A 54,589-nucleotide genomic window follows, 5' to 3' on the forward strand; every position below is an offset into this window, starting at 1 on the left:
CCTAGGAGCGTCGCTCAGGGCCGTCGTCCAGGGCCGCCACCCAGGGCCGCCACCCAGGGCCGCGGCTCAGGACCGCGGCTCAGGACCGCCTCCTAGGGCCGCCACCTAGGAGCGTCGCTCAGGGCCGTCGTCCAGGGCCGCCACCTAGGGCCGCCGCCCAGGAGCGCCGTTCAGGCCGCTCGCGGCGTGGCGTACTACGGGTGTTCGTTCGTCCAGCCCGTCTCCAGGATGGTGTGGGTGCTCCACACCGTTCCCGGCTCCAGTCCGGCCTGGAGGCCGCCGGGCTTGACGACTACGCTTTCGCGCGCCAGCGCGCGGCCGGACTTCTCGTCGATGATCAGCCGGACCTGAACCACGCCCTTGGCGGTGTCACCGGGCTTGCGCTGGGAGATGTCCGCGATGGCGATCGCGGTGCCCGGGCGCCCGGCGGCGTCGGTGACCTGGCCGAGTGAGGTGACCGACGGCAGGTCAGCAAGCATCCGGAAGGCCGCCGCGAGCACCTCCGGGCTCACCGGCATGTCGGTGATCAACCCGTCGGTCACCCGGAACAGCCAGGCGTCCTCCGCCATCGGAGCGCCGGACTCGGTGTCCTTGCCCTCGTAGAAACGGAGCAGGTCAGCCTTGAGCGCAGCCGGATCGGTCGGCAGGCTCCGCAGGTCGGCCATGGTGACGTTGCGGCCGAGCCAGAAGATCTCCTGGCCCCGGGTGTGACCGGTGCGCGGCCGCTCCGCGCTCTCCTGGATCGGGATCCGCTTGCGGCCCGCGAAGGTCAGCTCTCGCGGTGATCCCGCCTTCTCCCAGGCGGCCCGGTCGGCGTCGGTCGCGGGCTTGACGCCCAGGGCGCGGGTGGAGCCCCACTGTTCGTCCGCGCCCACCCAGCTCTCGCTCTCCTGCTCTATGGAGATCACGAAGCCTTCGTTGACCGGATGGAGACTGCGGGAGCGGCTGGAGACGTGCCAGTAGTCTCCGGCGGCGGCGGGCCGGCGCTCCGCGCTGGTCGCGGCCACGAGCAGCACCTCCCTCGCCGACAGCGTAACCGGCTGCGCCGCGACGTCCGGCGCTCCCGGCGACACGACCGGGGCCGAACCGGCGGCCAGCGCGACCGCGGTCACGGCGGCCGCCGCCGCGCCCGCCAGGCCCAGGCCCCAGGTCAGCGACTTCCTGCCGCGGCGCGGCACCCGCGCGGGCTGGGCGAAGGCGTGGGCCAGCTCGGCCTGCCGGGTCCGCGGGTCCACCGGCCCGCCGGTCAGGTGGGCCGGGCGGGCGGCACGCAGCTCTTCCATCGGGTTCACGACAACTCCTCGACGAGCCGGGGCTGGGACAGCGGGGGGGATTCGAGCTCGGCACGCAGGCGTTTTCTCGCCCGGTGCAGCCGGACCCGGAAGGCGGGCACCGAGCAGCCGAGCACCTTGGCGGCGTCTTTCGGACTCAGGCCCTGCCAGGCGACGAGAATGAGGATCTCGCGTTCGTCCTGGCTGAGTCTGGCCATGGCCTTGAGCACGCCCAGGCGTTCGGCCACGTGGTCGGCCACGTCGGCGGTGATCCACGCGCGCATCTCGCGCTGGATCCCCTCACGCCTGGCCTCGGCCCTGATGGTGTCGCGGAGCACGTTGCGCGCCACACCCAGCAGCCATGGCAGGGCGTTCCGCGGCATCTGGTCGAACTTGCGCCAGGCGATGGCGAACGTCTCGCTCACCACCTCGTCGGCCACCTGCCGGCCGGCGCGGCTGACCACGTAGGCCCACACGCGTTGTCGGCATTCGTCGTAGATGGTGGTGAAGCGCTCTCGATCGCTCGTCACCGCCCCAACCCCTCACGTGTCCCGGAACTGTTCACAGGAGGAAGTGGTCCGAGACCATCAGAAATTACAAGCCGGCCGGCGATCCCGTCAGATCCGGCCCTGGGCACCTTGGACGCGTGACAGTGGTTCGCAAGGGGGCCAGTGTGAGATATGGGTCATCTCGACACCCCTGAAGCGGAGTATCGGTGCATCAAAGCATGACATGTCCGGACTGTGGAGCGCCGCTGCCCGGCTCCGGCTCCGGGTCCTGGTCCTGGTCCGGCTCCGGGTCCGCGTCCGGCTCCGGGCCCCAGGAGCCGGTGTCCAGGTCCAGGTCCAGGTCCAGGTCCCGGGAGCCGGTGTCCAGGTGCCCGAGGTGCGGGCTGACCCTTCAGGGACCCGCCGCATACGAGCTCTGGCAGGTGGACCAGGCTCTCGCCGGGCTGCGGGACCAGCAGGCGCGGCTGCGAGCCCGCCGCACGGACCTGCTCGGCATCCTCCGCACCGGCACCGGCACTGGCACTGGCACCGGCACCGGCACCGGCACAGGCACCGGCACCGGCACAGGCGCAGGCGCAGGCGCAGGCGCTGATGCTGGCGTGGCGGGTCAGGCCGTCGGGGACGCGGCGCCGCCGGCGTACGGTGGCGCGCCGCATGCTGGCGTGCTCCCGCCGCACGGCGGCACACCACCGTACGTCGGAGTGCTCCCGCCGCACGCTGGCGCGCCGCACGCTGGCGCGCCGCACGCTGGAGTGCTCCCGCCGTACGGTGGTGTGCCGCATGCTGGTGTGGTCCCGCCGTACGGTGGTGTGCCGCATGCTGGTGTGGTCCCGCCGTACGGCGGTGCGCCGCGCGCTGGTGTGGTGTCGCCGTATCCGGCGGTGGGTTACGCGGGCGGGGGGCCTGGTGCTGCGCCACGGGAGGTCTCGCAGGCTGCTACGAAGAACGTGCTGCTCATTCTCGGGGGCCTGCTGCTGACGGTGGCGGCGGTGGTTTTCACCGTGGTGAGCTGGGGGTGGCTGGGGATCGGCGGGCGCGCGGTCGTGCTGGCCGGGTTCACCGCGTTGGTCATGGTCGCGCCGGTCGTGCTGATGCGGCGCGGGCTCACCGCGACGGCCGAGACCGTGGCCGGGTTCGCGGTCGCGTTGCTGCTGCTCGACGGGTACGCGGCCAGACAGGCGGGATTCCTCGGGGCCGACGCCCTCGACGCGTCGCATTACACGGCGGGGGTGCTCGGGGGCACCGCGCTCATCCTGGTGGCCTACGCCCGGGTCACCCGGCTGACTGGGTCGGGCCCGCGGAGCGGGGTGGCCTACGCCCGGGTCACCCGGCTGACTGGGTCGGGCCCGCGGAGCGGGGTGGCCTACGCGCGGGTTACCCGGCTCCGCGGGCCCGGTCCGGTTGCCGTGGTGCTGGCGCAGCCGGTGCTGACGCTGCTGGCCGGGAGCCTGCCGGGGACCTGGCTGGTCGCCGCGCTGGTGGCCACCGCGGCGTTGGACGCGGCCCTGGTCCGTCATGTCCGGGGAGCGGTGCGGGTGACGGCCGCCCTGGCCGGCAGCGGGGTCGCCGCGCTCGCTCTGCTGGGTGGCACGACGTACGCGCTGGGGGCTCCGTCCGTCGGTCAGGCTCTGGTGAGGGTGGGGCCGCTGGTGGCGCTGGCTCTGCTGGGCGGGTTCGTGATCTGGCTGCTGGCCAGGCAGGGCGACGTCGAGGGGGAGACCTGGGCCGCCGTGGTCACCGCCGGGACCGCGCTCACGCTGATCGCCGTGGTGGCCGCGCCCGCGCAGGCGGCGCTGGCCGGTCCGGGCGCGGGCTGGCGCTCCCTGGCCTATCTCGTGCCGGCGCTCGCGGTGGTGCTCGCCGCCACGTGGCTGCCCTGGCGGAGGGTACGGCTCGCGGGCATGGCCACCGGTGGGCTGGTGGCGTTGCTGGTCACGCTGACGCTGCTGCCCCGGCTCGTGGTCACCCTGGGGTCGCCGCTCCCGTGGCTGGACGTGTTCTGGACGGGCACGTGGGGCGGACCGCAGTGGCAGCCGTTCGCGACGGCGTCGCCTGCGGACGTGGTGGTGCTGGGCACGGTGGCCGCCGCCCTCCTGGTGGCGGCTGTGTGGGGCGCTGGCGGGCGGCCGGTGATGGAGGTGCTTCCCGGCACTGCTGGGAGGGCGGTGCCTCGTGGCGAAAGCGAAAGCGAAAGCGAGGGCAAGGGCGAGGGCGAAGGCGAAGGCGAAGGCGAAGGCAAGGGCAAAAGCGAAGCGAGGGCAAGGGCGAAGGCGAGGGTAAGGGCGGGGGCAAGTGGCCGGTGCGGGTGGCGGCGTGCGGGGCGCTGGTGGTCGGGGCGCTCATGGTCGCCGTCGCGCCCCAGGCCTTCGCGATGCCCTACCCGGCCGTGGTGGCGGTCCAGGTGGCGCTGGCCGTCGCGCTGGCGGTCGCCGCCACGCTGGGCCGGGCGCCGTGGTGGGCCGGGGCGTGCGCGCTCGTCGCCGGGGCGGCCTCGACGCGGGCGGCGGCGTACGCGTTCGGCAGCGAGCCGGCGACGCTGATCGTGCTGCCTGTCCTGGCGTCGGCGGCCGCCGTCATGGCGCTGGCGGGCAGGACGAAGGAGCTCCAGGTCTGGGCGCCGGCCTTCGGCGCGCTGTTCCTCGGGCTGGAGGCGGTGGCGGCGGGGCTTTCGCTGGGCGTGCGCGTCCTGGTCGCGGCGAGCATGGGATTCGCCGTGGCCGGTGTGCTGGCGCTGCTCTGGTCGCTGCGGGCGGGGCAGGGCGGCGCGCGCGGTCTCAGGTACACCGGCGCCGTCCTGCTGTTGCTGGCCTCGTGGCTGCGGCTGGGGGCGGACGAGGTCACCGTGGTCGAGGCGTACACGGTGCCGTGCTCGCTGGTCCTGCTGGGATCCGGCTGGTGGCGGCGGCGTGGCGCACCGGCCGGGTCCTGGGCGGCGTACGGTGCGGGCCTCTCCTTCACGATGCTGCCCAGCCTGGTCGCGGTCTACGCGGACGCCGAATGGCGGCGGTCGCTGGGCCTCGGCGTGGTGGCGCTCGTGGTGCTGGTCGCCGGGGCCAGGTTCCGGTTGCGGGCGCCCACGGTGATCGGAGCCGTCGTGCTCGCCGGTGTCGCGGTGCGGGAGCTGGCCCCGTACGTGTCGGAGATGCTCCTCGTGGTGCCGCGCTGGGCTCCGATCGCCGTGGGCGGGCTGCTGCTCGTGGTGGTCGGGGCGACGTACGAGGCCCGCATGCGGGACCTGCGCAAGTTGCGTGACACCTTGACAGCGATGGACTGACCTACCCGTGACGCTTGGTGAACGGCAGGACGAGCCGGGACGGGTGGGCCGCGTCGCGGTAGATCTTGTGCGTGACGGGACGGCCCACCGGCAGGTGGAAGGCGTCCGGCGGCAGCAGCGCGTTGTGCGCGTCGGCCAGTGGTTCGTCGTTGGACAGCTCCACCAGCAGCCGGTGGCCGGGGCGGAACGTCGCCGCGAACGGGTAGAGCCGCAGGACGTACTCCTCGATCTCGCCGGGCTTCACGGGCACGGCGCGGGTGTGCGGGTGGTACGGGTTGCCCTCGGTGGTCCGGTCGTCCAGCTCGCGGTGCGACGCCTTGAGGAAGCCTGTGGTGATCAGCTGCCGGCCGCCGTCCGGGGCGACGTCCCACAGCCGCATGATGAAGTTCGTGTCATCCTGGTCGATCTCGGCGAACAGGTGCGCCGCGCCGGTGCCGATGAGCTCCACGGGCTCCTCGAACGGCTCGGTGCTCCAGCTGACGATCTCCACCTTGTCGGTCACCGTGAGGGGCGCCTGGTAGAAGCCGTCCGGGGCGGCGTGCTCGGCGCCCATCAGCTCGGGCTCGGGGGAGAGCTTGTGGCGCGGGCGCAGGTAGAGCGGCCTGTAGTCGATCTCCTTCGGCGGCCACTGCGACGCGGTGACCACCTCGCGCGAGCCCTCCACGAAGACGCTCACGGCGGGTTCGTCCATGATGCCGTTGTCGATGCCCTTGAGCCAGTAGTCGTACCAGCGGAACATCTTGTCGTGCTCCTCGATCCAGGGGCGCGACTGCATCGGCGGGTAGGAGCCGATGTCGAGCTTCTTGGGGCCCTTCAGCACGTCGAACAGCTCGATGTGGCCGTCGACGGTCCAGCCGCGTCCCTGATCGATCTGCAGGTAGACCGGGATGTCGATGTTCTCGGCCAGCTTGACGGGGTTGCGCTCCTCGTACCACTCGCCGTCGAGGTCGTTCATCACGATGTCGAACCAGAACTCGCGGTTCCTCGGGTACCTCAGCACGTGCACGAGGTTCGGCCACGCGGCGACGTCCGGGTCCCGCAGGCGCTCGTCGACGAGCTTCCTGAGCTCCTCGGGGGAGTGGACCTCCTGCATGCGGGACCGCACGTCGGTGTGGGCGATGCCGGAGTCGCCGCCGCGTCCCTCGCGGGCGGCCCTGGGCATGAACCACATGATGCCGCCGTGGTAGGTGGTCTCGTAGAAGTCGAAGTGGCCGCCGCTGACGAAGATCGCCTTCAGGTGCGGCGGGCGCTCGGCCGCGGCGTACACCTGCATCGACCCGAAGTACGAGATGCCGATCATGCCGACGTTCCCGTCGCACCACGGCTGCGCGGCGACCCATTCGACGACGTCGTACAGGTCCTGGCCCTGGGGGACGCCGCCGGCGTTGTAGTTGCCGATCATCACGCCGCCGGAGTCGCCGGTGCCGCGCATGTCGCCGATGACGTGGACGTAGTCCTCCTTGACGACGCGCGCGATGTCGCCGGCCTCGATGCAGCCGTCCCACATCGGGCTGGGGCGGCGCTGCGGCGGCGTGGTGAGCGCGAGGGCCTGCAGCTCCTTGCCGTAGGCGCTCATCGCGATCAGGGCAGGGCGCGGCCGGTCCTCCGTGCCGTGGTAGGCGTCCGCGGCGAGGGTGACCCCGTCGCGCATCGGCACCCGCAGGTCCTTGCGTACGGCGATCGCCTGCCCGCCTGCGTGGATCGTCTGGAAGTCAGCCATGAGATGTCCTAGTCCTGGTCGAGGTGCGTGCGGTAGCCGTGCATCGACGTGAAGAACGGCGACGGCTCCAGCGCCGGGTCGCCGGTGTAGCCGAGGCTCTCGGCGACGGGCGCGAACGGCGAGTACGGCGAGTCCGTCTCCCGCGGGCCGTCCAGGAGGCAGCGGCGGGCCGCCTCGCTCACCCGTGCCTCGATGTCCAGGCTCTGCTGGAGCGCCTCGCGGGCCTGCCCCGCGTCGAGCTCGACGCCGTACGGGGTGCCGTCCGCGCGCCGGTACGGGTGACCGAGGTAGAGGTGGCGCGGCCGGATCTCGTCGCGCAGGAAGCGCAGGCTCTCGCGGTACGCGGCCGGGTCCGCGAAGCCGGGGAAGCCGTTGGCGGCCCCGTGGACCTGGACGGCGTCGCCGACGAACACCCGGCCGCCGGCCTCGTAGGCCACCGATCCGGGCGTGTGGCCGGGGATCGCGTGGACGGAGACGGTGACGTCGCCGCCGAGCGAGAGGGTCTCGCCGCCCTGGACCAGCACGTGCGGCTCCAGTTCGCCGGAGATGACCGCGTCGGCGGCGGCCGTCACCTTGGCCTCGCCCTCCGCGTCGTTCAGGTAGCGGCCCCGGCCCCGGAGGTACTCGTCCACGTGCGCCCGGCGCGAGCGCAGCATCGGGGCGTCGGCCTCGTGGATGACCACCCGCGCGCGGCGGCCGGTCAGCTCCCACAGGGCGTGGGCGCCGCCGACGTGGTCGATGTGCCCGTGGGTCAGCAGGATCCAGCGCACGTCCTCGATGCGCCGCCCGATGGCGGCCAGCGCGGGGGCCATGCCCTCGGCGGGCGAGGAGGCGATCCCGGTGTCGACGACGGCCGGCTCGGGCGCGTCGAGGAAGAAGCTGTACAGCCCGAACCGGCCCCACGGCGAGACCAGGGGATGGACGTTCATGACGTGCCCCTCAAGAAGGCGGCCGTCTCCCCGAAGACCCGGTGGTACTCCGGGATCCAGGAGAAGTGCTGGACGAACCCGTGGCCGGCGCCCGGATAGCGGCTCACCGTCGCCGCCACCCCTGCCTCCTTGAGCCGCCGGCCGTAGAGCTCGCCCTCGTCGCGCATCGGGTCGTACTCCGCGGTCACGATCAGCGCGGGCGGCAGCCCGGTGAGGTCGGCCCGCTTGATCGGCGAGACCCGCGGATCGGCGGGGTCGGCGCCGCTGTCGAGGTAGAAGGCGTTGAACGGCTTCAGCCCCGCCGTCTCCAGGCCGTAGCCGACGGTGTTCTCGCGCAGCGAGGCGTAGCGGTCCACGTCGAAGTCGAGATCGAGTGACGGGTAGAACATCACCTGGTGGGTGATCCGGTCGAAGCCGTCGTCGCGCGCCAGCCCGGCGACCGCGGCGGCGAACGTGCCGCCGGAGCTGTCACCGGCGACGGCCAGCGTCGCGCCCTCCCGGCCGAGGTTCCCGGCCGCCCAGCGGACCGCGGCGTAGCAGTCGTCGAGCCCGGCGGGGAAGGCGTGCTCGGGCGCTCGCCGGTAGCCGACGGAGACGACCTTGAGCCCGGTCTCCTTCGCCAGCGACCTTGCGACGTGGTCGTGGGTGTCCAGGCTGCCGAGGAAGAACGCGCCGCCGTGGAAGTAGACGAGCAGGTCGTACGCGTCCGCCTCGTGCGGTGTGTAGACCCGCACCGGGACCTGTCCAGCGGTGAGGTCCTCTACGGAGCGGAGCGGCAGCCGGTCGGCCACGGGCGGGACCTGGGCCTCCTCGGCGGCGCGCATCGCCGCAGGGTCCAGCGGGCCGGGAGGAGGCGCCGGCAGGCCGGCGAGGACGCGGGCGATGTCAGGGTGCAGTGGCATGTCAGACCTTCGGGATGTTCCGGGACGTGGGCGCTACGACGCGGGCGTCTGGGACGCGGGCTTCTGGCCGGGGAAGACGTCGCTGATCTCGTCCTCGGTCCAGCCCTGGCGCGAGATCCGCTGAAGCTCGTCGGTCACCGGCTTGCGGGCGGCCTGGTAGCTCGCCAGCGCCTCCTTGACGGAGCCGGCCTCCTTGAGCGCGTCGGCGAGGGCGCCGGCGTCCAGGATCGCCGAGTTGGCGCCCTGACCCTGGTGGTGCAGCATCGAGTGGGCCGCGTCGCCCACGAGGACGACGGAGCCGGAGTGCCACGTGTCGACCGGGTCGATGTCGTAGACCGCGCGGCAGTTGACGGCGTCCATGTCGAGGCCGCGGGTGATGTTCACGATCCGCTCGTCGAAGCCCTCGACGCACTTCAGCAGGTCGTCCTTGGTGACCTTCGGCGCCCAGGTGCTGTCGGGGCACAGGGCGGTGATGTCGAACGAGACCTGGTCGCGGTGGCGCAGCGGCAGGAAGTAGACCTTCGTGCCCCGGCCGATGTACATCCGGAAGTTGTCGTCGACGGCCATCCCGTGGGCGTCGCCGACGGGGATCACGACGCGGTAGGCGTGCTCGCCGGAGAACACCGGCCGGTTGTCGCCGAACAGCCGCGCGCGCACGACCGACTTGATGCCGTCGGCGCCCACCACCAGGTCGGCGGTGGCCGACGCGCCGTTGGCGAAGGTCAGCGTCGCCCTGTCGCCCTCGTCCTGGATGCCCTCCAGCTTGTGGCCGAGGTGGACCATGCCCTCGGGGAGCACGCCCAGGAGGGCCTCGATGAAGTCGCAGCGGTGGATCAGCCGGGTCTTCTCGCCGAAGGTGTCGATCTCCGGCCAAGCCTCCTTGATGATCGGCTCGGCGGTGGCGGTGAGGATCTCGAAGTAGTCGCTCGGCGAGCTCACCTTCGCGATCGCGTCGAAGATGCCCCACTGGCGGAACCGGTCCATGGTGGACGGCCGCAGGCCGATGCCGGCGCCGACCTCGTGGATCCGGCTCGCCTGCTCGTAGACGTCGACGGTGGCGCCGAGGAGGCTCAGAGCCTTGGCCGCGGCGGCGCCGGCGTACCCCGCGCCGACGACGGCGATCTTCAGGTTCTTCAGGTCTGAGGGCTGCATGCTTGTGGTCCTTGTCAGTTCTGGATCGTCAGGAAGTCGGCGGGGTTGTCGACGAAGATGGTGGTGATCGTGGCCTCGTCGAGGCCGGCGGCACGCAGGTCCGGGATGAGGTCCTCGAAGATGTAGTTGACCGTGTGGCCCTTCACGCCCGGCCAGCCCAGCGGGCTGCAGTTGGCGTCGGCCGAGGCGAGCACCTTGCCCAGGTGCCCCTGACCGATGAAGCGCAGGAAGTGGTCCAGCCGCTCCTTGCGCGGACGGGCCCAGAAGGGCGGGTCCTCCAGCTCGGTCTCGTAGCCGAAGGTGTCGAACCCGATCCGGCCGCCCTGCTCCGCGATCCAGGTGTCACGGGTCTTGTCGGCGTTCACCCCGTCGTCGACGTGCCCGAACAGGACGCGGTCGAGCGGGAGGCCCTCCTCGGTGAAGATGGCGATGGCGTTCTCGGCGTCGATCGCCAGGTGGGTCAGGATGGGCACGCCGGTGGCCAGGGCCGCGCGGGCGGCGGCGCGGTAGATGCGCTTGTCCAGGTCCGTCATGCGGCCGCCGCGGCTCACGCCGACCTTGATGATGCCGGCACGGCCGCCGGTGTCGCCGATGCCCACGGTGATCTCGTGGACGAAGTGCTCGGTCAGATAGCCGACGCTCGCCCGGGCGAAGAACGGCAGCGCGGTGTCGCCGCCGACGAAGCCGGTGCTCGCCACGATGTGCACGCCGGTCTTGGCCGACAGCGACCTGTAGTAGTCGACGTCGCGGCCGTTGCAGATGCCGGTCGCGTCGACGAAGGTGCCGCCGCCGTACTCGTGGAACCGGCGCAGCTTCGGGACGGTCTCCTCGTACCGCTGCTCGGGGGTCTTCCACCACTTCGTGTCCAGCTCGGAGCCCGGCATGCCGTACCCGATGTGCTCGTGGACGGCCACGAGACCGAGTTCCTCGGCCGGGATCGGCCCCAGGACGGTGTTCACTCTCGACACAAAACTCACCTTCGAAGCTCTCTCGGGCTGCCGCGCTCAGCGCACCGACAGCAGGTCGCGGGGGTTGTCCACGAGGATCCGCCGGACGTCCTCGTCGCCGAGGCCCCGTGTCCTGAGGAGGGGGACGAACGTGGTGAGGACGTGGGTGTAGCGCACGTCGTTGGCGGGGTGTCCCTTGGCGACGCCGGTCGCGTTGCTGGAGAGCAGGATCCGGTCGCGGTGGCCGGCCTCGATCAGCTCGGCGACCAGGGCGGCGCGTCCGGCGTCGGTGACGTGGGCGTCGTCCTCGGTGCCCACGTGGTCGAGGGCGACGTAGGCGCCGCGGGCCGCGACGGCGAGCGGCGCGCCGGCCGCGACGGCGTCCCTGCGGTCGAGCCCGCCGACGACGACGCGCCCGGCGGGCAGCTTCTCGTCCAGGACGACCTCGAGATCGTGTACGGCGTCGCCGCCGTAACGGATGGACACCGGGACGCCGGTGGCGAGGGCGGCCCTGGCCGCGCCGCGGAACAGGCTCTCGTCTGTCGCGGTCATGCCCGAGGAGGTCGCGGCGGTGGCCATGAGACCGGCGGCGCCGCGCCGTTCGACCCGGGGGACCACCATGCCCTCGGTGACCTCCTTGGCGAAGAGGTCGGCGAACTTCTCGGCCGGCCAGGGCGTCGGCGGGTTGGTCTGCGGCGTCAGGAAGTAGCCGCCGAGCAGCTCCTCGGGGCCCTGGCCTGTCGACGCGACGATGTGCACGCCGGTGGCGCGCGAGAGGGTCTCGTAGAGCCGCACGTCGCGCCCGTGGAACATGCCGGTGCTGTCGACGATCGTGCCGCCTCCATGGCGGCGGAAGTCCGTCAGCTTCGCGGCCAGGGTCTCGAAGATCTCGGCGCGGTCGAGGGTGACGTCGAACGCGTGCTCCGCTCCCGGGAACACCGACAGCAGGGCTTCGTGCACCGCGACGACACCCAGCTCCCGCGCGGGAACCGGGCCGAGGACGGTGTTGACGGTGTCGGTCTGGTCGCCCATCACTGCCACTCCTTTCGGGTTTCAGCTCGGGTCTCAGCGAGTGACCGCGTCACCCCGCACTGTGAATCGTGGCATCTGGTTTTACATTGTGTCAAGCAAATGTCCGTCACGTAAATTTACCTATCCATTCGTACTGGGCAGGTCGGCGTCGTGCTTCGAGCCGAAGAGCCCGAACAGCGTCAGAGCCGCGGCGGCGGCGGCGCAGAGGGCGGCGACCAGGAACGCGAGGCTGTAGGCGCTGCCGAGCGACTCGAGCGCGAGCGTGCGCAGGCTCTCGGGCATCGGCACCGGCGGCATGTCCGGACCGGCGCCGGGCACGACCGGCATCGAGTTGATCGCCATGGCGCCGCTCCCGTTCGCGATCCCTCCGGCGACGTCGGTGTACGGCGGCTGGAGGCCGGACGCGCCGAGTGCCCCGCCGAAACCGGCGCTCATGTCGCTGTTCGCCCGGCTGACCGCGAACGCGGCGATGAGCACCGGGCCGAGGGCGAAGCCGAAGTCGCGGAGCAGGTTGGTGGTGGCGCTGGCCATGCCTGCCAGCCGCAGCGGAACGGTGTTGATCGCGACCGCCGTGATCGAGCCGACGGTGAGCGCGAAGCCGACGCCGAGCGCCAGCATCGGGGCGATGAACCGCGTCCAGTCCATGTCGTGGACGTCGAAGGTCGAGCACCAGACGCCGCTGACGGCGATGAGGGAGAAGCCGGCCGTGAGCACCCAGCGGGGCGAGAAGTTCCTGATCAGGTGGGAGACGATCGGCACCAGCACGAAGGCCGGGCCCTGGATGAACAGGAACAGCACGCCGATCTTCAGGGCGCTCTGGTGCTGGATCGCGCCGAGCCAGATGCTCATCGAGTAGCAGGTCGCGAGGAACGCGAACATGCCGACCACCGTGGCGATCGCGACGACCGCGTAGGAGCGGTTGGCGAAGATGCCGAGGTGCAGCAGCGGCACCTCGGTGCGCAGCTCGATGACGACGAAGGCGCCGAGGAGCGCGACGCCCAGGACGAAGGCGCCGACGATCTCGGGGCGGGCGAAACCGGCTTCGGAGCCCTGCGTGGCGGCGAAGAGAATGGCGATCAGGCCCAGGGCCAGCGTGACCTGGCCGGGGACGTCCAGTTTGCGGCCCTCCGGCGCCGAGGAGTCGGCGGCGAACCGGGTGATCACGATCGACACGACCGCGGCGGCGACCACGACGAGGTACGACGCCCGCCAGTCGCCCTGCTCGGCCAGCCATCCGCCCATCAGCGGGGAGATCGCCGCACCGATCGAGAGGAAGCCGGCCCACACGGCGATGGCCTTGGACCGGGCCTCCTGCGACGGGCTGGCCGCGGCCAGCATGGCCAGCGAGATCGGGTAGAGGATCGCGGCCCCGAAGCCCGCCACGGCCTGCCCGATCCACAGGGCCTGGACGGTCTCGGCGACGTAGCTGACGAGTGAGCCGGCCACGGTCAGCAGAGCACCCGCCTGCAGCAGCCGCTTGCGGCCGAACAGGTCGCCGAGCACGCCGGTGGTCAGCTCGAAGACGACCATGGGGATGGCGAAGGCGGCCGTGACCCAGGTCAGTTGGGCGCCGGTGGTCTGGAACTCCTGGTGGAAGGTGCCGTTGAGGGCGCCGGGCAGTGAGTACGCCACCTGCGCGAGGAGGACGGCGAAGCAGCCGGCGATCACCGTGGCGGTGTGGCCCTGCTTGCGCGCAGCGGTCTGCGTCATCGCGGTTCTTTCTTGTCCACAGGCCGGACCGGTTCCGGCCGCGCTCGGGATCGGCCACCCGTGTGAGCCCGATCACCTCATTGGCGTGCAATGTGTCATATGACTTGACACTGCATCAAGTGTTTGAGCGGTACGTATTGAGAACGATCAGTGAGAGTGGAAGGCGGCCGGGGTGCTCTATGCTGGCCGCATGGCGACGCTCCGTGCGGCACAGAAGGAGATGACGCGCAAGCTCCTGCTCGACGCGGGTCTCGACCTGTTCGGGTCCAAGGGCTACGCGACGACGACGGTCGACGACATCGCGTCGGCGGCGGGGACGACGCGGGTGACCTTCTACGCGTACTTCCCGTCCAAGGTCGAGCTGATGAAGGCCCTCATCTCGGAGCGGCTCAACGCCGCGCTCGACCGGACCCCGTCCACCGAGCGCGGGTCCACCGAGCGCGAGCTGGTCGACGTGGTCGAGGACGGCTCGCGCGAGCGGATCCGCGCGTGGCTGGCGTCCACCTCCGAACGGTGGGACGTGATCCGCCCCTACACCACGGCCGCCTTCGAGGCCGCGGCCGTCGACCCCGACATCCGCGCGCTCCTCGACGAGTGGCTGAACGAGGCCACCGGCGACATCAAGGAAGGGCTCGACCGCGCCGGCCGGTTCCCCGCCGGCACCCGCCACTTCCGCGGCGTCGTCGCCATCACCGAGCTCGACCACGTCGCGCGCCACTGGAAGCCGGGCACCTGGGGCGTCGAGCGCGACGAGATGCTGGACGTCCTCACGGAGAGCTGGTTCGGCACGATCGGACGCCACTAGCCTGCCCCCATGAGCCGAACGCAGGGCCCCGCGTTACGCGGCGCCGCCTACCTGGGAGCGGTGCTGGTGTCCGCCGCCCTCCTGCTGGTCGCGCTCGTGGCCCTGGCTCCCACGGAGGACGACCGCTTCGCCGGCTCGGTCGCCGGCATGGAGGAGGTCGCCCGCTCGCTGGCCGAGGGCGAGGAGCTCGGTGAGCGGACCGTCGGCGGTCTCACGTTCGAGAGGGTCTTCCGCGAGAACGGCCTGGTCTACTTCGAGCTGGGCCGGGGGTGGCTGGGGGACCGCGCCCACGGCTATGTCAGGAGCCCCCAAGGGCGGCCGGACGGCGCCGATCACGTGGCGGGCCCGTGGTACCGATACCGGGATGCCGAGGGCTGACGCAACCGATGGTTGCGTGATGGGGGGTTCGGCTGCTAACTTGACGTGCAACCAAAGGTTGCGCGTCAAGGAGGAGCGGGCGTATGGAGTACGGCAGCATCGAACGGGAGATCCACGTCGACGCCTCGCCCGAGGTGGTCTTCGAGGTCGTCAGCCGTCCCGAGCACATCTCGCAGTGGTGGACGGACGACGCCGACTTCGAGGCGGCTCCCGGCGCCGTCGGGGAGTTCGTCTGGGGTGACAGGGCGGTCGTCTCCCCGATGACCGTGGTCCAGGTCGAGCCGCCCCGGCTGTTCTCGTTCCGCTGGTGCTATTCCGACGGCAAGGTCGCCGAATCCCTGCTGGTCACCTTCGAGCTCACCCCGTCGGGCACGGGCACGAGGATCCGGCTCACCGAGACCGGGTTCCGGGAGATGGGCTGGGAGGCCGCCAAGCTGGCCCAGATGTACCGCGAGCACGTCGAGGGCTGGGACACCTTCGTTCCCCGGCTCGGCGCGTACGCGGCGCGCCTGGTGTCGGCTCCATGACCGCCGCCGTCGACGACGACCTGTGGTCCGCGGTCGGTGACCCGACCCGTCGGCGGATGCTCGACCTGCTCCTGGCCGACGGCAGCGGCACCGCCACCAGTCTCAGCGAGCGGCTGCCCGTGACGCGGCAGGCCATCGCGAAACACCTCGTCGTGCTCGACCGCGCCGGCCTCGTCCACGCGGCGCCCGCCGGGCGGGAGAAGAGATACCGGGTGGACGAGGCGCAGCTCGCCCGCGCCGTGGCCCAGCTGTCCTCGGTGGGGGCGGCATGGGACGCCAGGCTCCGGCGCATCAAGCGGATCGCCGAGACGATCCAGCGCGAAAAAGATCACCAGTGAATCCATGGAAGGACCGGCAATGGCAGACATCTTGCACAGAGTGGGGATCAAGGCACCGGCGGCCGACGTCTATGAGGCCCTGACCACCGTCGAAGGGCTCGCCGGCTGGTGGACGGCCGACACCCGGGGCGAGGGCGACGTGCTCCGGTTCAGGTTCGGGACCGACGGGTTCGACATGAAGGTCCTCGACGCCCGCCCCGGCGAGCGCGTGCTGTGGGAGGTGGTCGGCGGGCCCGAGGAGTGGATCGGCACGCACGTCGGCTGGGACCTCGATCGGGCCGACGACTACACCGTCATCCTCTTCAAGCACGCGGGCTGGAAGGAGCCGGTGGAGTTCATGCACCACTGCAGCACCAAGTGGGCGGTCTTCCTCATGAGCCTGAAGTCGCTGGTCGAAACCGGGAAGGGCGCCCCGGCCCCCGACGATGTGAAGATCGACAACTGGAACTGACTGCCAAAAGTCAGTAACGCCCCTTTTGTCCCCGTTTGAGCGCTAGGTGACTTGGCCGTGGCCGGAGCTCCTCAACACTGGAGATCAGGGAATCCGTGGTCCGGAATCTCGGGCACGCCATACGGGCTCCGCCGTCGGGCGGGTCCCAAGGATCTCAGGGGGACCATCGTGAAGCACTTGCTCATCGCCGCGGCCATGACACTGGCCGCCACCGTGACGGGTACCGCCGGCGCGTCCGTCACCTCGCCCGCGCCTCAGCCCACGAACGGAGGCAGCCCGTCAGGCCCGGGGTGCGCGGCCATCGAGGGCAGCCTCAAGGACATCGCCGACAAGCCGGTCGGGACCGCACTCACCCAGGTGCCGGAGCTCTCCACGCTGGCCAAGGCAGTCGAGGAGGCCGGCCTGACAGAGAAGCTGAACTCCGCCGAGGACATCACCGTGTTCGCACCCACCAACGAGGCGTTCCAGGCTGTCCCGAAGGAGCAGCTGGACCAGCTCATGGCGAACAAGGAAGAGCTCACCAAGGTTCTCCAGTACCACGTCGTCCAAGGGAAGCACATGGCCGCCGACCTGGAGGGCGCGCCGCTCACCACCCTTCAGGGCGGGGACCTGACGGCGAAGGCCTCCGGCCAGGAGATCACGGTCAACGACGCGAAGGTGGTCTGCGCCGACGTGCCCACGCGTAACGCCACCGTCCAGGTCATCGACAAGGTCCTGATGCCCCAGTAGGGCAGGACAGACGCCCACGGCGCACGCGGCGCGGTCTCGCGCCGCGTGCGCCTCATCTTCCGGTCGGCATCGACTTCAGGCACAGCGCGGCCGCCCAGGTCCAGATGGCCGTGCCGCCGACGACCATCAGGCGGAAGTCCTGCGCGGGGAACGCGGCGAACCCCAGGACGAGGTAGGCCACCGGTGCCAGGACGCTGTAAAGAGCCCAGCCACGCTGACCGGCGCGGGCGAACCGGCGGGCGAACACCAGGCACGCCACGCTCAGCGCGAGGCCCATCCCGACCGGGGCGAGGTTGTGCAGCATGCCGTGCCAGCTGACCTCGCCGGGGCCGTCAGGGGTTCCGACGGGATATCCCTCGGCCGGGTCGGTGGGGAAGACGCCGGCCCAGATCAGGCTCGCGCCGTAGACCCCGATGAGCCAGGTGCCCCAGGCGCGGCCCGGCGTCCCGGGCCGGAGCGTACGGCGCAGACCGGCGACGGACGCCAGCACCAGCACCCCGCAGAGCAGGAAGTTGCACGTCTGGATCCAGCCGTAATCACCCAGGCTGAGCATGCTGAGCGGGTGGCGCCGGGCGTCGAACCCGTCGCGGGTCATGGCCTGCGCCACGATCAGCAGGACGAACAGCGGCCCCGCGGCCACTCCGCAGGCGAGCAGGGCGCGGGTCGTGCGCAGGGGTGGCCGGTCAACGGCGGTGTCGGAGGACATGGTCGATCTCCATCGGTCGTGGCTGATTGCAAAAATGAGCTTGTACGTAAAAATATCCTTTGTCAACAAGGTCGGCAGAAGGACGTCGATCAGCCGTGAGCAGTGGTAGGTATGGCCCTGCGAGGGCCCGAGACAGCCGCCTCAGGCGGCGGACGAGGGGAAAGGGGAAGATCCGCGCCTTTCCACTTCCAACCTATAGCGCACCCCAGGGCTTGCGGCAAGACCCGGGTCGTGCCGCACAATCGTCGGCCGGGGCCAGAACCTGCGGAAACTTGGGGGGCGCACGTGCGTTTCGGAGCTGTTGACACGAACCCGCTGACCACCAGCGCGTTCGACCTACCCGGCAACCTCGCGCCCAAGGCCGACCCGGCCTTGATCGCCGGCGACGAGCGGCACTTCGCGGCCATCGCCGAGAGCCTGCGGCAGACGATCGCCGAGCTGTCCGACCGGCTCGACGCCACGCGGAAGGCGCCAGGCGGCAAGGGCCGGGCGGCGCTGGACCGGGACCTGGAGGTCCACCGGCTGTCCGCCCGCCTGCGCGCGCTGCGCAGGTTCGGTCTCGACCTGTGCCTCGGGCGCATGGTCGGCGCGGACGACTCCGAGCCCGTGTACGTCGGACGGCTCGGCCTGGCGGACGGCGAGGGTCGCCGGCTGCTGCTCGACTGGCGCTCACCGGCGGCCGAGCCGTTCTTCGGAGCCACCCACGCCAACCCGATGGGCCTGGCGAGCCGCCGCAGGTACCGATGGACGCGTGGCCGGATCAGCGACTACTGGGACGAGGTCTTCACCTCCGACGGGTTCGACGGGCACGCCGCGCTCGACGACCAGTCCGCCTTCATCGCCAGCCTCGGCGGCAACCGGTCGAGCCGGATGCGCGACGTGCTCGGCACCATCCAGGCCGACCAGGACGCCGTCATCCGCGCCGGATCCCGTGGCGCCCTCGTCGTCGACGGCGGTCCCGGCACGGGGAAGACCGTCGTCGCGCTGCACCGCTCCGCCTACCTCCTCTACTCCGACCCTCTGCTCGGCCACCGCAGGGGCGGCGTGCTGTTCGTCGGCCCGCACCAGCCCTACCTGGCCTACGTGTCCGACGTCCTGCCCAGCCTCGGCGAGGAGGGCGTGCAGACCTGCACCCTGCGCGACCTCGTCGCCGAGGGCGCCGCCGCCGGGGTCGAGACCGACCCGGAGGTGGCCCGTCTGAAGGCGTCCGCGGACCTGGTGAAGGCGATCGAGCCGGCCGTCAGGTTCTACGAGAACCCGCCCACCGAGGAGATGACGGTCACCACCGACTGGGACGAGGTCCGGCTGAGCGCCGACGACTGGGCCGAGGCGTTCGAGGCGCCGGAGCCCGGCACCCCGCACAACGAGGCGCGCGACCGGATCTGGGAGGAGCTGCTCACGATCCTGGTGGACAGGCACGAGGTCGAGGCCCCGGCCGACCTGATCCGAAGGTCGCTGCTGCGCAACCGGAGGCTGCTCACGACCTTCAACCGCGCGTGGCCGATCATCGAAGCCGCCGACCTCGTCGGAGACCTGTGGACCGTGCCCGCCTACCTGCGGATGTGCGCCCCCTGGCTCAGCCCCGACGAGGTGCGGAAGCTGCGGCGCGCGGACGCCCAGGCCTGGACGGTGTCCGACCTGCCGCTGCTGGACGCGGCCCGGCAGCGGCTCGGCGACCCGGAGGCGTCACGCCACAGGCGCCGCCAGGAAGCCACCCTCGCCGCCGAGCGCGAGCGGATGTCCGCGGTCGTCGACCACATGATCGAGGCCGACGACGACGGTGAGGGCGCGGTGATGATGCTGCACGGACAGGACATCAAGGACGCCCTGGTCGACGAGAGCATGCTGCCCGGCGTCGAACCGGACCGGCTCGCCGGCCCGTTCGCGCACGTCGTCGTGGACGAGGCCCAGGAGCTGACCGACGCGGAGTGGCAGATGCTGCTGCTCCGCTGCCCGTCCAGGAGCTTCACCATCGTCGGGGACCGCGCCCAGGCCAGGCACGGGTTCACCGAGTCGTGGCAGGAGCGGCTGGAGCGGGTCGGGCTCGACCGGGTCAGCCTGGCCTCGCTGACCATCAACTACCGGACGCCGGAGGAGATCATGGCGGAGGCCGAGCCGGTCATCAGGGCCGCGCTCCCGGACGCCAACGTGCCGACCTCCATCCGGAGCGGCGGCGTCCCCGTCGCGCACGGGTCCGCGGGGGAGCTGGACTCGATCCTGGACGGCTGGCTCGCCGCGAACGCCGACGGGACCGCCTGCGTCATCGGCGATCCCGCGTTCCGGGCGACGTCCCGGGTCCGGTCGCTGACTCCGGAGCTGGCGAAAGGGCTCGAGTTCGACCTGGTCGTCCTGGTCGACCCGCAGGCGTTCGGCGAGGGCGTCGAAGGAGCGGTAGACCGCTATGTCGCGATGACCAGGGCGACCCGGCAACTGGTCGTCCTCACGAGCCCCTGACGTCCGGGCCGCCACTATGGGATCTCAAGCGGCCCCCCTTCCGGTCTCCTGACGGCCGGACCGCAGGACGCCTTAAGGGATCCGTAAGCAGGTCCGGCGAAGCTGTCGGTACGACAGAACGGCGCGGCCGGACAGCCCCGCCCCTTCCCCGGAGGACCGTCATGAGGACGATCACCGCAAGCCTGTTCATCTCCCTCGACGGCGTCATCGACGAGCCGGCGGAGTGGCACTTCCCGTACTTCAACGAGGAGATGGGCGCCGCCGTGACGGAGGGCATGGCCGACACCGTGCTCGTGGGCCGCAAGACCTACGACAGCTTCGTGGGCGCGTGGCCGGAGCGCGAGGCGGCGGGCGGCGAGGACGCCGACTTCGCCAAGACGCTCGGCGACGCGCGGAAGATCGTGGTGTCGCGCCAGTCGCTGGAGTTCACCTGGCGCAACTCCGAGCAGCTGCGGGGCGACCTGATCGAGGGCGTGACCGCGCTGAAGAACGAGCCGGGCGGCCGGATCGCCATGAGCGGCTCGGTCTCGGTGGTCCGGCAGCTGCTGGCCGCCGGGCTGCTGGACGAGCTGCACCTGCTGGTGCACCCGATCGCCGTCCGCAAGGGCGAGCGGCTGTTCGACGAGGGCGGCGACGCCATCCCGCTGGAGCTGGTCAAGTCGCAGACGTTCACGACCGGGGTGCTGTCCCTGGTCTACAAGCCCGAGGGCGCCTGACCACGGCCAGCTCTACAGCCTGTAGAGTGAGCGCTTCCTCCAGGTGAAAGGGTGCGGCATGCTGCGCTGGTTCAGGATCGTTGCGGTGGCCGAGGCGTGCTCGTGGGCAGGGCTGCTGATCGGCATGTTCTTCAAGTGGGTGACGGAGACCACCGAGCTCGGGGTGAAGATCTTCGGGCCGGTCCACGGAGCGCTGTTCGTGCTGTACGCGGCCGGGGTGGTGCTCGCGGCGCGCGAGGCCGGCTGGAGCCGCGGCACGGTGGTGCTGGGCCTGGCGTGCGCCGTGCCGCCGTTCACCTCGCTGTGGTTCGAGCGCCGCATGGCGTCGCGCATGGTGACGCAGTCCTGATCCGAGCCCTTCAGACGCAGGTGTAGCCGGACGGCAGGGCGTCGCCGCTCGGGCGGCTCACCTGGAAGCCGACGCTGGTGGTGCTGGCTCCGGCGGCGAGGGTGCCGTTGTGGGCGACGTTCCTGATGGTCACGGTCTGCCCGCTGGTGGTGACGGTGCCGTTCCACGAGCCGGTCAGCGTGTGGCCGGCCGGGAGCGTGAAGGTCACCGTCCATCCGGTGATGGTCGAGCTGCTCGTGTTGGTGATGGTCAGCGGCTGCACGACGTAGCCGGTGCTCCACTGGGTCTGCACGGTAGGGACGGCCGCGCAGGTCCCGCCGGACGGGCCGGGCTGCGTGGTGACCTGGGCGGTGTTCGAGACCGGCGAGGTGTTGCCCGCGGCGTCGCGTGCCCTGACCTGGTAGCGGTAGGTGGTGTCCGGCGTCAGGCCCGTGTCGGCGTACGAGGTCGTGGCCGAGGTGCCGACCTGGGTGAACGTGCCGCCGCTCGGCCCGGGCGCGCGCAGGATGTCGTAGCCGGCCAGGCCGGTGTCGTCGGTCGAGGCCGTCCAGCTCAGGCTCGTGCCCGTGGCCGTGGTGCCCGAGGCGGCGAGGCCGGTGGGCGCGGTCGGCGGGGTGGTGTCGCCGGAGCCGCCGAGCGCCGGGGTCTGCCAGTCACGCCACTCGGCGAGGTTGCCCCGCTTGCTGGGGGAGATCCGCATCGAGCCCGTGTGGCTGCCCGTGTTCCGCAGGAACTTCTGGATGGTCTGCTGCAGCGGGGTGCGCCATTCGGACCGGGTGGCGCAGTGGTTGCCGTCCTGGACGTCGGACCAGTAGGTGATGTTCGCCTCCGCGCCGAGGGCCTTGTAGACCTCCGCCCCGCCGAGGGCGCCGACGCTCGCCGACCTGGCGGCCAGCCAGTCGATGTGCGGGTTGTCCATGACGAACAGACCGCGCGGCGCGATCATCGCCACGACCGAGTGCGTGTCGACCGGCAGCCTGGCCGGGTTGCCGGTGAAGGACCCGAACGCGTCGCCCAGCCACGGCTGCTCCCCGTAGGCGCTGCTCAGCGGCTGGGCGCCGCTCTCGCCGGGGATCACGCGGAAGGCCGCGAGGCCGCCGCTGCCCGGCTCGATCGGCATGGTCAGGGCGATGCGCTGGTCGAAGGCGCCGGCCACGAAGGCGCCCTTGCCGTACCGGGAGCAGCCCGTGACGCCGGTCGCGTCGGCGGTGAGCACGCTGCCGCCCGACTGCTCGATGACGTCGATGATCCGGCTCACGCCCCACGCCCAGGCGGCCAGCAGCCCCGTACCGCTGGAGGAGCCGTAGACGTTGTAGAACGCGCCCTGCTTGCTGGAGCGCGGCGTGCCCTCCCGCCCCACCGCGAGGGGGTCGTAGGTCACGACGGCCGCGCCGGCCGCCTTGATCGTGGCCGTGTCCGCGCCCAGCCCGCCCAGGACGATGACGGCGGGGAACGGGCCGGAACCGCTCGGCAGGTCGACGCCCGCCGAGAAGCTCGCGCTCCTGCCGTTGTGCGACACGTTCACGGTGATGCCGGTGCGTGACACCGTCCCCGTCACGCCGGACGGCTTCGCGGGCTTCTCGCCGTAGACGAACCTCTCCGCCAGCGCCTTGATCTCCGCCCTGTGGCACCGCCACTCGGACCTGGCGGAGACGCGCGTGCCGTTCAGCTTCATGAACGGGTCGGGAAGCCGGGAGACGGTGGGCAGGGACCCCTCGCCGGGCAGGCCGGACACCGCGCAGTCGGCGCCCTCGTCCTCGACCCCGGCGGCCGCGACGGCCTCGGCGGAGGTCAGCGCCACGGCCCCGGCGGCCGCGAGCGTCACGGCCGCCGCCAGCGCGACGGCTCTCGTACGGATCCCGATGATCACCGGAACTCTCCCTTGCGGTGAGGGGTCGGTGATCAGTCTGAGAATCCTCCCGAAACATGTCAATCAAGAGCCGAAATTTTCGGTCCGTACGATCACGCAATCCATCCATGAGCTGGCGATATGCCTCTGGAAACCGGCTGAAACGAGTTCAGAGGCCGAGGTAGGCGCGGCGCACCCGTTCGTCGCCCGCCAGGTCGTCGCCCGACAGGGTGATGACCCCGCTCTCGATGACGTAGGCGCGGTCCGCGAGCGCCAGCGCCTGGGCCGCGTTCTGCTCCACCAGCAGGATCGCGACGCCGCTCTCGCGGATGCGCCCGAGCGCGGCGAAGACGGCGCGGACCATGAGAGGGGCCAGCCCGACCGACGGCTCGTCCAGCATGAGCAGTCTCGGCCGGGTCATCAGCGCGCGCCCGATGGCCAGCATCTGCTGCTCACCGCCGCTCATCGTGTCGGCCCGCTGGTCCAGCCGTTCGGCGAGCCTCGGGAACAGCTCCAGCACCCTGTCGGCGGGCTCGCCCGTGTGGTAGGCGCCCATCGCGAGGTTCTCCGCGACGGTGAGCGGGCCGAACAGCGCGCGGCCCTCCGGGACCTGGACGAGCCCGCGCCGCACCACCGCGTGGACCGGCAGCCCGGACAGCTCCTCCCCGTCGAACACCACCCGGCCGGCGGTCGGCCTGAGCAGCCCCGAGGCGACCCGCAGCGTCGTGGACTTACCCGCGCCGTTGGCCCCGACGAGCACGACGATCTCCCCGGCCGCGACCTCCAGCGACAGGCCGTGCAGGACCCGCAGGCCGCCGTATCCGGCGTCGACGCCGTCAAGCGAGAGCATCATCGGAGTCCTCTCCCAGATAGGCGGTCACGACGCGGGGATCGCGGGCGATCGCCGCGGGCTCCCCTTCGGCGAGCACGCTCCCGCGATCAAGCACCAGCACCCGGTCGGCCAGCCGCATCACCGCCGGCATCACGTGTTCGACCAGGACCAGCGTCATGCCCTCCGCGCGCAGCTCGCCCAGCAGGGTGATCATCGGCTCCCGCTCCGCCGGGGTGAGCCCGGCCAGCACCTCGTCCAGCAGCAGCACCTTCGGCCGGAGCGCCAGCGCCCTGGCCAGCTCCAGCTGCTTGCGCGCGGCGGCCGGCAGTTCCCCGGCGGGCCGCGACAGGTAGGCGCCGAGCCCGATCCTCTCGATCGTCCCGGTCGCGGCGGCGACGGCCTCCTTCCTGGTGCGGAGGTGCGCGCCGGCGGCCACGGTCACGTTGTCGAGGACGGACAGGGCGGGGAAGGGCCGGGTGAGCTGGAACGTGCGGACCAGGCCGGCTCTGGCGCGCAGATGGGCGGGCCGGGCGGTGACGTCCTGGCCGTCGAACAGGATCCGGCCGCTCTCCGGCCGCTGCTCGCCGGAGATCACCGAGAACAGCGTGGTCTTGCCCGCGCCGTTGGGCCCGATGACCGCGTGGATGGTGCCCCGCTCGACCTCGAACGTCACCGAGTCCAGCGCGCGCAGGCCGCCGAACGCCTTGCTCACCCCCTCCATGCGCAGGATCATCGCGACCTCCTGGCGAAGCCGCCGTACAGACCGCGTGGCATGGACAGGACCACGACGATCAGGAGCACGGCGTACATGATCACGTCCAGCCCGCTGCGGCCCTGGAGGAAGGAGAGGAACTCGGGCGGCGTGCGGACCACCGTCGCGGCCACGTCCGACAGCGGGGCCAGCACCGCCGCGCCGATCAGCGGCCCCCACACCGTGCCGACGCCGCCGATCACCGCGGGCAGGATGGCCTGGATCGACACCGACGGCCCGAAGGCGAGGTCCGGGCTGACGAACAGGTAGTAGACGGCGTAGAAGCCGCCGGCGACCGAGGTGAGCGCGGCGGAGACGCCGATCGCCAGGATCTTGTGGCGGACCACCGCGACCCCGGCGGCCGCGGCGGCCGTCTCGTCCTCGCGCACGGCCACCAGGTTCAGCCCCGCCCTGCTGCCGAGCAGCACGATCACCGTCGCCACGCACGCGAGCGTCAGCAGCAGCGCGACCCAGAAGTACGCGGGGTCGCCGACGTCGAACCGGAGCGTCCACCACCCCTGCTCGCCGGTGACGGGCAGGGTGAGTCCGACCGCGCCGCCCACGAGCTCGGAGTTCAGCGCCGCCAGCCTGAGCATCTCCGCGAAGGCGAAGGTGGCCAGCGCGAAGTAGGCGCCCTTCAGCCGGTAGCGGACCGCCAGATAGCCGGTGACGACGCCGAACAGCGCGGCCACCGCCATCCCGGCGAGCAGCCCGAGCCACGGCGAGAGCCCCAGCTCGACGGTCAGCAGCGCGGTGGTGTAGGCGCCCAGTCCGAAGTAGGCGGCGTGCCCGAAGCTGAACAGGCCGCCGAACCCGCTCATCAGGTTCCAGGCCACGGCCATCATCGCGAACATCAGAGCGCGGACGGCGACCGCCTCCTGCGCGGGCGGCAGCAGCAGGGGCAGCGGGGCGAGGGCCACGCCGATCGCCGCGAGCACGACGAGCCTTCTGATCACGCCGGCCTCCCGAACAGGCCCTGCGGGCGCCAGAGCAGGACGAGCACGAACACCGCGAACACCGCCAGCAGCGGGCTCTGCCCCGGCAGGTAGATGCCGCCGAGCTGCTCGGTCAGGCCGACGATCAGCCCGCCCGCCACCGCCCCGGGAACGCTGCCCAGACCGCCGAGCACCACGACGACGAACCCGATGATGTTGAACAGCTCACCGGCCGTCGGCTCGACGGTGACGAGCGGCGTCACGAGCGTCCCCGCGGCCCCGGCGCAGGCCGTGCCGGCGGCGAACGTCAGCGCGTGCAGCCGCCGCACGTCGAGCCCCACCAGCGAGGCGCCCTCCGGGTTGGCGGCCACCGCCCGGATCGCGGTGCCCAGCCTGGTCCTCGTCAGCAAAAGCCACACCGCCCCGGCCAGCCCCATCGCGCCGGCGAACGCCAGCACCCTGCTGAGGTCGGCCACCGCGCCGAGGACGCGCAGCGGGGTGTCGAAGGAGACCGCGACCGTCCTGGTGTCGCCGGAGAAGGCCAGCAGCAGGGCGTTCTCCAGCAGCATCGCGATGCCCAGGGTCAGCAGGAGCTGCGCGGCGAGCGAGCCGCCCATGGTCCGGCTCACCAGGTGGCGCTGCACGACGTAGCCGAGGCCGAACAGCAGCGGCACGCTCACCAGCAGCGACAGGTAGGGGTTCAGCCCGGCGCCGGTCGCGAGCAGCGCGGTGGCGTACATCCCCAGCGTCATGAAGGCGCCGTGCGCGAAGTTGACGATGTCGAGCACCCCGAAGATCAGCGTCAGGCCCATCGCGACCAGCGCGTAGACCCCGCCGAGCAGCAGACCGGTCAGCACCGCCTGGGCGGTGACCGATCCGCTGCCCGAGCGGGCCCACGCGCCCGCGACCACGGCCACCGCCACGAGGATGCCCAGGCCGGCGCGCGAGATCAGGTGGTTCACTCCGCGGCGGGCCTCGGCTCGGCCACGGCCTTGGCCGCGGGATGCACCGGGACGACCTTGCCGTCCTGGACTTGCAGGACGATCGGGGTGGCGTTCTCGTTCTGCCCGGACTCGTCGAATTGGACGGGGCCGTCGAACGCCATCAGCGTGTCGAAGGAGATCCCGGCGAGCGCCTCACGGATCTTCGCCGGGTCCCGGCTCGCCGCCTTCTCCAGGGCCGCGGCCACCAGCCTGACGCACTCGTACGAGGTGAAGGGGATGAAACGCAGTTCCTCGCCGTACTCGGCCTGGAAGGCGTCGAGGATCGCCTTCGACTCCGGCTTGGTGGCGTCGTAGTTGAAGTTGGAGTCGTAGACGCCCTCCGCGGCTGCGCCCCCGTCGCGCGGGAAGACCGGCGAGCTGAAGGCGCCGTGCGAGACGCCGAGCACGATCTTCACGCCGGGCTGGACCGACGCGATGGCCTTGGCGGTGAGCAGGCCGTCGCGGTAGTAGCCGGTGACCGCGAGCGCGTCCACCCCGGCGGCCTTGACCTTGGTGAGCTCGGTGGTCAGGTCGGCGGCCTTGAGCGCGTCGTAGGTGATCCGCGGGCCGACCTGGAGGCCGAGCTTGGCCGCCTCGTCGGTGAACGACTCGTACGTCGAGGACCCGTAGTCGGTCTGCTCGTGTAAGTAGGCGACCTTGGTGATCTGCTGCCCGGTGCGGTCGGCCAGGTCCTTCAGGTAGCGCGCGCCGTACCTGCCGAGGGTGTCGGAGGAGGGCTGGAGCCGGAAGGTATAGGTGTAACCCTGCTTGAGTATGTCGTCGGCGGAGGCGACGTCGATGACGAACGGCACCTTGTTCCGCTCGGCCACCGTGGCGACCTGCGCGGCGACCGCGCTCTGGTAGGGCCCGACGAGCGCCACGGCGCCCGCCTGGGTGAGGCGCTGCGCCTCGCTCTGGCCGATCTCCGGCTTGCCCTGGCTGTCGGCGTCCAGGATCTCCAGCTTCGCGCCGCCGAGCGACTTGATGCCGCCGGAGTCGTTGATCGCCTTGGCGGCGAGTTTGATCGCCTTGGACATCTGCTGGCCGTCGAAGGCCAGGGCGCCGGTGAGGGGGTGGATGGAGCCGATCTTGATGGTGCCCGACGCGTCCGGCGAGGCCGGGGCGGCCCCGCCGGGAGCCGAGCCGCCGCAGGCCGTCAGGGAGAGAGTCAGGAGCGTGCCGATGGCGATACAGGACTTGATACGCATGGCGTCGTCCTCGGGGGGGTTGCCTCGGTTCCATCTTCTGGAACGCTGTTTCGCTGATGTTGGCAGCAGGCGCGCGCCGCGGTCAAGCGACTTGTCCCGTTGATCCAGCGCCTGTCAACCTGCTGTGAAGTGGCGCAAGACGGGAAGGTTAGGACCGGTGATGTGGTACGAGTGTGATGGATACAGCAGGGGGAACACTCTGACATCTAGGTGTGATACACCCCCATAGGCGTATTAATGTCCCCGAACTTGTCGCACAGTGAGAAAGTCAGGTCAATGCGGATTCTGGTCCTCGGTGGTGACGGCTATCTTGGCTGGCCCACCGCCCTCCACCTCTCTCAGACCGGGCACGAGGTCGCCGTCGCCGATAACTTCGCCCGGCGGCAGTACGACTTCGAGCTCGGCGTGGAAAGCCTGGTGCCGATCGAATCCCTGCAAACCAGGATTTCCACCTGGCACCGGCTGACCGGTAAGACCATCCAGGCGTACATTGGCGACCTGATGGAGGCGGACTTCACCTACGACATGATCCGCGACTTCCGTCCGGACGCCGTGGTCCACTTCGCCGAGCAGCGGGCCGCCCCCTACTCGATGATCGACCGCAAGCATGCCGTCTACACGCAGGTCAACAACGTGGCGGGCACGCTGAACGTGCTCTACGCCATCGCCGAGATCGACCCCGAGATCCACCTGGTCAAGCTCGGCACCATGGGCGAGTACGGCACCCCCAACATCGACATCGAGGAAGGCTGGCTGGAGGTCGAGCACAAGGGGCGCAAGGACCGGGTGCTCTACCCCAAGCGGCCGGGGTCGTTCTACCACCTGTCGAAGGTGCACGACAGCCACAACATGGAGTTCGCCTGCCGGATCTGGGGCCTGCGCGCGACCGACCTCAACCAGGGCGTCGTGTACGGCCAGCAGACCCCGGAGACCGCGCTCGACGACCGGCTCGCCACCAGGTTCGACTACGACGCGGTGTTCGGCACGGTCCTCAACAGGTTCGTCGTCCAGGCGGTGCTCGGCCACCCCCTCACCGTCTACGGCAAGGGCGGCCAGACGCGGGGCATCATCGACATCCGCGACACCGTCCGCTGCATCCAGCTCGCCTGCGAGAACCCGGCCGAGCGCGGCGAGTTCCGCGTGTTCAACCAGATGACCGAGTCCATGTCGGTCGCCGACATCGCCGAGACCGTCGCGCGGAGCTTCCCCGACGAGGTGACGATCAACAACCTCGACAACCCCAGGGTCGAGAAGGAGGAGCACTACTACAAGGTCGTCCACAGCGGCCTGGTGGAGCTCGGCCTCGAACCCCACCTGCTCTCCGACACGCTGATCACCTCGCTGTTCGACGTGACCAAGCGCTACGCCGAGCGGGTCGACCTCGACGCCATGCAGCCCCGGGTCGACTGGCGCGGCGCCCTGGGCGGAGAGAGGCGGTGAGCGCTGAGGAAGGCGCGTTCGCCCGGGCCACGGGCCGCACCGCGGAGCGGGAGGAAGGCGGCCACGACAAGCCGCGCTACCGCCGTTACCAGTTCGACCTGATCGCCCCCCACTGCGGGCGCAGCGTGCTGGAGGTGGGGGCCGGGCTGGGCGAGTTCGCCAGCCAGTTCACCGGCCTGGACCGGCTCGTGGTCACCGACGTCGACCCCGACGCGGTCAAGGTGATGAAGGCCCGCTTCGCCGGCCGCGGCGAGGTGGAGGCGGCCCAGTTCGACCTCGCCTGCGGAGCCAGCCTGGACCGCCCGGTCGAGACCGCGATCGCCATCAACGTGCTGGAGCACTTCGAGGACGACGCCGCCCTCCTCACCCTCCTCGGCCGCTCGGTCACCCCGGGCGGCACGCTCGTGCTGTGGGTGCCCGCCTACCAGAGCCTGTACGGCGACTTCGACCGCAAGGTCGGTCACTTCCGCCGCTACACCCCGGCCACGCTCAGGGACGCCGCGGTGCGCGCCGGGCTGGAGGTGGAGCTGTCCCGCCCGGTCAACCTGCTGGGCGGGATCGCCTGGTGGGCCGCGGTGCGGCTGGGCAAGGCGGGCTCGCCCAAGGCGGGCGCCGTCGGCCTGTACGACAAGGTCCTGGTCCCGGTCACCCGGGTGCTCGACCGGGTTCTGCCGATCCCGTTCGGCCAGTCGATCCTCGGCGTCTTCCGGGTGCCCGGCGACCGGGGGCACGCGGCGTCGTGATCCAGGTTCGTCGTCTTCTGCGGGGAGCTCTCCCGCGCATCTTCGGGCGCTACGCGATCGGTTCGGTGGTGGCGGGCGTGGTCAGCGAGATCACGCTGCTGACGGTCTACGGGCTGGAGCTTCTCGGCCCGTCGGCCGCCTCCGTGGTCGCGTGGGGGCTCGGCGCCGTCGTCAACTACGTGCTCAACCGGTGGTGGGCCTGGAAGCTGCGCGGCCGGCCCAAGCCGCTGCGCGAGCTGCTCCCGTACTGGCTGACCGCGGTGGTGGGGCTGGTCATCGCGTCATGGGGCACCGGGGTCGCCGACCGGGTGGGACACCAGATCTTCGACACCGACGGCCCCCGGGTGATCTTCGTGGGGGCCGTCTTCCTGGGGATCTACGGGCTGCTGTTCGTGGCGAAGTTCTTCCTGTTCCACTACTTCGTCTTCGCCGACACCCGCTCGGGTGAGGAGGGCGCCGAGCCCGCAGAGGAGGGCGACGAAGCCGGCCGGCGGCGCTCACGGAGCCAGGTCCCGAGCACGACCCGCGAGTAGCGGTAGCCGTAGACGAGGTTGCCGCCCTTCTTGGTGGTGCCGGCCGCGCGCAGTCGCATGGTGGCCGGCACCTCCACGACCCGGAACCCCCGCGAGATCACGCCGATCAGCAGCTCGGACGACTGGTACTGCGGCTGGGTGAGCGTGACCGCCCCGGTCACCTCCGCCCGCATCGCCCGCAGGCCGAACGAGGTGTCGGTGATCCGCTGGCCGGTGAACCGGCTGATCAGGAACGCGAACACGTGCACGCCGAGGCGGCGGACCCTGTCGTGGGTCTCCTGCCGCCCCAGCACGCGGGAACCGGTCGCGAAGTCGGCCTCCCCGCGCAGCACCGGGGCGAGCACCCGCTTGATGTCGGCCGGGTCGTACTGACCGTCGGCGTCGGTGGTCACGATGTAGCGGGCGCCGCTCTCGCGAGCCAGACGGTAGCCGAGCCGCAGCGCGGCGCCCTGCCCGCGGTTCGCGGGGACGTCGCAGACCATGGCCCCGGCCTTGCGCGCCTCGGCCGCCGTGCGGTCGGTGGAGCCGTCGACGACCACGATGGTCGCGGTCTCCATCCCGTCGACGACCGCCGGGATGCCGTTCACCGTGGCGCCGATGCTGCGCTCTTCGTTGTACGCGGCGATGACGATCGCGACGGGAGGCAGGTCCGAGCCGTATTCCGAGGTGAACTCCGCCATCGCGGCGGCGTCGATGTCCACCGGTGTCTCCGGGCTCGTCATGCGTCTTCCTCCGGTTTGTCGCTTTTAGCCGCAGATCATTCTGCTGCAGATGGCGTGAAGTCCGGCCATACTGTGGCCATTCCCGAGGTCAAATCGTGGCGAGGCTGATATCCGAGGGCCTTCGCCGCCGAGATGTCGAGCACGACCGCCGGCATCTCCCCCTGCTTCGCGGGGACGTGCTCGACCGGGATGGGCGCACCGGTGACCGTCCGCGCCGCGTCGATCAGGTCGTGCACGCTCACCGACGTGCCGGACCCGACGATCAGGGGACCGTCGTGGTCCTCGCGCCAGGCGAGCAGGATCGCCTGCACGACGTCGTCGACGTGGACGTAGTCGCGGAGCTGGGCGCCGTCGCCGTACACCTGGACCCCCCTACCCTCGGCGGCGGCCCGCATCAGCCTCGGGACGAAGCTGTCCTTGTGGAGCATCCCCGGGCCGTACACGTTGGCGAAGCGCAGCGCGCTCGTGCGCATGCCGTAGACGCCGGAATAGGCGCTGAGCAGCATCTCGCCCGCGGCCTTGGTCGCGCCGTACGGCGTGAGCGGGCGCAGCGCCAGGCTCTCGCTGATCCGGACGCCGCCGACGTCGCCGGTGACGGCGTTGGTGGACGCCAGCAGGAACCGCGGCACCCCGCGCTCCCTGGCGAGCTCCAGCAGCCCCGCCGTGGCCTCGACGTTGGTCTGGTATGTCCCGGCCGGGTCTTCCACCGAGCGGAGCACCGACGTGACGGCGGCGAGGTGGACCACCGCGTCGAGCCCGGCCGTCACCGCCCGCTCGCGCACCCCGGGATCGCGCAGGTCGCCCACGACGGACAGCACGCCGGGATCCGGGTGCGGGTCGAGGTCGACGACCGTCACCTCGGCCTTCTCGGCGAGCAGCGCCGCCACCAACCGCTTTCCGATGAACCCCGCTCCGCCCGTGACGAGCACGCGGGCCCCGGCCACCTCCGGCATCTCCTGGCATTCCTTTCCCTCAGGTCCCAGCGACGATACCGGCATCCGGACGGTGGACCCGCATCGGTTCTGGCGATGTGGAGGGCATTCCCAGCAAACGCTTGGACTCCCTGCGTAGGCTACGGTCTTTGTCGTCCTGTCGACCGACCGCGAGGCAGTTGGAGGAGTGCACGTGAGCCCAGCTCTGGTGGTGGGCCCTCCCCTTGTGGCCGGCCTGGTCCTGGCACTGGCCGCGCAACGGCGCGGCTGGGCGCCGCCGCTGTGGGCGGCGCTGGCGGTCGGGGCCGTGCTCCGGATCATCGCGATGGCCTGGGCCGCGCAGGACCCCGCCCAGCCGTACGACTTCGCCAACGACTTCTCGATGGCGGCCGCCGAGGTGCTCGAAGGCCGCAACCCGACCACCCACATGCGCGACGGCGGCTGGCACTTCCTGCCGTTCCTCGCCTACGTGCTGGCGGGCCAGAAGGAGCTGGGCGACCTCATCGGGCTCTCCTGGAACTGGTCGGGCCGGATCGTCCCCGTGCTGGCCGACCTCGCGCTGATCCCGCTGGTGGCCAAGCTCGCCGGCGAGCGCGGGGCGCTGCGGGGCTTCCAGTACGCGTGCGTGCCGCTCGGCATCATGGTGAGCGGCATCCACGGCCAGTTCCCGCCGCTCACCCTGGTCTTCGGGGTGGCCGCGCTGGTCGCCGCCCGCGCCGGGCGCGCCCACTGGGCCGGCGTGCTCATCGGCCTGTCGGTGGCCTGCACCAACTGGTCGGTGCTGCTCGTGCCGGGAGTGGTCCTCGCCGTCGCGGGGTCGCGCCGCCTGGTGGTGCTCGGCTGGACCGCGGCCGTTCCCGGGCTGTGGCTGCTCAGCAGCGCGGTGTTCCTGGACACGCCGGTCACCGGGCTCGTCGACCTGGGCAAGGCCATCATGTCGACGCGCCCGGTGGTGGGCGACTGGGGCTGGACCGCCCTGGTCACGGGCGGCGACCAGGACGTCTCGTCCGTCCTCGGCAGGATCGGCACGCTCGTGCTGGTCGCGGGGCTGCTCGCGGCCGGGTGGTGGTGGCGCGGGGCCGACCCGGTCGACCTGACCCTGGTCCTGCTGCTCGTCTTCCTCATCCTGACCTACCGGCTCGGCGCCCAGTACCTGATGTGGCCGGTGCCCTACCTCCTGGCCCGCGCCGGCCGCGCCACCTGGCCGGTGATCACGGTGACCAGCGCCTGGGCGGCGGCCGGCTACCTGCGCGTCCAGATGTTCACCGGGATGGGCTGGTGGCAGTTCCACAGCGTGTGGGCCCTGTCCTCGCTCGTGGTCATCCCCTTCCTGATCGCCGCACTACCGCCCAGAAACCCACCCCGTCCCGGCCCCGCCGAGCCCGTCCGGCCGACGGGAGCCATGTCAGAGCCGTAGCCGCCCCCGCGTCAGCGGCCGGTGCGCGTGGACCAGAGCGCCTTGCCGCCCGACCTGACGTAGATCACCACGTTGCCGTCGTTCTGCACGGCCAGGAAGGCACCGGGCGTGGTCGTGCGGCTGTGCCACACGGCCTTGCCGGCGGCGTCGTAGACGACGAAGTTGCCGTCGGTCTGCATGGTCGCGAACGCGCCCTTGCGGGAGCCGGTGGTCCTGGTGCTCCACAGTGCCTTGTCCGCGCTGCTGTAGAGGACGAGGTTGCCGTCGCGCTGCATCTCCAGCCGGTAGCGGCGGTCGGTGGACCGCCGCAGCTGACCGGGCCGGAGCGTGTCGCCGGGGCGCAGCAGGTTGTCCAGGCCGGACATGCGGTCCCACACGGCGTCGCCCGCCTTGCTGTAGACGACCAGGTTGCCGTCGTTCTGCACGGCCAGGAACGAGCCCGGCCTGGTGGTGCCGCTGTGCCACACGGCCTTGCCGGCGGCGTCGTAGACGACGAAGTTGCCGTCGGTCTGCATGGTCGCGAACGCGCCCTTGCGGGAGCCGGTCGTCCTGGTGCTCCACAGGCCCTTGCCGGTTCCGCGCCGGTAAAGGACGAGGTTGCCGTCCTCCTGCATGACCAGCAGGTAGCGGCCGTCGGGGGAGCGCCGGGACTGGCCGGCTTTGAGGGTCTCGCCGGCCCGCAGCAGCTCGCCGGCGGCGGAGACGGTCGTGGCGGAGGTGGACGCCGTGGCGGCGACGGCGACAGTCGCCGGGGTGAGCGTCAGCGCGCCGCCGAGCGCCACGACGGCCACCGTCTTCATGGATGTACGCATGGGTGTGCCCCTTGGGGAGAGTGGTGTCACGACCGGTACGCACCGGTCGATGGCACAACCTAGGGAAGAGGCACGGGGTATTCGATCTTTTCGAAACCCGCCTAACAGTCAGCTCATCAAATCGACCAGGGCCTCGCCCCGTGAGGTCAGACCGATGCGCACGTGGCGGCCGTGCCGCTCGCGCTCCAGGAGGCCCGCCGCCTGCAACTGGTCGCAGTGGTAGCTGGCCGTGGCCGGGGTGCAGCTCAGGAGGCCGGCCAGCTCGCCCATGGTGAGCGGCACCCGGCCCGCCCTCAGTATCGTGGCGCGCACCCGGCCGACCGTCAGGGCCAGGCTGTCCTTCTCGTCGCTCTCCGCCTCGTGGCCGGACCAGAGCAGGCCCACGGCGGGCACGGGGTAGCCGATCCACGCCAGCCCCGGCCGGTCGAAGGAGAACAGGCACGCGCCGTGACCGGAGACGACCGGCACGAACGTCAGCTTCCTGCCGCCCAGGTCGAACCGCCGGCCCTGCTGGTCCGGCAGCCTGATGGAGGTGCCGCCGAACCTGAACCTGCTGTTCAGGCCGGTGAGCACGGCCTCCAGAGCGCCGGTGACCGCCGCGACGCCCACCCGCTCGCGCTCCTTGCCGAGCAGCCCGCCGGCGCGGTGCCACGTCGGCGCGAAGTCCTCCCACAGCCTGCGCATCAGCCGCGCGTAGACGCGGAGCCACGCCCGCGGGCGGTCCACGACGGGCTGCCAGTGGACCGGCGCCCCGGCCCCGAACTCGGCCTCCAGTTCCCTGATCAGGGTCGCCGGGTCCAGGTCCTCAAGCATCTCCAGATAGGTCTCGACGTCGCCCTCGACCATCGTGGCCGTCGCCGTCAGGCAGTCGGGGATGATCGAGCAGTACGGGTCGAACAGCGGCTTCAGCGCGGCCGCGTCCTCGCCGATCACGCCGGCCACCCCGCGCCGCCAGTGACCGGGCACACCGTGCGGCCGGCCGCCCACGCTGCCCGCGGCCAGCGACAGCAGGCTGACGCCGGGGTGCAGCGCCACCGTCGCCCTGACCTCGTCCAGCGGTCCGAGTTGCAGTTCCGAGTACCCGTTCATCGTCCCCCAGCCGCCGGTCGAGCCCGGCCGATGGCTATTGTGCACAGAGCCTGGGGGACGCGGTCATCCGCCCGCAATCATTAAGAGAATCCTCGAAACGAGGGCCGACGGGCTACACGCGGCCCGGCCAGTCGGCGTAGCGGATCTCGCCGAGCACCGCGCCCTCGCCCGGCACCAGCGAACGCTCGTGCAGCTCGGCCCCGAAATAGCGCGCGTCCGGGTCGGTGACCACCTGGCGGGGGTCACCCCAGGCGGCGAGCGCGTCGCGGAAGAACTCGTCCATCCTGAACTGCTCCGGCCCGGCGACCTCGACCCTGCCGTTCAGCGGCGACCCCACCGCGGTCCTGCCGACCTCCTTGGCGACCTCGTCGCCCGCGATGGGCTGGTAGAGCACCGGCGCGATCCGTACGGTGCGGCCGTCGGTGGAGGCGGCGTCGGCGATCGTCCGGGTGAACTCGAAGAACTGGGTCGCGTGCACGAGCGAGAACGGGATCCCCGCCTTCTCGATCAGCCGCTCCTGGGCGAGCTTGGCCTGGAAGTAGCCGCTGTCCGGCAGCCGCTCGGTGCCCACCACCGACAGCGCGACGTGATGCCCGACGCCGGCTTCGGACTCCGCGGCGAGCAGGTTGCGGGTGGAGGTCTCGAAGAACTGCATGACGGCGCTCTCCTCGAACGACGGGGAGTTCGACACGTCGATCACCACGGCCGCGCCGGACAGGACCTCGGCGAGCCCTTCGCCCGTGAGGGTGTCGACCCCGGTGTTCCGCGCCGCCGCCACCGCCTCGTGCCCGTACTCGCCGAGCCTGGTCACGAGCTTCGACCCGATCAGGCCCGTCCCGCCGATTACCACGATCTTCATGACAACGCCTTCCTTGTCCCCTGGTGAACCAGGGTTCCCGCCCCTGGGACAAGGCAAGCCCGCAGTCCGTGCCAACTCCGGGGAAATTGTGCGGTCAGCCGGGAAGGCGGCAGACCGACACGTGCGAACGCGACTCGGCGGTGAAGGCGGCGCCGGACCAGTCGGCATGCCTGCTCTCCAGCTCGAACCCGGCCAGCTGCGCCATGCGGGCGACGAAGGCCATGTCGGAGCCGTAGCGATCACGACGAGATCTTCCGGACGTCCCCCGAGATCATGCCGGGCTCGTGAACCGGCGCCCTTGTCGATCGACGTGTTCCGGCCGGGCAGGCCGAGTCATTAGGCTGCCTCACGACGAGGGCCGCGTGCGGTGGGGGCGAGGTGACCGGTGTGGCGGAGGAAGCGGCACGGCTGCTGGTGCGGTTCGGCCGCCGTTACGCGGCCGCCGTGCGCCTGGCGACGCTGGTGCCGATCTGCGCTGTCGCCCTGTTCAGGGCGTCCCCGGAGCACTTCGCGGCCACCGCCTCGATGGTCGCCGTCGCGGCGGTGTGGACGTGCGGCTACGTATGGTGGCTGCGCCGGGGCCGGGGGGACGCGCTGCTCGTCCCCGACGTGATCGTCCTGCTGACCCTGACTGCGAGCGTCACCTGGACCGGCGCCCTTGAGGACACCAATTTCGGATGGTCACGGCTCCTGGTCACCTTCGCGTGCGTGACGTGGCAGTGGCACACCTCGCTGCCCGTGGGAGCCGTCGTGGCTCTGGTGGCCGGAGGCGGGGCGGCCGTCATCGTCGCCATGGCGGTGCCGGACCCGAGTGTGATCAGAGGCAACCTCTGGGCGGTGCCGGCGGCCGCGCTGTCCAGAGCCGCCTGGACCCTCCTGCGGCAGGCCGCAGACAGGGCCGACCGGATGGCGGCCGAGGCCGCCCGGGCGCGTGCCGCCGCGCAGGCGGCGGCGGCCGTCCGCGCCGAGGAACGCGAGCTCGCCAACGCCCTGCACGACACGGCCGCGACGACCCTCCTGATGGTCGGCACCGGGCAGGTGCGCTCCGACTCCGCCTGGCTCGGCCCGCAGGCCCGCCGCGACCTCGACAGGCTGCGTTCCGACAGCAGGCGGACGCCCCGCCCCGCCGACCTCGTCGACCTGCTCAGGGCCGACCTCGACGCCGCTCAGCTCTCCGTGGAGTTCGACCTGCCGGCACGCTTACCACTCCCGGCGGGGGTCGCGGCGCCCATCGCCGACGCGGCGCGCGAGGCGCTCACCAACGTGCGACGCCACTCGGGCACGACACGGGCGACCGTCCGCCTGCGCGGGGACTCCCGGTCGCTGCGGCTCGACATCATCGACGAGGGAAAGGGATTCTCCCTGGAAGACGTCCCGGGCCACCGCCGCGGCATCCGCGAGTCCGTGCGCGGCAGGATGACCCGCATCGGAGGCACGGCCACCGTCGTCTCCGCCGAGGGCGAGGGCACCCGAGTGCGGCTCGAATGGCCGGCCGGCCATGACTGACGCCGCCGGGGAGCGGACCGGAGCCCAGCTCAAACGCGGCCTCCGGATAGCGACGCTGCTCGTCGCCGTGGCGATAGCCGGCGGTCTCGGCGGCGCCAATCTGATGCGCCACTGGGACGTGTACGAGTGGCCGGTCGCCCAGGTCGTGGCTCTCGCGATGCTGGCGGCCGTGCTCGCCTGCGAGGCCGTGCTGCTGGTCCGGCGGCGCCCGTGGAACCGGCTGCGCTGGGCCGCCGTCGCCGTGGTGCTCGCCGCGTCCGCTCTCTCGTACGCGACGCTGCCGGACGGGCGGACGTCCACCACCACCGACTGGATCTTCGGCGCGGCGAACTGGGCGGGCTTCACCGTGCTGCTCGACCGCCCGTTGCGGACCTCGGCGGGGTTCCTGGCCGCTCACGAGCTCGTCGCCCTGCTCCACCTGTTCCTGTTCGACGAGCCCGACCGGCAGGCCCTGGCCCGGTTCGCCACCGGCTCGGTGACCGTGATCGGCTTTCCGCTCTGCGTGGCCGTGGGCGCGGCCGTGCTCCGCGGCCTCAGCGCGGCGGCGACCACCGCCCAGCGGGAGCTCGAACGGGTGCGCGTGGTGGAAGCCGTCGCGGCGGCGTCGCACCGCCGCAGGCAGCAGCGGTTCACCGAGCTATCGGCGAGCACGATCCCGCTGCTGGAGGGGTTCGCCGACAACTCGCTCCGGCCGGACGATCCTGCCGTCCAGCGGCTGTGCGCCATCGAGGCGGCCCGGATGCGGCGGCTGTTCGCCGAGACCGACACCGTCGCCGACCCCCTGGTACACGAGCTGCGCCACTGCGCCGACGTCGCCGACCGCAAGGGCGTCGAGGTGGAGCTGGACACGCGCGGGCAGTGGCCGACGCCCCCCGTGGCCGTCCGGCGCGATCTCACCGAGCCGGTGCTGACCGTGCTCGCCACCGCCGCCTCCCGGGCCAGGGTCACCGTCGTGGGCAGCGCGGACCTGGTGTCGGTGAGCGTCGTCGCCGACAGCGGCGAGGTGGACGTGCCGGATCCGGCGACGCCGGGAGTGCTGGTCGAGACGCTGCGCAATGACGAAACGGTATGGATGGAGGTCCGATGGCAGCCCACCGCGCCGGCGACGAGGTGATCACCGCGGTGATCGTCGATGATCACGCGGCCATCTCCGCGGGCGTCAGCGCCTGGTGCGCCGAGGCCGCGCCGCCGATCGACCTCATCGACGCGGGGGAGCGACTCGCCGACGTGTGGACCGGGCCGGGCGCCGCCGCCGACGTGGTGATCTTCGATCTGGAGCTGGTCCCCGGCAGGCCGGACTTCGGCGAGCTGCGCAGGCTGGTCCACAGCGGCAGGCGCGTGGTCGTCTACTCCCAGCACACCGACGACGCCACCGCGATCAAGTGCGTCGACCTCGGCGCGCTCGCCTACCTGACCAAGCGGGAGGGTCCCGAGCACCTGGTGACGGCCATCAGGGCCGCGGCGCGGGGAGAGCCCTACACCGCGCCGTCGCTGTCCGGGGCGCTCGCCGCGGACCAGTCCCCGGACCGGCCGCGCCTGTCCCAGCGCGAGACCGAGGTGCTGCGGGCGTGGTTCGTCTCCTCGTCCAAGGACCTCGTCGCCGCGAAGCTCAACATCACCGTCAAGACCGTCGAGACCTACATCGCGCGCGTACGCGTCAAGTACGCCAACGTCGGCAGGGCCGCCCGCACCAAGAGCGACCTCGTCACCCGCGCCATCGACGACGGCGTCATCACGCTCGCCGAGCTCAACCAGACGCTCGACCACACGGAGGCCACGCTGTAGGGCGTTCGCCGGACACCGGCCCGCCGCCCGCCTCCCTAGAGTTGCGATCAAGCTGCGGCCGACACAGGGGGGCCCGGATGGCACTGAAAATCAAGATCCTCGGACCATGGGAGGTCACGGCGGATGACGAACCGGTCAAGGTGGCCGGTGAGCGGCGGGTCGGCTTGCTGGCCCGGCTGGCGCTGAGCGCCGGCCACGTGGTTCCCGCCGAACAGCTGCTGGCAGACGTCTGGGGGCAGAGCACGGCGGCGACGGCGGCCAAGCAACTGCACATCGTCGTGTCGAAGATCCGCGACCTGCTCTCCAGGCACCAGGAGAACGAGGTCATCACGACCGTCGCCGGCGGATACCGGCTGAACGTGGAGCGGGAGAACGTCGACGCCCATCTGTTCACGCTGCTGAGCGGCCGGGCGGGCGCCGCGCGGGCCCGGGGCGAGGCGGCGACTGCCGACAGGCTGTTCCAGCACGCTCTGACGCTCTGGCGGGGCGGCGCGCTGACCGGCATCACCGCTCCGTGGGCCCAGGTCGAGGCCGCACGCCTGGAAGAGGAGCGCCTCATGGCGCTGGAGGACCACGCCGACCTCCGCCTCGCCGCCGGTGACCACCGCGCGCTGGTGCCGATGCTCACCGCCCACACCCTGTCCCACCCGCTGCGGGAACGGGCCCGGGCCCAGCTCATGCTGGCGCTGTACCGGGCGTCCCGGGCGTCGGAGGCTCTCGCGGTCTACCGGGACACCCGGTCTGTCATGGTCGGCGACCTGGGCATCGAGCCGGGGCCGGGGCTGCGCCGGATGCAGGAGGCGGTGCTCCGCCGCGACCCGGCGCTGGACCTCGCCTCCCCGGCCATGCTCATGACGCTCACCGAGCGCGTCATCACCACCGCCCGGCGCTGACCGGTCAGCGGTCGGGGATTCCGTCCCCGGGCCGGGGCGTGACGGCTCCGGCGAGATCGTCCGGAACGGATCCGCGGTCAGCCGGGAAGGCGGTAGACCGACACGTGCGAACGCGACTCGGCGGTGAAGGCGGCGCCGGACCAGTCGGCATGCCTGCTCTCCAGCTCGAACCCGGCCAGCTGCGCCATGAGGTCGAGCTCGGCGGGCCAGATGTAGCGGTGCGGGCTGCGGAACAGCCGGGCCTGCCTGCCGTCGTCGAACTCGAAGTGGTGCGAGACGACGTGCTGCGCCGGCACGTCGTAGGTGTCGAGACCGATGTAGCCGGCCTCGCTGTGGAAGACCGTGGCCCGCTGCCCCGGCGGGAGCTTGCGCAGGTCGGGCACCCAGAGCTCGATGACGAACCGGCCGCCGGGCGCGAGGTGACGGGCGGCGTTGCGGAAGCACTCGACCTGCCCGGCCTGCGTGAGCAGGTTGGAGATGGTGTTGTAGACGAGGTAGACCAGCGTGTACGTGCCCGGGGCGACGGCCGTCGTCATGTCGCCGGCGATCACGGGGATGGTCTCCTCGTCCGCTTTCGTCCGCAGTTGGTCGATCATCGGAAGGGAGAGCTCGATGCCGGTGACGCTCACCCCCCGCTCGGCCAGCGGCACGGCGACGCGGCCGGTCCCGATGGCGAACTCGAGCGCCCGGCCGCCGCCCGCGAGCTCGGCCAGGCGTCCGACCGTCGGCTCCAGCACCTCGGGCGCGAACATGCCGGTGCCCGGCGTGTCGTAGCGCCGGGCGGTCTCGGCGTCCCAGATGTCCTCCTGTCGCATGCGGCCCACGATCTCCCGCTCGTCCGCGCGCTGTCCAACGATTTCTAGCGCACCCGCTCGGCCAGGAACTCCTCCCACGTGCGCTTGCCCAGCTCGGCCTCCAGCGACAGGTTGTCGCCCGCCCGGTAGGCGCGGCCCGCCTTGCCCGGCATCCGGACCCGCAGCATCGGCCGCCGCTTGCCCCTGGCTGCCAGGTAGCCGCGCACCAGCTCGCCCATCCCGTACACCTTCGGCCCGGCGAGATCCGGCACCAGGTCGGACGGCGGGCCGACGGTCAGGTCCGCGAGGCGGGCGGCGACGTCGCGGGCGTCCACCGGCTGGAACCTGAGCCCGCCGGGGACCGGGACCACGGGGAGCTTGGCCATCGGCGTCACCGCCTTGAGCACGAGGTCGTGGAACTGGGCGGCGCGCAGCATCGTCCAGGGGACACCCGAGTCCATCACGGCCCGCTCGGCGTCCCGCTGGTAGCGGAACCAGGCCAGCGGCACGCGGTCGGCACCGATCACCGAGATGTGCACCAGGTGCCGCACCTCCGCGCGCACGGCGGCCTGGACCAGGTTGCGGGTCAGCACGTCGTCGTTCTTGGGGCCGCCCGCCAGGTGCAGGACGGTGTCGGCGCCGTCCACGGCGGGCTGGAGGCCCTCGCCGGTGAGCAGGTCGGCGGTCACGTCGCCGCCGCGCCGGCCGAGGACGCGCACCTGGTGGCCGGCGGACCGCAGGAGCGGTACGACGAGGCGGCCGAGCGTACCGGTGCCGCCGGTGACCAGAATCAGGGATGTCATGGTTTGCTCCAGTAGTCCATCGGGTGGGGTCTGCAACGCCGACACCGCGCGGGGAAGGAATGTGACACGGTGAACGAGCGCGAGCTGATGACGGCGTGTTTCGAGGAGGAACGCGGCCGTCTGCGCGCGGTGGCCTACCGGATGCTGGGCTCGCTGAGCGAGGCGGACGACGCCGTCCAGGAGACCTGGCTGCGGGCGAGCCGCGCCGGCACCGGCGAGGTGGCGAACCTGGCGGCGTGGCTGACCACGGTGGTGGGCCGCGTGTGTCTCAACGTGCTGCGTTCGCGGCGGCGGCGCGACGAGGAGCCGCTCGGCGCGGGCATCCCCGATCCGGTCATCAGCCCGGAGTCGGGCGTGGACCCCGAGCACGAGGCGCTGCTGGCGGACTCGGTCGGGCTGGCGCTGCTGGTGGTGCTGGACACGCTGTCGCCGGCCGAGCGGCTGGCGTTCGTGCTGCACGACATGTTCGCGGTGCCGTTCGAGGAGATCGCGCCGCTGCTCGACCGGTCACCGGCGGCGGCCCGCCAGCTCGCCAGCCGCGCGCGGCGCCGGGTGCGCGGGCAGGCCCCGGTGCCGGACCCGGATCCGGCCCGCCAGCGCGACGTGGTGAACGCGTTCTTCGCCGCAGCCCGTGACGGCGACTTCGACGCGCTCGTCTCCGTACTCGACCCCGAGGTCGTGCTGCGTTCCGACGGCGGCGTGGCGCGGGCCCGTCACACGGTCGTCTTCCACGGCGCGAAAACGGTCGCGGAGCAGGCGGTCACGTTCGGGCGGCTCTCGCCGTTCGCCCGCCCGGCGCTCGTCAACGGTACGGCCGGCGTGGTCGTCGTGGCGAAGGACCGGCCGCTGTCCATCATGGCGTTCACCGTCACGGACGGCCGGATCGCGGCCATCGACGTGATCGCCGACCCCGAGCGCCTGGCGCGGCTGATCCCCGGCGTCTGACCCCAGGTCACGCGGGGGTTTCAGGTGCCCCCCGCCCATCGACAAGGAAATTAGGTGAGGCTAAGCTAACGCCTCATGAGACGTCCCCTCACTCTGACCGTGCTGCTCGCGAGCGCGTTGGTGCTCGGGCCGGCCGCCTGTGGTGGCGCGCCCGAGAGCGACTCCGCCTCCGGTGGAGACAAGAAGATCACCGTTTACAGCGGGCGCAGCGAGTCGCTGGTCAAGCCGCTTCTGGAACGTTTCAGCCAAGAGAGTGGCATCACCGTCGAGGCCAGGTACGGCAACACCGCCGCCATGGCCGGCCAGCTCCTGGAGGAGGGAGACCGCTCGCCCGCCGACGCGTTCTTCGCCCAGGACGCGGGTGCGCTGGGCGCGGTGGCCAAGCAGGGCATGTTCGCCCCGCTGCCCGACGACCTGACCGGCAAGGTGCCCGAGACGTACCGGGCCGGCAGCAAGGAGTGGGTCGGCGTCACCGCCCGCTCGCGGGTCCTGGTCTACAACCCCGACCTCGTACAAGAGGCGGACCTGCCCGCGTCGGTCTTCGACCTCACGAAGCCGGAGTGGAAGGGCAAGGTCGGCGTGGCCCCGACCAACGCCTCCTTCCAGGCGTTCGTGACCGCGATCCGGGTCCAGCACGGCGAGGAGAAGGCCAAGGAGTTCCTGACCGGGCTCCAGGCCAACGAACCGCAGATCCGCGAGGGCAACGGCCCGATCCTGGAGGAGGTCGACGGAGGCAAGATCGCCATCGGCCTCATCAACCACTACTACCTGGGCGAGCTGGCCAAGGAGCGCGGCACCACGCCGGACACGCTCAAGGCCAAGCTGCACTTCTTCCCCGGCGGCGACACCGGCGCGCTGGTGAACGTGGCCGGGGTGGGCGTGCTCAAGAAGGCCGCCGAGGACCCCGACGTGCGGGCGTTCGTCACGTACCTGCTCGGCGCGGACGCGCAGAAGTACTTCGCCGAGCAGACGTACGAGTACCCGGTCGTGGACGGCGTGGCCCCGCCCGCGTTCGTGCCGCCGCTCGACCAGCTGACCGCGCCCGACGTGGACCTCAACGACCTCGACGAGCTGGAGGCCACGATCGCGCTGATCAAGGAATCGGGGCTCGTCCCGTAGTGATGCGCACGCGCACGCGCCGGCCGCTGCTGCTCGCCCTCTCGGTGGTGACGGTGGCGGTCGCGCTCGTCCCGGTGGCCTACCTGACGGTCAGGACGGCCGAGGCCGGATGGGCGCGGATCGCGGAGGAGGTGCTCACCGCCAGGACGGCCCGGCTGGCCGTCCTGACCGTGGGCCTGGCGGCCGTCGTGACCGTGGCCTGCACCGTCCTGGGCGTGGCGTCGGCGTTCCTCGTCGTACGCACCGACCTGCCGGGCAGGCGGCTGTTCGCGGTGCTGGCGGCGCTGCCGCTGGCCGTGCCCACCTACATCGCCGCGTTCGCCTGGCGGTCGTCGGTGGACGGGTTCGAGGGCTTCTGGGCGGCCGCGCTGGTGCTGACCCTCTGCTCGTACCCGTACGTCTTCCTGCCCGTCGCGGCGGCGCTCGTCAACGCGGACCCGTCGCAGCAGGAGGTGTCGCGCTCGCTCGGCAGGAGCGCGTGGCGCACGTTCACCGGCGTGACGCTGCGGCAGATCAGGCCCGCCTACGCCGGCGGGGCGCTGCTGGTGGCGCTGTACGTGCTGTCGGACTTCGGCGCGGTGTCGATCGTGCGCGCCGACACCTTCACCCGGGCCGTGTTCGTCGCCTTCGACCTGGGCTTCGACCGCACCGGCGCGCTGGTGCTGTCCACCGTGCTGGTGGTGCTGACCATGCTGGTGCTCGCGGGGGAGACCGTCACCCGCCGCCGCGGCGCCCGGTACGCGCACCTCGGCGGCACCCGCAGGACCGCGGCCAGGCAGCGGCTCGGGCGGGCCCGCTGGCCCGCCGCCGCCGCGCTGGCCGTGCTGGCGGGGCTCGCGCTCGGCGTCACCGCGCTCAGCCTCGGCCTCCGGATGCTCCAGGGCGTCTCCCGTCCGGGCGCCTGGGCGGAGGTGGCCGCCGCCATGGGCAACTCGCTCTGGCTGTCACTGGCCGGGGCCGCGCTCACCATGGCGCTCGCGCTGCCGCTCGGCCTGCTGACGGCCAAGGCTCCTGGACCTGTCGCGACCCTGCTCGACCGGCTCGCCTACGTCAGCCACGCGCTGCCGGGCGTGGTGATCGGGCTGTCGCTGGTGTCGTTCGGGGTCACGCTCGCGTACCCGCTCTACCAGACGACCTGGCTGCTGGCGCTCGGCTACGCCGCCCTGTTCCTGCCGCTCGCCCTCGCCGCCGTCGCCGGGGCCGCCGCGCAGGCGCCGCCGGTGCTGGAGGACGTGGCCCGCTCGCTCGGGCGCGGGCCGGTGGCCGTGCTGCGCACGGTGACGCTGCCCCTCGTCCTGCCCGGCATCGGCGCGGGCGCCGCGCTGGTCTTCCTGACCTGCATGAAGGAGCTGCCCGCCACGCTGCTGCTGCGGCCGACGGGCGTCGACACCCTGGCCACCGAGCTGTGGACGCACACCACCGTGGCCGCGTACGCGGCGGCGGCCCCTTACGCGGCGCTGCTCGTGCTGCTGTCATCGGTGCCCGCGTGGCTGCTCACCGCGCGCACCGGCATACTCACCGCGGAAACCTCACGATGAGCCAGTTGGACCTGCGGGGACTCGTCAAGCGCTACGGCGCGGTGACCGCGCTCGGCGGTGCGGACCTCGCCGTGCCCGGCGGCACCCTCACCGCCGTGCTCGGCCCGTCCGGCTGCGGCAAGACCACGCTGCTGCGGTGCGTGGCGGGCTTCGAACGGCTCGACGCCGGCGAGATCTCCGTCGACGGCCGCGTGGTCGCCGGGCCGGGCACGCACACGCCGCCCGAGCGGCGGCACGTCGTCACGGTCCCGCAGGAGGGCGCGCTCTTCCCCCATCTGTCCGTACGGGACAACGTCGCGTACGGGCTGACCCGCGAGGAGCGCCGCTCAGGCCGGGCCGAGGAGGTGCTCGACCTGGTCGGCCTGGCCGGGTACGGCGACCGGATGCCCCACCACCTGTCCGGAGGCCAGCAGCAGCGGGTCGCCGTGGCCCGCGCCCTGGCGCCGCGGCCCTCGGTCATCCTGCTCGACGAGCCGTTCAGCGCGCTCGACGCCGGGCTCCGCGCCGACCTGCGCAGGGACGTGCGGGCCGCGCTGCGGGCCGACAAGGCGACCGGCATCCTGGTCACCCACGACCAGAACGAGGCGCTGTCCGTCGCCGACCAGGTGGCGGTGATGCGCGACGGCCGCGTCCTGCAGAGCGGTCCTCCCGTCGAGCTCTACCGCGAGCCGGCCGACCCGTGGGTGGCGGCCTTCGTGGGCGAGGCCGTGTTCCTCCCGGCGACCGGCCTCGACCTGCTGACGCCGCTCGGCCCGGTCGCCGCGGACCGGGTCCCCGGCGGTACGGGCGAGCTGACGGTCATGGTGCGGCCCGAGCAGATCGTGCTCACGGAAGGGCCCGGCGTGTCGGCCACCGTGACCGGCCACGACTTCCACGGCCACGACGCCACCGTCGCGCTCCTGCTGGCGGACGGCACCCGCGTCACCGCCCGCGTGCCCGGCCACGCCGTCCCGGTCGCCGCCGGCTCGGCGGTGTCGGTGCGGGTCGAGGGGGCGTGCCGGGTGTGGCGCGGGGGTCACTTGGACAGGTAGAGGGTCTTCCAGGTGCCGGCGTACAGGCAGTTGAGTGACGGCTTGGACCGCTTGCCCTCGGCGCAGACCTTGAGCTCGACCTGGTAGACGTCGCTGTCGGTGAACGAGAAGCTCTTCGCCGTCCGGTACGTGCAGTCGCGGACGCTGCGGTGCTTGTGCGGCAGCTGGTTCCCGTCCCGGTAGGTGATGCGGAACACGGCCCAGCCGCAGACCTTGGACGAGGCGGCGTAGTCGTAGACCTTGCCGGTGATCTTCACGGTGTCGGCGGTGGGAAGGTCCGCGTGGTCCTCGCCCTTGGCGGTCAGCGTGCCGACGGCCTTGGCCTTCTGGCCGGGAGCGTAACGCGGGCCCCACGGGGCGGCGGCTTCGGTGGTGGCGGTCGCGGCCTGGGCGGCGGGGGCGATCGCGAGAAGGGTGCCTGCGGCGAGGGCGAGAACGGCGACGGGGCGGGAGAGCGACATCGGTGCGGTCCTTTCTCAAGTTTTCCTGACCGCACTGTGCGCCGCCCCGCTTTCAACCCCCTTGCCGGGTGGAATCCGCCGCTTTCAACATTCTTGCCCCGTAGCGGCCATCTCTGTTGATCAGGTCCGGTAGCGTCCACCCATGCTGAAGACGATCGCGTTGGTGGTGGCCGGTGCGCTGATGGCGCCCGCGCAGGCGCCCGCCATCCCGAAGGACTTCCTGCTGTACGAGAAGCAGGCCCGGCAGGACGACGAGCACTGGATCCTCGGCCTGGACGGGGCGGAGGACGTGTGGAACATCCAGTGCAGCCCCGTGATGCTCTCCGGGTGGAAGGAGAGCCGCGAGGTCTCGTACGACACGAAGATCGGCGGCGGTGAGCGCACCGACCGCAGGCGCGGCGAGCAGCTGTTCGTGTTCGCCAGTGCCAAGGGCGCGGGGAAGATGATGGACCGGATGCGCGCCCTGCTCAGGCAGTGCGGCAAGACGGTCAAGGTGGGCAAGCCGCGCATCGGCGACGAGGCGCTGCAGGCGGCGCGGACGATCCGGCCCACGAAGAAGGCGCCGATCCCGCAGACGCAGAAGTTCGTCGCCGTGCGCGAGGGCTCCGCCGTGGCGATCTACTGGGACATGCACAACGACGCCAAGCCGCTGCGCACCCTGGCCAGGCACCGGGCGGACGCCGCGAAGATGGCCGCCAAGATGGCCCGCTACTGGTCGAGGTAGGCCCTGCTGTCGTGACGGAAGAGGTGGACGATCACCCCGATCGCCAGGCCGAGCCCCACGATGGCCGGAAGGCTCAGCCCGCCGCCCGCGGCCAGGTTGGCAAGGTAGCCCAGGACGTTCATCGCCATGATCGCGATGAGGCCGAAGCGGGCCCAGCGCCTGCGGGCGGTCAGCTTGACCGTCAGGAAGGCCGTGAGCGCGAGGAGGGCGGCGCTCCACCCCGTGATCAGGTAGATCTGCGAGGTGTCCACCCCGGCCGGGGCGGACCCCGCGAAGAAGAGGATGAGGCCGGCGACCAGGGCCATCACCACGATATAGATCCAGAGCAGGATCCGAGCGGTCCGAACCGGCCTGGGCATGGGGGTGGCTTCGTCCATGGCATGACCGTAGCCGCCCCGACCTCCCTCATCCGAGGCTTTGCGAACGCTTCCTACTTCACGAACCTCGCCGCGATCCGCTTGCCCGCGCGCTGGGCGGGCGCCTCCACCAGCCGGTACGTCAGCGCCGCGCAGCCGAGCAGCGCCCCCAGCACCACCACGCCCAGCCCGGCCCGGTACGGCCACGCGACGGCGGCCGGATCCGCCAGCAGCCCGTCCACGATCTCCAGCAGGATCGGGTGCAGCAGGTAGACCGAGTAGCTCACCATGCCCAGCCACGCCCACCACGCCGGCACCCGCCGCCGGGCCAGCAGCATCCCGGCCGCGAACGTGGCCCACGCCGCCGGCACCGCACTCACCCACGGCCACGGGACGCCGTCGCCGTGCCAGAGCGCCGCCGCCACGGCCGCGACCGGCACGCTCCCCGCCAGCGCTGCCGCCCGCCACGGCGCGACCTGCCCGTCCCGCACCCGGTACAGGGCCGTGCCGGCGAACATGGTGGCGAGAATCGTCAGGCTCTGCCAGGCCGGGATCCGCCCGTTCACCAGGATCAGCCCGAGCACCACCACCCCGAGCACCAGCGCCCCGGCCCGCCGCGCACCAGGACGCCCGCTCAGCACCCCCGCCAGCCCGCACCCCACCAGCGCGATCACGGCGAGCACGGTGCCGAGCGTCGCCCCGGCCCCGCGCGACAGCAGCACCGACGGCAGCACCCCGCCCAGCAGCACGGCCGCGGCCCCGAACCCGAACGCGACCTCCGCGCTGCGCCGGTGCACCCCGGCCACGTACAGGGCGGTGACCAGGAGGTAGAAGGCCATCTCGTACGAGAGCGTCCAGAGCACGTTGAGCACGTTCGGCACGTTGAGCAGGTCCTGCAGCATGGTCAGATGCCCGAGCACCGCCGACGCCGGCCGGTCGGTGAGCCAGACGTGCATCGGGTCGACGCCGGAGACGGCCAGCAGCAGGGCCGCCGCCACGGCCACCGCCCACAGCGGGTAGAGCCGGAAGAACCGGCCGGCCCAGAACCCGGCCACGCTGCCCCGCCGCTCCAGCGAGGCGGGGATCACGTAACCGCTCACCAGGAAGAACACCATGACGCCATAGATCCCTGCGTCGAACCAGGGCCCGGTGACGGCGCGCAGCTCCGGGTAGAGCGGGTTGAGCGCGTGCTCGTACACCACCACGAGCGCGGCGACGGCGCGCAGCGCGTCCAGCCAGCCCAGGCGGCTCTCGCGAGGAGGAACGGGCGCGAGGGTCTCCCGGGTCCCGGTGGAATTGGCCATCGAGGCCCGAGGCTACCGCGTGGTACGCCCCTTTTGGCCGGAACCGTAGAAGATCGAGCGAAGGGCGGGAGTTGTCCCGCCCATACCGATCACCCGTTCAGGGTCACATGTTGATCATGTGGCCGGCCAGGCCGTGGATCGCCTCCTTGACCGCCTCGCCCAGCGTCGGGTGGGCGTGCACGTTGCGGGCCACCTCGTGCACCGTCAGGTCCCACTGCTGGGCCAGCGTCAGCTCGGGCAGCAGCTCGGTGACCTCGGGGCCGATCAGGTGGGCGCCGAGCAGCTCGCCGTGCTCGTTGTCACTGACGATCTTCACGAAGCCGTTCGCGTCGCCCAGGCCGTGCGCCTTGCCGTTGGCGGTGAACGGGAACTTGACCACCTTGACGTCGTGGCCCAGGTCGCGGGCCTGCGCCTCGGTGTAGCCGAAGCTGGCCACCTGCGGCTGGCAGTAGGTGGCGCGCGGGATCATCACGTAGTCGAGCTCCATGGTCTCGGCGCCCGCGATGGTCTCGGCGGCGATCATGCCCATCGACTCGGCCGCGTGCGCCAGCATGAGCTTGGCGGTGACGTCGCCGATCGCGTAGATGTGCGGCACGTTGGTGCGCAGGCGGCCGTCGACCGCGATCGCGCCCCTGTCGGTCAGCTCGACGCCGGTCTTCTCCAGGCCGTAGCCGTCGACGCGCGGCTGGAAGCCGATCGCCTGGAGCACCTTGTCGGCCTCCAGCACCTGCTGCTGCCCGTCGCGCGACACGGTCACCTTGACCGAGGAGCCGGTGTCCTCGATGTTCTCCACCTTGGTGGAGGTGTGCAGCTCGATGCCGAGCCGCTTGTAGCGCTTGGTCAGCTCGGCCGAGACCTCCTCGTCCTCCAGCGGCACGATCCGGTCGAGGAACTCCACGATCGTGACCTTGACGCCGTAGTTGTGGAGCACGTAGGCGAACTCCACGCCGATGGCGCCCGCGCCCGCGATGATGACGCTGCCGGGCAGGTCCTCCGAGAGGATCTGCTCCTCGTACGTCACCACCCGGTCCGACAGCGACGTGCCGGGGATCAGCCTGGTGGTCGCGCCGGCGGCGATGATGCAGTTGTCGAAGGTGATCGTCTCGTCGTTCACCTGGATGGTGTTGGCGTCGAGGAACGTGCCGCGCCCGTCGTACTCCGTGATGGAGTTCTTCTTCATCAGGTAGTGGATGCCCTTGACCCGGCCGTCCGCGACCTTGCGGCTGCGCGTGAAGGCGGCGCCGTAGTCGAACGTGACGTCACCCTGGATGCCGAAGGTCTTGGCCTCCTTGGTGAAGATGTGGGCCAGCTCGGCGTTGCGCAGCAGCGCCTTGGACGGGATGCAGCCCACGTTCAGGCAGACGCCACCCCAGTACTTCTCCTCGATGACCGCCGTGCGCAGCCCGAGCTGGGAGGCGCGTACGGCGGCCGTGTATCCTCCCGGACCCGCGCCCAGGACCACGACGTCGTAGTGAGTGCTCATGGTTCGGACCATACCGCTCGCCGGAGGGCTCACCTGACCGTCACCCCCGCGGCTGGACGTCCACCTGGTAGGGCAGTGTCAGCTCGTCGGCGACCTTGCCCCGAATACCCCAGTTGACCTGCGGCATCTCGATGATTGTGATTTCCACGTCTTCTGGCTCGTACGGGAGCCGCTCGTAGATCGTCCGGATGAGCGCGCGCTTGGCGTCGTCGCTGCGGCCGGTGAAGCAGACGATCTCGATGATCAGGTACGAGCCGGAACGCCGCGGACAGATGAGGTCGTCGGCGTCCAGCAGCAGGAACCGGTGGAACCGCTTGCCCTCGGGCAGCCCCCACGCCTCGACCAGGCATCCCTGGAGCAGGTCGGAGACCTCCCGCTGCCGCCCCGCCCACACCTCACGCCGCCCGTAGACCTTCACCTGAGCCATGTCGGTCACTATAGAACCGTGATCCGCATACTGCTGGCCGACGACGAGGCCATGATGCGCGCCGGGGTGCGGGCCATCCTGGCGTCCGACCCGAAGCTCGACGTGGTGGCCGAGGCCGGCGACGGACGCGAGGCGGTCGACCTGGCGATCAGCCACCACCCGGACGTCGCGCTGCTCGACATCCGCATGCCGGTGCTCGACGGGCTGGCCGCGGCGGCCGAGATGCGCAGGGCGGCGCCGGGCACGGCGGTGGTGATGCTGACCACGTTCGGCGAGGACGACTACATCGCCAAGGCGCTGGAAGTGGGCGCGAGCGGCTTCCTGCTCAAGTCGGGCGACCCGCGCGAGCTGATCGCGGGCGTGCACGCGGTGGCCGGCGGCGCGGCCTACCTCTCACCGAAGGTCGCCCACCGGGTGATCGCCCAGCTCGCCGGCGGCCGGATGGCGCGCGGCGCGCACGCCCGCGACCGGCTGGAGTCGCTGACCGAGCGCGAGCGCGAGGTGCTGGCCCTGGTCGGCGCCGGGCTGTCGAACGCGGAGATCGCCGGCCGCCTGCACATCGTCGAGGGCACGGTGAAGGCGTACGTGAGCGCGATACTCACCCGGCTGGGCGTCCGCAACCGGGTCCAGGCGGCGATCATCGCCTACGAGGCGGGATTGGTAGCCTGACACGTGATGTATCGCCTCGTGTTCACGCAGGTCTTGCGGCGGTTCGACGCCGAGGCCGTGCACCACCGGACCGTCAGGGGGCTGGCGTTGGTCGCCAGACTGCCCCTGCTCAAGCGCCTGCTCCACAGGGCGCTCGCCCCGCACGACCCGGCGCTGCGGATCACCGCGTTCGGCGTGCACTTCCCCGGCCCGCTCGGGCTGGCCGCCGGCTTCGACAAGGACGCCGCCTGCGCGGAGGCCGTGGCCGCGCTCGGCTTCTCGCACGTCGAGGTCGGCACGATCACCGCGCACGCGCAGCCGGGCAACCCGCGCCCGCGGCTGTTCAGGCTCGTACGCGAGCGCGCGGTGGTCAACAGGATGGGCTTCAACAACGCCGGAGCCCCGGCCGCCGCCCGCCGCCTGCGCCGCACCCGTGGGGTGCCCGCCGTGGTCGGCGTCAACATCGGCAAGACCAAGGTCGTGCCCGAGTCCGAGGCGGCCGCCGACTACGTCACCAGCGCCAAGGAGCTGGCGCCGCCGGCCGACTACCTGGTGGTCAACGTCAGCTCGCCCAACACGCCCGGCCTGCGCGACCTCCAGGCGGTGTCGCTGCTGCGGCCCCTGCTGACCGCGGTCAAGGAGGTCTGCGACAGCACGCCGCGGCGCACCCCGCTGCTCGTCAAGATCGCGCCCGACCTGGCCGACGACGACGTCGACGCCGTCGCGGACCTGGCGCTGGAGCTGGGGCTCGACGGCATCATCGCGACCAACACCACGATCGCGCACGACGGCCCCACCGGCGGGCTGTCCGGACGCCCCCTCAAGGCCCGCTCGCTGGAGGTGCTGCGGCGGCTGCGCGCCCGCGTCGGCGACCGGCTCACCCTGGTGTCCGTGGGCGGCGTCGAGGACGTCGACGACGTCTGGGAGCGCCTCCTGGCCGGCGCCACCCTGGTCCAGGGCTACACCGGCTGGATCTACGGCGGCCCGCTGTGGGCGTCCCGCATCCACCGTCAGCTCTCCCGCCGCGTCCGCCGCCACCGCCTGACGTCCATCACCGCCATAATCGGCCGCACGGCCCCTGCGGATTCCCGCCGTACGGACCCCGGATCCGGAGAGATCGGCCGCACGGTCCCCGACTCCGCGGAGGCCGGTCGTACGGTCTCCGACGACTCGCGGTGACCGGTCCGGTGGAGCTCGGCGGCGGGGTCGTGCTGCGCCCGCTGGCGCTCGACGACGCCGAGCCGCTCGCGGACGCGTACCGTCGCAACCGCGACCACCTGCGCCGCTGGGAGCCGAGGCGGACGGAGGAGTTCTTCACCACGGCGGGCCAGGCCGCACGGGTGGCGGAGATGCTCAAGATCCGCGACGAGCACCGGATGTTCCCGTGGGTGCTCGCCGACGGCCCGCTGATCGTCGGCATCCTCAACGTGAACGACATCGTGCTCGGCGCCTTCCGCAACGGCCACCTGGGCTACTGGGTCGACGCCGCCCGCAACGGCCGCGGCCTGGCCACCGGCGCGGTGCGGGAGGCCTGCCGCGTCGCGGCAGAGTCGCTGGGGCTGCACCGCCTCCAGGCCGGCACCCTCCTCGACAACCACGGCTCCCAGCGCGTGCTGCGCAAGTGCGGCTTCACCGAGATCGGCGTGGCCGAGAAGTACCTGCACATCGACGGCGAGTGGCGCGACCACCTGCTCTTCGAGAAGATCCTGCATGACGGCCCGCCCGGGTAGGACTGTCGGCACGGGCGGCTAATGTCCGAGCGTCGGATGCCGGACACGACGGCCGGGAGTTGAGTGGTGGCGCGCGCGAGACCCGACGAGGTCGAGGTCACGGTCGAGCAGCTCGTCCACGTCGGCGACGACGACTACACCGTCGCCCGGGTGAGCGCCGACGACCTGCCCTCCTTCATCGCCTCCGGCCGGACGCTGGCCGGGGCGCAGCCGGGGGAGCGGCTGCTGCTCGCCGGCGAGTGGGGCGAGCACCCCCGCTTCGGCGCCCGCCTGCAGGTCCGCCGGTGCGAGCGGATCGCGCCCTCGACCGTCCGCGCCATCGCCCTCTACCTCGGCTCCGGTCTCATCCGGGGCGTCGGGCCGCGACTGGCCCACGCCATCGTCAGCCACTTCGGCGAGGAGACGCTCAAGGTCATCGACACCGAGCCCGGCCGGCTGCGCGAGGTGGTCAACATCGGCGCCATCCGTCAGGCCCAGATCGTCGAGGCGTGGGCCGAGCAGAAGGCCGTCGCCGCCCTCATGGTCGCCTTGCAGGGCTTCGGGGTGAGCCCGCTGCTCGCCGCCAAGATCTACCAGGTGTACGGCGACGAGTCGCTGCGTGTCCTGACCACCGATCCCTACCAGCTCGTGGGCCGGGTGCGCGGCATCGCCTTCCAGAGCGCCGACCGCATCGCGCTGCGCTCCGGCGTCCCCGAGGACAGCCCGCAGCGCGTCAAGGCGGCCGTGGTCGACCGGATCGAGGCGGCCGCGGCCGGCGGCGGCCACTGCTTCGTGCCGCTGCGCGCGCTCGTCGCCCAGGTGGCCGCGCTGGTCGAGCAGGACGAGCCGAAGATCAGGCAGGCCGTCGACGCGCTCCACGCCGACCGCCGGGTGGTCGTCGAGGCGTCACCCTCCGACCCGGGCCGCCTGGTCGTCTACGGCAAGCAGGAACACAGCCGCGAGGTCGCGCTGGCCGGCCACCTCGCCCGGCTCGCCCGCGCCCCGTCCAAGCTGCGGCTGCGGCCCTTCCAGGAGGACGACCGGCTCCACGACGACCAG

Annotated in this window: 55 protein-coding genes and 1 pseudogene (1 of these 56 cut by a window edge); 27 read left to right on the forward strand and 29 right to left on the reverse strand. The window is 71.7% G+C overall.

Going from position 1 to position 54,589, the window contains the following annotated elements; genetic code table 11:
• Positions 1 to 194: 194 nt before the first annotated feature.
• Complete coding sequence (locus tag AB0K05_RS15655; RefSeq protein WP_364229790.1) at positions 195 to 1,283, reverse strand: CU044_5270 family protein; 1,089 nt, start codon at positions 1,281 to 1,283, stop codon at positions 195 to 197.
• A gap of 5 nt (positions 1,284 to 1,288) precedes the next feature.
• On the reverse strand, positions 1,289 to 1,801 hold the full coding sequence (locus AB0K05_RS15660; protein ID WP_364229683.1) for an RNA polymerase sigma factor: 513 nt from the start codon (positions 1,799 to 1,801) through the stop codon (positions 1,289 to 1,291).
• Positions 1,802 to 2,727: 926 nt separating this feature from the next.
• Between AB0K05_RS15660 and AB0K05_RS15665 the strand changes: the two genes are divergently transcribed.
• Positions 2,728 to 4,320: a hypothetical protein gene (locus AB0K05_RS15665; RefSeq protein ID WP_364229685.1), complete on the forward strand. Its 1,593-nt coding sequence runs from the start codon at positions 2,728 to 2,730 to the stop codon at positions 4,318 to 4,320.
• A gap of 735 nt (positions 4,321 to 5,055) precedes the next feature.
• Here AB0K05_RS15665 and AB0K05_RS15670 read toward each other — a convergent pair.
• From AB0K05_RS15670 to AB0K05_RS15700, 7 genes are all read right to left on the reverse strand, one after another.
• A complete protein-coding gene (locus AB0K05_RS15670; protein WP_271275640.1) occupies positions 5,056 to 6,774 on the reverse strand; it encodes a CocE/NonD family hydrolase in 1,719 nt (572 codons plus the stop codon).
• A gap of 8 nt (positions 6,775 to 6,782) precedes the next feature.
• Positions 6,783 to 7,703 carry an MBL fold metallo-hydrolase gene (locus AB0K05_RS15675; protein WP_364229688.1) on the reverse strand — a complete coding sequence of 307 codons (921 nt, stop codon included), beginning with the start codon at positions 7,701 to 7,703 and terminating at the stop codon, positions 6,783 to 6,785.
• A complete protein-coding gene (locus AB0K05_RS15680; protein WP_364229690.1) occupies positions 7,700 to 8,605 on the reverse strand; it encodes an alpha/beta hydrolase in 906 nt (301 codons plus the stop codon). Before AB0K05_RS15680 ends, AB0K05_RS15675 begins: the two co-directional genes overlap by 4 nt.
• Positions 8,606 to 8,638: 33 nt before the next feature.
• Complete coding sequence (locus tag AB0K05_RS15685; protein WP_271275643.1) at positions 8,639 to 9,757, reverse strand: FAD-dependent monooxygenase; 1,119 nt, start codon at positions 9,755 to 9,757, stop codon at positions 8,639 to 8,641.
• A gap of 14 nt (positions 9,758 to 9,771) precedes the next feature.
• Positions 9,772 to 10,725, reverse strand: a complete 954-nt coding sequence (locus tag AB0K05_RS15690) for a phosphotriesterase (RefSeq protein ID WP_271275644.1) — start codon at positions 10,723 to 10,725, stop codon at positions 9,772 to 9,774.
• A 36-nt stretch (positions 10,726 to 10,761) separates the two neighbouring features.
• Positions 10,762 to 11,736 carry a phosphotriesterase gene (locus AB0K05_RS15695; protein WP_364229692.1) on the reverse strand — a complete coding sequence of 325 codons (975 nt, stop codon included), beginning with the start codon at positions 11,734 to 11,736 and terminating at the stop codon, positions 10,762 to 10,764.
• Positions 11,737 to 11,856: 120 nt separating this feature from the next.
• Positions 11,857 to 13,446, reverse strand: coding sequence for an MFS transporter (locus AB0K05_RS15700; RefSeq protein ID WP_271275646.1), 1,590 nt, complete (start codon positions 13,444 to 13,446; stop codon positions 11,857 to 11,859).
• 190 nt (positions 13,447 to 13,636) lie between these two features.
• On the opposite strand from AB0K05_RS15700, the gene AB0K05_RS15705 reads away from it, so the two are divergent.
• The 6 genes from AB0K05_RS15705 to AB0K05_RS15730 all read left to right on the forward strand — a co-directional run bounded on the left by AB0K05_RS15705 (position 13,637) and on the right by AB0K05_RS15730 (position 16,674).
• Positions 13,637 to 14,251 carry a TetR/AcrR family transcriptional regulator gene (locus AB0K05_RS15705; protein WP_148035235.1) on the forward strand — a complete coding sequence of 205 codons (615 nt, stop codon included), beginning with the start codon at positions 13,637 to 13,639 and terminating at the stop codon, positions 14,249 to 14,251.
• Between the two features lie 9 nt (positions 14,252 to 14,260).
• The gene (locus tag AB0K05_RS15710; RefSeq protein ID WP_271275647.1) at positions 14,261 to 14,629 is read left to right on the forward strand and encodes a hypothetical protein; all 369 of its coding nucleotides are present in this window, start codon (positions 14,261 to 14,263) and stop codon (positions 14,627 to 14,629) included.
• 83 nt (positions 14,630 to 14,712) lie between these two features.
• Positions 14,713 to 15,156, forward strand: coding sequence for an SRPBCC family protein (locus tag AB0K05_RS15715; protein WP_271275648.1), 444 nt, complete (start codon positions 14,713 to 14,715; stop codon positions 15,154 to 15,156).
• The gene (locus tag AB0K05_RS15720; protein ID WP_148035232.1) at positions 15,153 to 15,494 is read left to right on the forward strand and encodes a winged helix-turn-helix domain-containing protein; all 342 of its coding nucleotides are present in this window, start codon (positions 15,153 to 15,155) and stop codon (positions 15,492 to 15,494) included. Before AB0K05_RS15715 ends, AB0K05_RS15720 begins: the two co-directional genes overlap by 4 nt.
• 19 nt (positions 15,495 to 15,513) lie before the next feature.
• Positions 15,514 to 15,945 (forward strand): SRPBCC domain-containing protein, encoded by a 432-nt coding sequence (locus tag AB0K05_RS15725; protein ID WP_271275649.1) that lies wholly within the window; start codon positions 15,514 to 15,516, stop codon positions 15,943 to 15,945.
• A 168-nt stretch (positions 15,946 to 16,113) separates the two neighbouring features.
• A complete protein-coding gene (locus AB0K05_RS15730; RefSeq protein ID WP_271275650.1) occupies positions 16,114 to 16,674 on the forward strand; it encodes a fasciclin domain-containing protein in 561 nt (186 codons plus the stop codon).
• Positions 16,675 to 16,726: 52 nt separating this feature from the next.
• On the opposite strand, the gene AB0K05_RS15735 is transcribed toward AB0K05_RS15730, so the two are convergent.
• On the reverse strand, positions 16,727 to 17,380 hold the full coding sequence (locus AB0K05_RS15735) for a DUF998 domain-containing protein (RefSeq protein WP_364229696.1): 654 nt from the start codon (positions 17,378 to 17,380) through the stop codon (positions 16,727 to 16,729).
• A gap of 285 nt (positions 17,381 to 17,665) precedes the next feature.
• Between AB0K05_RS15735 and helR the strand changes: the two genes are divergently transcribed.
• The 3 genes from helR to AB0K05_RS15750 all read left to right on the forward strand — a co-directional run bounded on the left by helR (position 17,666) and on the right by AB0K05_RS15750 (position 20,899).
• Positions 17,666 to 19,834: an RNA polymerase recycling motor ATPase HelR gene (gene helR, locus AB0K05_RS15740; protein ID WP_364229698.1), complete on the forward strand. Its 2,169-nt coding sequence runs from the start codon at positions 17,666 to 17,668 to the stop codon at positions 19,832 to 19,834.
• Between the two features lie 161 nt (positions 19,835 to 19,995).
• Complete coding sequence (locus tag AB0K05_RS15745; protein ID WP_219546733.1) at positions 19,996 to 20,550, forward strand: dihydrofolate reductase family protein; 555 nt, start codon at positions 19,996 to 19,998, stop codon at positions 20,548 to 20,550.
• Between the two features lie 58 nt (positions 20,551 to 20,608).
• On the forward strand, positions 20,609 to 20,899 hold the full coding sequence (locus AB0K05_RS15750; RefSeq protein ID WP_219546732.1) for a DUF3817 domain-containing protein: 291 nt from the start codon (positions 20,609 to 20,611) through the stop codon (positions 20,897 to 20,899).
• Between the two features lie 10 nt (positions 20,900 to 20,909).
• Here the strand turns inward: AB0K05_RS15750 and AB0K05_RS15755 are convergent, their stop codons facing one another.
• The 6 genes from AB0K05_RS15755 to AB0K05_RS15780 form a co-directional block, all read right to left on the reverse strand.
• Positions 20,910 to 22,769 carry a cellulose binding domain-containing protein gene (locus AB0K05_RS15755; RefSeq protein WP_271275653.1) on the reverse strand — a complete coding sequence of 620 codons (1,860 nt, stop codon included), beginning with the start codon at positions 22,767 to 22,769 and terminating at the stop codon, positions 20,910 to 20,912.
• Between the two features lie 148 nt (positions 22,770 to 22,917).
• Complete coding sequence (locus AB0K05_RS15760; protein WP_364229792.1) at positions 22,918 to 23,598, reverse strand: ABC transporter ATP-binding protein; 681 nt, start codon at positions 23,596 to 23,598, stop codon at positions 22,918 to 22,920.
• Positions 23,585 to 24,313 carry an ABC transporter ATP-binding protein gene (locus AB0K05_RS15765; RefSeq protein WP_271275655.1) on the reverse strand — a complete coding sequence of 243 codons (729 nt, stop codon included), beginning with the start codon at positions 24,311 to 24,313 and terminating at the stop codon, positions 23,585 to 23,587. The genes AB0K05_RS15760 and AB0K05_RS15765 overlap by 14 nt, the downstream gene beginning before the upstream one ends.
• On the reverse strand, positions 24,310 to 25,287 hold the full coding sequence (locus tag AB0K05_RS15770) for a branched-chain amino acid ABC transporter permease (RefSeq protein WP_364229701.1): 978 nt from the start codon (positions 25,285 to 25,287) through the stop codon (positions 24,310 to 24,312). Before AB0K05_RS15770 ends, AB0K05_RS15765 begins: the two co-directional genes overlap by 4 nt.
• Positions 25,284 to 26,228, reverse strand: coding sequence for a branched-chain amino acid ABC transporter permease (locus tag AB0K05_RS15775; protein ID WP_271275657.1), 945 nt, complete (start codon positions 26,226 to 26,228; stop codon positions 25,284 to 25,286). The genes AB0K05_RS15770 and AB0K05_RS15775 overlap by 4 nt, the downstream gene beginning before the upstream one ends.
• Positions 26,225 to 27,457: an ABC transporter substrate-binding protein gene (locus AB0K05_RS15780; protein WP_271275658.1), complete on the reverse strand. Its 1,233-nt coding sequence runs from the start codon at positions 27,455 to 27,457 to the stop codon at positions 26,225 to 26,227. The genes AB0K05_RS15775 and AB0K05_RS15780 overlap by 4 nt, the downstream gene beginning before the upstream one ends.
• Positions 27,458 to 27,733: 276 nt before the next feature.
• Between AB0K05_RS15780 and AB0K05_RS15785 the strand changes: the two genes are divergently transcribed.
• The 3 genes from AB0K05_RS15785 to AB0K05_RS15795 are packed head-to-tail and all read left to right on the forward strand — an operon-like array spanning position 27,734 to position 30,173.
• On the forward strand, positions 27,734 to 28,897 hold the full coding sequence (locus tag AB0K05_RS15785; RefSeq protein ID WP_271275659.1) for an NAD-dependent epimerase/dehydratase family protein: 1,164 nt from the start codon (positions 27,734 to 27,736) through the stop codon (positions 28,895 to 28,897).
• The gene (locus tag AB0K05_RS15790; RefSeq protein WP_271275660.1) at positions 28,894 to 29,640 is read left to right on the forward strand and encodes a methyltransferase domain-containing protein; all 747 of its coding nucleotides are present in this window, start codon (positions 28,894 to 28,896) and stop codon (positions 29,638 to 29,640) included. Before AB0K05_RS15785 ends, AB0K05_RS15790 begins: the two co-directional genes overlap by 4 nt.
• A complete protein-coding gene (locus AB0K05_RS15795; RefSeq protein WP_148035218.1) occupies positions 29,637 to 30,173 on the forward strand; it encodes a GtrA family protein in 537 nt (178 codons plus the stop codon). Before AB0K05_RS15790 ends, AB0K05_RS15795 begins: the two co-directional genes overlap by 4 nt.
• Here AB0K05_RS15795 and AB0K05_RS15800 read toward each other — a convergent pair.
• Both AB0K05_RS15800 and AB0K05_RS15805 read right to left on the reverse strand, forming a co-directional pair.
• On the reverse strand, positions 30,056 to 30,895 hold the full coding sequence (locus AB0K05_RS15800) for a glycosyltransferase family 2 protein (protein WP_364229704.1): 840 nt from the start codon (positions 30,893 to 30,895) through the stop codon (positions 30,056 to 30,058). The genes AB0K05_RS15795 and AB0K05_RS15800 overlap by 118 nt on opposite strands.
• Before the next feature lie 35 nt (positions 30,896 to 30,930).
• On the reverse strand, positions 30,931 to 31,848 hold the full coding sequence (locus AB0K05_RS15805; RefSeq protein ID WP_364229706.1) for an NAD-dependent epimerase/dehydratase family protein: 918 nt from the start codon (positions 31,846 to 31,848) through the stop codon (positions 30,931 to 30,933).
• Positions 31,849 to 32,020: 172 nt separating this feature from the next.
• On the opposite strand from AB0K05_RS15805, the gene AB0K05_RS15810 reads away from it, so the two are divergent.
• Complete coding sequence (locus tag AB0K05_RS15810; protein ID WP_364229708.1) at positions 32,021 to 33,244, forward strand: hypothetical protein; 1,224 nt, start codon at positions 32,021 to 32,023, stop codon at positions 33,242 to 33,244.
• A gap of 11 nt (positions 33,245 to 33,255) precedes the next feature.
• Here AB0K05_RS15810 and AB0K05_RS15815 read toward each other — a convergent pair whose 3' ends face one another.
• The 4 genes and pseudogenes from AB0K05_RS15815 to AB0K05_RS15830 all read right to left on the reverse strand — a co-directional run.
• Positions 33,256 to 34,056 (reverse strand): PQQ-binding-like beta-propeller repeat protein, encoded by an 801-nt coding sequence (locus AB0K05_RS15815; protein WP_271275664.1) that lies wholly within the window; start codon positions 34,054 to 34,056, stop codon positions 33,256 to 33,258.
• Between the two features lie 108 nt (positions 34,057 to 34,164).
• On the reverse strand, positions 34,165 to 35,145 hold the full coding sequence (locus AB0K05_RS15820) for a winged helix-turn-helix domain-containing protein (RefSeq protein WP_364229710.1): 981 nt from the start codon (positions 35,143 to 35,145) through the stop codon (positions 34,165 to 34,167).
• A gap of 112 nt (positions 35,146 to 35,257) precedes the next feature.
• Positions 35,258 to 36,004: an SDR family oxidoreductase gene (locus AB0K05_RS15825; protein WP_148035212.1), complete on the reverse strand. Its 747-nt coding sequence runs from the start codon at positions 36,002 to 36,004 to the stop codon at positions 35,258 to 35,260.
• Between the two features lie 94 nt (positions 36,005 to 36,098).
• Positions 36,099 to 36,209, reverse strand: a pseudogene (locus AB0K05_RS15830) (SAM-dependent methyltransferase); the annotation flags it as partial.
• A 182-nt stretch (positions 36,210 to 36,391) separates the two neighbouring features.
• Between AB0K05_RS15830 and AB0K05_RS15835 the strand changes: the two are divergent.
• The 4 genes from AB0K05_RS15835 (at position 36,392) to AB0K05_RS15850 (ending at position 40,188) form a co-directional block, all read left to right on the forward strand.
• Positions 36,392 to 37,510 (forward strand): ATP-binding protein, encoded by a 1,119-nt coding sequence (locus AB0K05_RS15835; RefSeq protein ID WP_364229713.1) that lies wholly within the window; start codon positions 36,392 to 36,394, stop codon positions 37,508 to 37,510.
• On the forward strand, positions 37,503 to 38,624 hold the full coding sequence (locus AB0K05_RS15840; RefSeq protein WP_219546722.1) for a hypothetical protein: 1,122 nt from the start codon (positions 37,503 to 37,505) through the stop codon (positions 38,622 to 38,624). Before AB0K05_RS15835 ends, AB0K05_RS15840 begins: the two co-directional genes overlap by 8 nt.
• The gene (locus AB0K05_RS15845; protein ID WP_219546721.1) at positions 38,594 to 39,295 is read left to right on the forward strand and encodes a response regulator transcription factor; all 702 of its coding nucleotides are present in this window, start codon (positions 38,594 to 38,596) and stop codon (positions 39,293 to 39,295) included. The genes AB0K05_RS15840 and AB0K05_RS15845 overlap by 31 nt, the downstream gene beginning before the upstream one ends.
• Before the next feature lie 77 nt (positions 39,296 to 39,372).
• Positions 39,373 to 40,188, forward strand: a complete 816-nt coding sequence (locus tag AB0K05_RS15850; RefSeq protein WP_271275669.1) for an AfsR/SARP family transcriptional regulator — start codon at positions 39,373 to 39,375, stop codon at positions 40,186 to 40,188.
• Between the two features lie 77 nt (positions 40,189 to 40,265).
• Here the strand turns inward: AB0K05_RS15850 and AB0K05_RS15855 are convergent, their stop codons facing one another.
• Together AB0K05_RS15855 and AB0K05_RS15860 are read right to left on the reverse strand one after the other, a co-directional pair.
• Positions 40,266 to 41,003 carry a class I SAM-dependent methyltransferase gene (locus AB0K05_RS15855; protein ID WP_364229716.1) on the reverse strand — a complete coding sequence of 246 codons (738 nt, stop codon included), beginning with the start codon at positions 41,001 to 41,003 and terminating at the stop codon, positions 40,266 to 40,268.
• Between the two features lie 44 nt (positions 41,004 to 41,047).
• Complete coding sequence (locus AB0K05_RS15860; protein WP_364229718.1) at positions 41,048 to 41,785, reverse strand: NAD(P)H-binding protein; 738 nt, start codon at positions 41,783 to 41,785, stop codon at positions 41,048 to 41,050.
• A gap of 69 nt (positions 41,786 to 41,854) precedes the next feature.
• Between AB0K05_RS15860 and sigJ the strand changes: the two genes are divergently transcribed.
• The 4 genes from sigJ (at position 41,855) to AB0K05_RS15880 (ending at position 46,418) form a co-directional block, all read left to right on the forward strand.
• Positions 41,855 to 42,730: an RNA polymerase sigma factor SigJ gene (gene sigJ, locus AB0K05_RS15865; RefSeq protein WP_364229720.1), complete on the forward strand. Its 876-nt coding sequence runs from the start codon at positions 41,855 to 41,857 to the stop codon at positions 42,728 to 42,730.
• A gap of 75 nt (positions 42,731 to 42,805) precedes the next feature.
• The gene (locus AB0K05_RS15870) at positions 42,806 to 43,849 is read left to right on the forward strand and encodes an iron ABC transporter substrate-binding protein (RefSeq protein WP_364229722.1); all 1,044 of its coding nucleotides are present in this window, start codon (positions 42,806 to 42,808) and stop codon (positions 43,847 to 43,849) included.
• A 2-nt stretch (positions 43,850 to 43,851) separates the two neighbouring features.
• Positions 43,852 to 45,387, forward strand: coding sequence for an iron ABC transporter permease (locus tag AB0K05_RS15875; protein WP_364229724.1), 1,536 nt, complete (start codon positions 43,852 to 43,854; stop codon positions 45,385 to 45,387).
• Entirely contained in the window at positions 45,384 to 46,418 is a 1,035-nt protein-coding gene (locus tag AB0K05_RS15880; RefSeq protein ID WP_364229726.1) for an ABC transporter ATP-binding protein, read from the forward strand. Before AB0K05_RS15875 ends, AB0K05_RS15880 begins: the two co-directional genes overlap by 4 nt.
• Here the strand turns inward: AB0K05_RS15880 and AB0K05_RS15885 are convergent.
• Positions 46,403 to 46,879, reverse strand: coding sequence for a hypothetical protein (locus tag AB0K05_RS15885; protein ID WP_219546713.1), 477 nt, complete (start codon positions 46,877 to 46,879; stop codon positions 46,403 to 46,405). The genes AB0K05_RS15880 and AB0K05_RS15885 overlap by 16 nt on opposite strands.
• A gap of 142 nt (positions 46,880 to 47,021) precedes the next feature.
• On the opposite strand from AB0K05_RS15885, the gene AB0K05_RS15890 reads away from it, so the two are divergent.
• Positions 47,022 to 47,603 carry a hypothetical protein gene (locus AB0K05_RS15890; RefSeq protein WP_148035201.1) on the forward strand — a complete coding sequence of 194 codons (582 nt, stop codon included), beginning with the start codon at positions 47,022 to 47,024 and terminating at the stop codon, positions 47,601 to 47,603.
• Here AB0K05_RS15890 and AB0K05_RS15895 read toward each other — a convergent pair.
• The 4 genes from AB0K05_RS15895 to AB0K05_RS15910 form a co-directional block, all read right to left on the reverse strand.
• On the reverse strand, positions 47,588 to 47,980 hold the full coding sequence (locus AB0K05_RS15895; RefSeq protein ID WP_364229728.1) for a hypothetical protein: 393 nt from the start codon (positions 47,978 to 47,980) through the stop codon (positions 47,588 to 47,590). The genes AB0K05_RS15890 and AB0K05_RS15895 overlap by 16 nt on opposite strands.
• Positions 47,981 to 48,033: 53 nt before the next feature.
• Complete coding sequence (locus AB0K05_RS15900) at positions 48,034 to 49,263, reverse strand: acyltransferase (RefSeq protein ID WP_364229730.1); 1,230 nt, start codon at positions 49,261 to 49,263, stop codon at positions 48,034 to 48,036.
• A 103-nt stretch (positions 49,264 to 49,366) separates the two neighbouring features.
• Positions 49,367 to 50,746 carry a dihydrolipoyl dehydrogenase gene (gene lpdA / locus AB0K05_RS15905; protein ID WP_271275680.1) on the reverse strand — a complete coding sequence of 460 codons (1,380 nt, stop codon included), beginning with the start codon at positions 50,744 to 50,746 and terminating at the stop codon, positions 49,367 to 49,369.
• A gap of 40 nt (positions 50,747 to 50,786) precedes the next feature.
• A complete protein-coding gene (locus tag AB0K05_RS15910; RefSeq protein WP_364229732.1) occupies positions 50,787 to 51,173 on the reverse strand; it encodes a tautomerase family protein in 387 nt (128 codons plus the stop codon).
• An 18-nt stretch (positions 51,174 to 51,191) separates the two neighbouring features.
• Here AB0K05_RS15910 and AB0K05_RS15915 point away from each other — a divergent pair, with 18 nt between their 5' ends.
• The 4 genes from AB0K05_RS15915 to AB0K05_RS15930 all read left to right on the forward strand — a co-directional run.
• Positions 51,192 to 51,842: a response regulator transcription factor gene (locus AB0K05_RS15915; RefSeq protein ID WP_148035195.1), complete on the forward strand. Its 651-nt coding sequence runs from the start codon at positions 51,192 to 51,194 to the stop codon at positions 51,840 to 51,842.
• A 6-nt stretch (positions 51,843 to 51,848) separates the two neighbouring features.
• Positions 51,849 to 53,000, forward strand: a complete 1,152-nt coding sequence (locus tag AB0K05_RS15920; protein ID WP_271275682.1) for a quinone-dependent dihydroorotate dehydrogenase — start codon at positions 51,849 to 51,851, stop codon at positions 52,998 to 53,000.
• Positions 52,997 to 53,551, forward strand: coding sequence for a GNAT family protein (locus AB0K05_RS15925; protein WP_364229735.1), 555 nt, complete (start codon positions 52,997 to 52,999; stop codon positions 53,549 to 53,551). Before AB0K05_RS15920 ends, AB0K05_RS15925 begins: the two co-directional genes overlap by 4 nt.
• A 66-nt stretch (positions 53,552 to 53,617) precedes the next feature.
• Positions 53,618 to 54,589, forward strand: partial view of an ATP-dependent RecD-like DNA helicase gene (locus AB0K05_RS15930; RefSeq protein WP_364229737.1) — the beginning only. 1,179 nt of this gene lie beyond the right edge of the window; the window shows 972 of its 2,151 coding nt (coding positions 1-972); its start codon is at positions 53,618 to 53,620; the stop codon falls past the right edge of the window.

The sequence above is a fragment of the Nonomuraea sp. NPDC049486 genome (genome assembly GCF_040676925.1).
GTDB lineage: Bacteria > Actinomycetota > Actinomycetes > Streptosporangiales > Streptosporangiaceae > Nonomuraea > Nonomuraea ferruginea.

What these genes read in the sequence shown, in the direction of transcription:
- AB0K05_RS15655 (WP_364229790.1), bottom strand. Translation starts at nt 1,283, where the DNA reads ATGGAAGAGCTGCGTGCCGCCCGCCCGGCCCACCTGACCGGCGGGCCG.
- AB0K05_RS15670 (WP_271275640.1), bottom strand. Translation starts at nt 6,774, where the DNA reads ATGGCTGACTTCCAGACGATCCACGCAGGCGGGCAGGCGATCGCCGTA.
- AB0K05_RS15675 (WP_364229688.1), bottom strand. Translation starts at nt 7,703, where the DNA reads ATGAACGTCCATCCCCTGGTCTCGCCGTGGGGCCGGTTCGGGCTGTAC.
- AB0K05_RS15680 (WP_364229690.1), bottom strand. Translation starts at nt 8,605, where the DNA reads ATGCCACTGCACCCTGACATCGCCCGCGTCCTCGCCGGCCTGCCGGCG.
- AB0K05_RS15685 (WP_271275643.1), bottom strand. Translation starts at nt 9,757, where the DNA reads ATGCAGCCCTCAGACCTGAAGAACCTGAAGATCGCCGTCGTCGGCGCG.
- AB0K05_RS15695 (WP_364229692.1), bottom strand. Translation starts at nt 11,736, where the DNA reads ATGGGCGACCAGACCGACACCGTCAACACCGTCCTCGGCCCGGTTCCC.
- AB0K05_RS15700 (WP_271275646.1), bottom strand. Translation starts at nt 13,446, where the DNA reads ATGACGCAGACCGCTGCGCGCAAGCAGGGCCACACCGCCACGGTGATC.
- AB0K05_RS15705 (WP_148035235.1), top strand. Translation starts at nt 13,637, where the DNA reads ATGGCGACGCTCCGTGCGGCACAGAAGGAGATGACGCGCAAGCTCCTG.
- AB0K05_RS15710 (WP_271275647.1), top strand. Translation starts at nt 14,261, where the DNA reads ATGAGCCGAACGCAGGGCCCCGCGTTACGCGGCGCCGCCTACCTGGGA.
- AB0K05_RS15715 (WP_271275648.1), top strand. Translation starts at nt 14,713, where the DNA reads ATGGAGTACGGCAGCATCGAACGGGAGATCCACGTCGACGCCTCGCCC.
- AB0K05_RS15720 (WP_148035232.1), top strand. Translation starts at nt 15,153, where the DNA reads ATGACCGCCGCCGTCGACGACGACCTGTGGTCCGCGGTCGGTGACCCG.
- AB0K05_RS15725 (WP_271275649.1), top strand. Translation starts at nt 15,514, where the DNA reads ATGGCAGACATCTTGCACAGAGTGGGGATCAAGGCACCGGCGGCCGAC.
- AB0K05_RS15735 (WP_364229696.1), bottom strand. Translation starts at nt 17,380, where the DNA reads ATGTCCTCCGACACCGCCGTTGACCGGCCACCCCTGCGCACGACCCGC.
- AB0K05_RS15745 (WP_219546733.1), top strand. Translation starts at nt 19,996, where the DNA reads ATGAGGACGATCACCGCAAGCCTGTTCATCTCCCTCGACGGCGTCATC.
- AB0K05_RS15750 (WP_219546732.1), top strand. Translation starts at nt 20,609, where the DNA reads ATGCTGCGCTGGTTCAGGATCGTTGCGGTGGCCGAGGCGTGCTCGTGG.
- AB0K05_RS15760 (WP_364229792.1), bottom strand. Translation starts at nt 23,598, where the DNA reads ATGCTCTCGCTTGACGGCGTCGACGCCGGATACGGCGGCCTGCGGGTC.
- AB0K05_RS15765 (WP_271275655.1), bottom strand. Translation starts at nt 24,313, where the DNA reads ATGATCCTGCGCATGGAGGGGGTGAGCAAGGCGTTCGGCGGCCTGCGC.
- AB0K05_RS15780 (WP_271275658.1), bottom strand. Translation starts at nt 27,457, where the DNA reads ATGCGTATCAAGTCCTGTATCGCCATCGGCACGCTCCTGACTCTCTCC.
- AB0K05_RS15785 (WP_271275659.1), top strand. Translation starts at nt 27,734, where the DNA reads ATGCGGATTCTGGTCCTCGGTGGTGACGGCTATCTTGGCTGGCCCACC.
- AB0K05_RS15800 (WP_364229704.1), bottom strand. Translation starts at nt 30,895, where the DNA reads ATGACGAGCCCGGAGACACCGGTGGACATCGACGCCGCCGCGATGGCG.
- AB0K05_RS15805 (WP_364229706.1), bottom strand. Translation starts at nt 31,848, where the DNA reads ATGCCGGAGGTGGCCGGGGCCCGCGTGCTCGTCACGGGCGGAGCGGGG.
- AB0K05_RS15815 (WP_271275664.1), bottom strand. Translation starts at nt 34,056, where the DNA reads ATGCGTACATCCATGAAGACGGTGGCCGTCGTGGCGCTCGGCGGCGCG.
- AB0K05_RS15820 (WP_364229710.1), bottom strand. Translation starts at nt 35,145, where the DNA reads ATGAACGGGTACTCGGAACTGCAACTCGGACCGCTGGACGAGGTCAGG.
- AB0K05_RS15825 (WP_148035212.1), bottom strand. Translation starts at nt 36,004, where the DNA reads ATGAAGATCGTGGTAATCGGCGGGACGGGCCTGATCGGGTCGAAGCTC.
- AB0K05_RS15840 (WP_219546722.1), top strand. Translation starts at nt 37,503, where the DNA reads ATGACTGACGCCGCCGGGGAGCGGACCGGAGCCCAGCTCAAACGCGGC.
- AB0K05_RS15845 (WP_219546721.1), top strand. Translation starts at nt 38,594, where the DNA reads ATGGCAGCCCACCGCGCCGGCGACGAGGTGATCACCGCGGTGATCGTC.
- AB0K05_RS15850 (WP_271275669.1), top strand. Translation starts at nt 39,373, where the DNA reads ATGGCACTGAAAATCAAGATCCTCGGACCATGGGAGGTCACGGCGGAT.
- AB0K05_RS15855 (WP_364229716.1), bottom strand. Translation starts at nt 41,003, where the DNA reads ATGCGACAGGAGGACATCTGGGACGCCGAGACCGCCCGGCGCTACGAC.
- AB0K05_RS15860 (WP_364229718.1), bottom strand. Translation starts at nt 41,785, where the DNA reads ATGACATCCCTGATTCTGGTCACCGGCGGCACCGGTACGCTCGGCCGC.
- AB0K05_RS15870 (WP_364229722.1), top strand. Translation starts at nt 42,806, where the DNA reads ATGAGACGTCCCCTCACTCTGACCGTGCTGCTCGCGAGCGCGTTGGTG.
- AB0K05_RS15875 (WP_364229724.1), top strand. Translation starts at nt 43,852, where the DNA reads ATGCGCACGCGCACGCGCCGGCCGCTGCTGCTCGCCCTCTCGGTGGTG.
- AB0K05_RS15880 (WP_364229726.1), top strand. Translation starts at nt 45,384, where the DNA reads ATGAGCCAGTTGGACCTGCGGGGACTCGTCAAGCGCTACGGCGCGGTG.
- AB0K05_RS15885 (WP_219546713.1), bottom strand. Translation starts at nt 46,879, where the DNA reads ATGTCGCTCTCCCGCCCCGTCGCCGTTCTCGCCCTCGCCGCAGGCACC.
- AB0K05_RS15890 (WP_148035201.1), top strand. Translation starts at nt 47,022, where the DNA reads ATGCTGAAGACGATCGCGTTGGTGGTGGCCGGTGCGCTGATGGCGCCC.
- AB0K05_RS15895 (WP_364229728.1), bottom strand. Translation starts at nt 47,980, where the DNA reads ATGGACGAAGCCACCCCCATGCCCAGGCCGGTTCGGACCGCTCGGATC.
- AB0K05_RS15900 (WP_364229730.1), bottom strand. Translation starts at nt 49,263, where the DNA reads ATGGCCAATTCCACCGGGACCCGGGAGACCCTCGCGCCCGTTCCTCCT.
- lpdA (WP_271275680.1), bottom strand. Translation starts at nt 50,746, where the DNA reads ATGAGCACTCACTACGACGTCGTGGTCCTGGGCGCGGGTCCGGGAGGA.
- AB0K05_RS15910 (WP_364229732.1), bottom strand. Translation starts at nt 51,173, where the DNA reads ATGGCTCAGGTGAAGGTCTACGGGCGGCGTGAGGTGTGGGCGGGGCGG.
- AB0K05_RS15920 (WP_271275682.1), top strand. Translation starts at nt 51,849, where the DNA reads ATGTATCGCCTCGTGTTCACGCAGGTCTTGCGGCGGTTCGACGCCGAG.